The sequence below is a fragment of the Methylomicrobium lacus genome, assembly GCF_041897535.1.
Lineage (GTDB): Bacteria > Pseudomonadota > Gammaproteobacteria > Methylococcales > Methylomonadaceae > Methylomicrobium > Methylomicrobium lacus_A.
In genome coordinates this window covers 574,324-631,994 of record NZ_CP169217.1, presented here as the reverse complement: position 1 = coordinate 631,994, position 57,671 = coordinate 574,324, and the positions used below count along the sequence as shown (strand labels likewise).

47 protein-coding genes and 2 tRNA genes (2 of these 49 only partly in view) are annotated in these 57,671 nt (G+C 57.3%); 33 read left to right on the top strand and 16 right to left on the bottom strand.

Features of this window, described 5'->3' with window-relative positions; translation table 11 throughout:
- From aceE to ACEPPP_RS02755, 7 genes are all read left to right on the top strand, one after another.
- Positions 1 to 2,214 carry the 3' portion of a pyruvate dehydrogenase (acetyl-transferring), homodimeric type gene (gene aceE / locus ACEPPP_RS02785; protein ID WP_374089539.1) on the top strand. 465 nt of this gene lie to the left of the window's left edge, so 2,214 of the gene's 2,679 nt are visible here — the last part of the coding sequence; its start codon lies beyond the left edge, outside the window; the stop codon is at positions 2,212 to 2,214.
- Positions 2,215 to 2,228: 14 nt separating this feature from the next.
- Positions 2,229 to 3,530: a 2-oxo acid dehydrogenase subunit E2 gene (locus ACEPPP_RS02780; RefSeq protein ID WP_374089538.1), complete on the top strand. Its 1,302-nt coding sequence runs from the start codon at positions 2,229 to 2,231 to the stop codon at positions 3,528 to 3,530.
- Positions 3,531 to 3,554: 24 nt separating this feature from the next.
- Complete coding sequence (lpdA, locus tag ACEPPP_RS02775) at positions 3,555 to 4,973, top strand: dihydrolipoyl dehydrogenase (RefSeq protein WP_374089537.1); 1,419 nt, start codon at positions 3,555 to 3,557, stop codon at positions 4,971 to 4,973.
- Positions 4,974 to 5,229: 256 nt separating this feature from the next.
- Positions 5,230 to 7,839 carry a glycosyltransferase gene (locus ACEPPP_RS02770; protein WP_374089536.1) on the top strand — a complete coding sequence of 870 codons (2,610 nt, stop codon included), beginning with the start codon at positions 5,230 to 5,232 and terminating at the stop codon, positions 7,837 to 7,839.
- A gap of 176 nt (positions 7,840 to 8,015) precedes the next feature.
- Complete coding sequence (locus tag ACEPPP_RS02765; RefSeq protein ID WP_374089535.1) at positions 8,016 to 9,539, top strand: fumarate hydratase; 1,524 nt, start codon at positions 8,016 to 8,018, stop codon at positions 9,537 to 9,539.
- Positions 9,540 to 9,591: 52 nt separating this feature from the next.
- Positions 9,592 to 10,806, top strand: coding sequence for an argininosuccinate synthase (locus tag ACEPPP_RS02760; protein ID WP_374089534.1), 1,215 nt, complete (start codon positions 9,592 to 9,594; stop codon positions 10,804 to 10,806).
- A gap of 141 nt (positions 10,807 to 10,947) precedes the next feature.
- On the top strand, positions 10,948 to 11,547 hold the full coding sequence (locus ACEPPP_RS02755) for a hypothetical protein (RefSeq protein ID WP_374089533.1): 600 nt from the start codon (positions 10,948 to 10,950) through the stop codon (positions 11,545 to 11,547).
- Positions 11,548 to 11,702: 155 nt separating this feature from the next.
- On the opposite strand, the gene ACEPPP_RS02750 is transcribed toward ACEPPP_RS02755, so the two are convergent.
- Complete coding sequence (locus tag ACEPPP_RS02750; protein WP_374090868.1) at positions 11,703 to 12,041, bottom strand: c-type cytochrome; 339 nt, start codon at positions 12,039 to 12,041, stop codon at positions 11,703 to 11,705.
- Between the two features lie 272 nt (positions 12,042 to 12,313).
- Entirely contained in the window at positions 12,314 to 13,699 is a 1,386-nt protein-coding gene (cysG, locus tag ACEPPP_RS02745; RefSeq protein ID WP_374089532.1) for a siroheme synthase CysG, read from the bottom strand.
- An 81-nt stretch (positions 13,700 to 13,780) separates the two neighbouring features.
- Between cysG and ACEPPP_RS02740 the strand changes: the two genes are divergently transcribed.
- A complete protein-coding gene (locus ACEPPP_RS02740; RefSeq protein WP_374089531.1) occupies positions 13,781 to 14,011 on the top strand; it encodes a sulfurtransferase TusA family protein in 231 nt (76 codons plus the stop codon).
- Between the two features lie 64 nt (positions 14,012 to 14,075).
- Positions 14,076 to 16,247 (top strand): zeta toxin family protein, encoded by a 2,172-nt coding sequence (locus tag ACEPPP_RS02735; RefSeq protein WP_374089530.1) that lies wholly within the window; start codon positions 14,076 to 14,078, stop codon positions 16,245 to 16,247.
- Between the two features lie 163 nt (positions 16,248 to 16,410).
- Here ACEPPP_RS02735 and ACEPPP_RS02730 read toward each other — a convergent pair whose 3' ends face one another.
- Complete coding sequence (locus ACEPPP_RS02730; protein ID WP_374089529.1) at positions 16,411 to 16,923, bottom strand: peroxiredoxin; 513 nt, start codon at positions 16,921 to 16,923, stop codon at positions 16,411 to 16,413.
- Positions 16,924 to 17,215: 292 nt separating this feature from the next.
- On the opposite strand from ACEPPP_RS02730, the gene ACEPPP_RS02725 reads away from it, so the two are divergent.
- The 3 genes from ACEPPP_RS02725 to ACEPPP_RS02715 are packed head-to-tail and all read left to right on the top strand — an operon-like array spanning position 17,216 to position 21,384.
- On the top strand, positions 17,216 to 17,554 hold the full coding sequence (locus ACEPPP_RS02725; RefSeq protein WP_374089528.1) for an STAS domain-containing protein: 339 nt from the start codon (positions 17,216 to 17,218) through the stop codon (positions 17,552 to 17,554).
- 9 nt (positions 17,555 to 17,563) lie between these two features.
- Positions 17,564 to 17,989, top strand: a complete 426-nt coding sequence (locus ACEPPP_RS02720) for an ATP-binding protein (protein ID WP_024296908.1) — start codon at positions 17,564 to 17,566, stop codon at positions 17,987 to 17,989.
- 11 nt (positions 17,990 to 18,000) lie between these two features.
- A complete protein-coding gene (locus ACEPPP_RS02715) occupies positions 18,001 to 21,384 on the top strand; it encodes an NAD-glutamate dehydrogenase domain-containing protein (protein WP_374089527.1) in 3,384 nt (1,127 codons plus the stop codon).
- 12 nt (positions 21,385 to 21,396) lie between these two features.
- Here ACEPPP_RS02715 and ACEPPP_RS02710 read toward each other — a convergent pair whose 3' ends face one another.
- The 3 genes from ACEPPP_RS02710 to glgX form a co-directional block, all read right to left on the bottom strand.
- Positions 21,397 to 21,729 (bottom strand): hypothetical protein, encoded by a 333-nt coding sequence (locus tag ACEPPP_RS02710; RefSeq protein ID WP_374089526.1) that lies wholly within the window; start codon positions 21,727 to 21,729, stop codon positions 21,397 to 21,399.
- A 15-nt stretch (positions 21,730 to 21,744) separates the two neighbouring features.
- Complete coding sequence (locus ACEPPP_RS02705) at positions 21,745 to 23,010, bottom strand: N-acetylmuramoyl-L-alanine amidase (RefSeq protein WP_374089525.1); 1,266 nt, start codon at positions 23,008 to 23,010, stop codon at positions 21,745 to 21,747.
- 295 nt (positions 23,011 to 23,305) lie between these two features.
- Positions 23,306 to 25,396 carry a glycogen debranching protein GlgX gene (glgX, locus tag ACEPPP_RS02700; protein ID WP_374089524.1) on the bottom strand — a complete coding sequence of 697 codons (2,091 nt, stop codon included), beginning with the start codon at positions 25,394 to 25,396 and terminating at the stop codon, positions 23,306 to 23,308.
- 254 nt (positions 25,397 to 25,650) lie between these two features.
- On the opposite strand from glgX, the gene ACEPPP_RS02695 reads away from it, so the two are divergent.
- The 5 genes from ACEPPP_RS02695 to ACEPPP_RS02675 all read left to right on the top strand — a co-directional run bounded on the left by ACEPPP_RS02695 (position 25,651) and on the right by ACEPPP_RS02675 (position 31,440).
- Positions 25,651 to 25,935, top strand: coding sequence for a hypothetical protein (locus ACEPPP_RS02695; protein ID WP_374089523.1), 285 nt, complete (start codon positions 25,651 to 25,653; stop codon positions 25,933 to 25,935).
- A 250-nt stretch (positions 25,936 to 26,185) separates the two neighbouring features.
- Entirely contained in the window at positions 26,186 to 27,640 is a 1,455-nt protein-coding gene (locus tag ACEPPP_RS02690) for a TolC family protein (protein ID WP_374089522.1), read from the top strand.
- A gap of 135 nt (positions 27,641 to 27,775) precedes the next feature.
- Positions 27,776 to 27,970: a YtcA family lipoprotein gene (locus ACEPPP_RS02685; RefSeq protein WP_374089521.1), complete on the top strand. Its 195-nt coding sequence runs from the start codon at positions 27,776 to 27,778 to the stop codon at positions 27,968 to 27,970.
- 45 nt (positions 27,971 to 28,015) lie between these two features.
- The gene (locus ACEPPP_RS02680; protein ID WP_374089520.1) at positions 28,016 to 29,176 is read left to right on the top strand and encodes a biotin/lipoyl-binding protein; all 1,161 of its coding nucleotides are present in this window, start codon (positions 28,016 to 28,018) and stop codon (positions 29,174 to 29,176) included.
- Positions 29,173 to 31,440 (top strand): FUSC family protein, encoded by a 2,268-nt coding sequence (locus ACEPPP_RS02675; RefSeq protein WP_374089519.1) that lies wholly within the window; start codon positions 29,173 to 29,175, stop codon positions 31,438 to 31,440. Before ACEPPP_RS02680 ends, ACEPPP_RS02675 begins: the two co-directional genes overlap by 4 nt.
- Positions 31,441 to 31,499: 59 nt before the next feature.
- On the opposite strand, the gene ACEPPP_RS02670 is transcribed toward ACEPPP_RS02675, so the two are convergent.
- On the bottom strand, positions 31,500 to 32,408 hold the full coding sequence (locus ACEPPP_RS02670; RefSeq protein ID WP_374089518.1) for a LysR family transcriptional regulator: 909 nt from the start codon (positions 32,406 to 32,408) through the stop codon (positions 31,500 to 31,502).
- A 102-nt stretch (positions 32,409 to 32,510) separates the two neighbouring features.
- On the opposite strand from ACEPPP_RS02670, the gene ACEPPP_RS02665 reads away from it, so the two are divergent.
- From ACEPPP_RS02665 to ACEPPP_RS02655, 3 genes are all read left to right on the top strand, one after another.
- Positions 32,511 to 33,113: an FMN-dependent NADH-azoreductase gene (locus tag ACEPPP_RS02665; RefSeq protein WP_374089517.1), complete on the top strand. Its 603-nt coding sequence runs from the start codon at positions 32,511 to 32,513 to the stop codon at positions 33,111 to 33,113.
- 241 nt (positions 33,114 to 33,354) lie between these two features.
- Positions 33,355 to 33,630, top strand: coding sequence for a pirin-like C-terminal cupin domain-containing protein (locus ACEPPP_RS02660; RefSeq protein ID WP_374089516.1), 276 nt, complete (start codon positions 33,355 to 33,357; stop codon positions 33,628 to 33,630).
- Positions 33,631 to 33,684: 54 nt separating this feature from the next.
- Entirely contained in the window at positions 33,685 to 33,780 is a 96-nt protein-coding gene (locus ACEPPP_RS02655; RefSeq protein WP_374089515.1) for a pirin-like C-terminal cupin domain-containing protein, read from the top strand.
- 106 nt (positions 33,781 to 33,886) lie between these two features.
- On the opposite strand, the gene ACEPPP_RS02650 is transcribed toward ACEPPP_RS02655, so the two are convergent.
- From ACEPPP_RS02650 to ald, 3 genes are all read right to left on the bottom strand, one after another.
- Positions 33,887 to 33,962 (bottom strand) — tRNA-Lys (locus ACEPPP_RS02650).
- 123 nt (positions 33,963 to 34,085) lie between these two features.
- Positions 34,086 to 34,161 (bottom strand) — tRNA-Lys (locus ACEPPP_RS02645).
- A 149-nt stretch (positions 34,162 to 34,310) separates the two neighbouring features.
- Entirely contained in the window at positions 34,311 to 35,429 is a 1,119-nt protein-coding gene (gene ald, locus ACEPPP_RS02640; RefSeq protein WP_374089514.1) for an alanine dehydrogenase, read from the bottom strand.
- Between the two features lie 304 nt (positions 35,430 to 35,733).
- Here ald and ACEPPP_RS02635 point away from each other — a divergent pair, with 304 nt between their 5' ends.
- Entirely contained in the window at positions 35,734 to 37,623 is a 1,890-nt protein-coding gene (locus ACEPPP_RS02635; RefSeq protein WP_374089513.1) for a multicopper oxidase family protein, read from the top strand.
- 81 nt (positions 37,624 to 37,704) lie between these two features.
- Here the strand turns inward: ACEPPP_RS02635 and ACEPPP_RS02630 are convergent, their stop codons facing one another.
- On the bottom strand, positions 37,705 to 38,058 hold the full coding sequence (locus ACEPPP_RS02630; RefSeq protein WP_374089512.1) for a DMT family protein: 354 nt from the start codon (positions 38,056 to 38,058) through the stop codon (positions 37,705 to 37,707).
- 176 nt (positions 38,059 to 38,234) lie between these two features.
- On the opposite strand from ACEPPP_RS02630, the gene ACEPPP_RS02625 reads away from it, so the two are divergent.
- The 3 genes from ACEPPP_RS02625 to ACEPPP_RS02615 all read left to right on the top strand — a co-directional run bounded on the left by ACEPPP_RS02625 (position 38,235) and on the right by ACEPPP_RS02615 (position 41,337).
- Positions 38,235 to 38,714, top strand: coding sequence for an FKBP-type peptidyl-prolyl cis-trans isomerase (locus ACEPPP_RS02625; protein WP_374089511.1), 480 nt, complete (start codon positions 38,235 to 38,237; stop codon positions 38,712 to 38,714).
- A gap of 155 nt (positions 38,715 to 38,869) precedes the next feature.
- Positions 38,870 to 41,080 carry a bifunctional 23S rRNA (guanine(2069)-N(7))-methyltransferase RlmK/23S rRNA (guanine(2445)-N(2))-methyltransferase RlmL gene (rlmKL, locus tag ACEPPP_RS02620; protein WP_374089510.1) on the top strand — a complete coding sequence of 737 codons (2,211 nt, stop codon included), beginning with the start codon at positions 38,870 to 38,872 and terminating at the stop codon, positions 41,078 to 41,080.
- Positions 41,068 to 41,337: an acylphosphatase gene (locus ACEPPP_RS02615; protein WP_374089509.1), complete on the top strand. Its 270-nt coding sequence runs from the start codon at positions 41,068 to 41,070 to the stop codon at positions 41,335 to 41,337. Before rlmKL ends, ACEPPP_RS02615 begins: the two co-directional genes overlap by 13 nt.
- Positions 41,338 to 41,348: 11 nt before the next feature.
- Here the strand turns inward: ACEPPP_RS02615 and lnt are convergent, their stop codons facing one another.
- Positions 41,349 to 42,926 (bottom strand): apolipoprotein N-acyltransferase, encoded by a 1,578-nt coding sequence (gene lnt, locus ACEPPP_RS02610; RefSeq protein WP_374089508.1) that lies wholly within the window; start codon positions 42,924 to 42,926, stop codon positions 41,349 to 41,351.
- Between the two features lie 123 nt (positions 42,927 to 43,049).
- On the opposite strand from lnt, the gene ACEPPP_RS02605 reads away from it, so the two are divergent.
- Complete coding sequence (locus tag ACEPPP_RS02605; protein ID WP_374089507.1) at positions 43,050 to 43,868, top strand: DUF2927 domain-containing protein; 819 nt, start codon at positions 43,050 to 43,052, stop codon at positions 43,866 to 43,868.
- 112 nt (positions 43,869 to 43,980) lie between these two features.
- Here ACEPPP_RS02605 and ACEPPP_RS02600 read toward each other — a convergent pair whose 3' ends face one another.
- Together ACEPPP_RS02600 and ACEPPP_RS02595 are read right to left on the bottom strand one after the other, a co-directional pair.
- The gene (locus ACEPPP_RS02600) at positions 43,981 to 44,763 is read right to left on the bottom strand and encodes a ParA family protein (protein ID WP_374089506.1); all 783 of its coding nucleotides are present in this window, start codon (positions 44,761 to 44,763) and stop codon (positions 43,981 to 43,983) included.
- 71 nt (positions 44,764 to 44,834) lie between these two features.
- The gene (locus ACEPPP_RS02595; RefSeq protein WP_374089505.1) at positions 44,835 to 45,320 is read right to left on the bottom strand and encodes a zinc ribbon-containing protein; all 486 of its coding nucleotides are present in this window, start codon (positions 45,318 to 45,320) and stop codon (positions 44,835 to 44,837) included.
- Positions 45,321 to 45,401: 81 nt separating this feature from the next.
- Here ACEPPP_RS02595 and leuS point away from each other — a divergent pair, with 81 nt between their 5' ends.
- The 6 genes from leuS (at position 45,402) to ACEPPP_RS02565 (ending at position 55,326) form a co-directional block, all read left to right on the top strand.
- The gene (gene leuS / locus ACEPPP_RS02590) at positions 45,402 to 47,885 is read left to right on the top strand and encodes a leucine--tRNA ligase (protein WP_374089504.1); all 2,484 of its coding nucleotides are present in this window, start codon (positions 45,402 to 45,404) and stop codon (positions 47,883 to 47,885) included.
- Positions 47,885 to 48,376, top strand: coding sequence for an LPS assembly lipoprotein LptE (gene lptE / locus ACEPPP_RS02585; RefSeq protein ID WP_374089503.1), 492 nt, complete (start codon positions 47,885 to 47,887; stop codon positions 48,374 to 48,376). The genes leuS and lptE overlap by 1 nt, the downstream gene beginning before the upstream one ends.
- 2 nt (positions 48,377 to 48,378) lie before the next feature.
- Entirely contained in the window at positions 48,379 to 49,401 is a 1,023-nt protein-coding gene (gene holA, locus ACEPPP_RS02580; RefSeq protein WP_374089502.1) for a DNA polymerase III subunit delta, read from the top strand.
- A gap of 196 nt (positions 49,402 to 49,597) precedes the next feature.
- Positions 49,598 to 51,919 (top strand): putative bifunctional diguanylate cyclase/phosphodiesterase, encoded by a 2,322-nt coding sequence (locus ACEPPP_RS02575; protein WP_374089501.1) that lies wholly within the window; start codon positions 49,598 to 49,600, stop codon positions 51,917 to 51,919.
- A gap of 97 nt (positions 51,920 to 52,016) precedes the next feature.
- The gene (htpG, locus tag ACEPPP_RS02570) at positions 52,017 to 53,948 is read left to right on the top strand and encodes a molecular chaperone HtpG (RefSeq protein WP_374089500.1); all 1,932 of its coding nucleotides are present in this window, start codon (positions 52,017 to 52,019) and stop codon (positions 53,946 to 53,948) included.
- A gap of 100 nt (positions 53,949 to 54,048) precedes the next feature.
- On the top strand, positions 54,049 to 55,326 hold the full coding sequence (locus ACEPPP_RS02565; protein WP_374089499.1) for a DUF2130 domain-containing protein: 1,278 nt from the start codon (positions 54,049 to 54,051) through the stop codon (positions 55,324 to 55,326).
- Positions 55,327 to 55,362: 36 nt separating this feature from the next.
- On the opposite strand, the gene ACEPPP_RS02560 is transcribed toward ACEPPP_RS02565, so the two are convergent.
- Together ACEPPP_RS02560 and ACEPPP_RS02555 are read right to left on the bottom strand one after the other, a co-directional pair.
- A complete protein-coding gene (locus ACEPPP_RS02560; protein WP_374089498.1) occupies positions 55,363 to 56,211 on the bottom strand; it encodes a hypothetical protein in 849 nt (282 codons plus the stop codon).
- Positions 56,212 to 56,316: 105 nt separating this feature from the next.
- Positions 56,317 to 57,192 carry an EamA family transporter gene (locus ACEPPP_RS02555; protein WP_374089497.1) on the bottom strand — a complete coding sequence of 292 codons (876 nt, stop codon included), beginning with the start codon at positions 57,190 to 57,192 and terminating at the stop codon, positions 56,317 to 56,319.
- Positions 57,193 to 57,392: 200 nt separating this feature from the next.
- Here ACEPPP_RS02555 and ACEPPP_RS02550 point away from each other — a divergent pair, with 200 nt between their 5' ends.
- Both ACEPPP_RS02550 and ACEPPP_RS02545 read left to right on the top strand, forming a co-directional pair.
- Positions 57,393 to 57,641, top strand: coding sequence for a type II toxin-antitoxin system Phd/YefM family antitoxin (locus tag ACEPPP_RS02550; RefSeq protein WP_374089496.1), 249 nt, complete (start codon positions 57,393 to 57,395; stop codon positions 57,639 to 57,641).
- A protein-coding gene (locus tag ACEPPP_RS02545) for a type II toxin-antitoxin system YafQ family toxin (RefSeq protein WP_374089495.1) crosses the window boundary here: on the top strand, positions 57,638 to 57,671 show its beginning. The gene runs 248 nt beyond the window's last position; 34 of the gene's 282 nt are visible here — the first part of the coding sequence; it begins with the start codon at positions 57,638 to 57,640; the stop codon falls past the right edge of the window. The genes ACEPPP_RS02550 and ACEPPP_RS02545 overlap by 4 nt, the downstream gene beginning before the upstream one ends.

Genomic DNA, 57,671 nt, shown 5'->3' with positions numbered 1-57,671 from the left:
GCGTTTCTGCTCGGCCGCTTGACCGAAGAGCAACTCGACAGTTTCCGTCAGGAAGTCGGCGGCAAAGGCTTGTCGTCTTATCCGCATCCGTGGTTGATGCCGAATTTCTGGCAATTCCCGACCGTATCGATGGGCCTCGGTCCGATCATGGCGATCTATCAGGCGCGCTTCATGCGCTATCTGCAAGGACGCGGTCTGGCCGATACCTCAGGGCGGAAGGTGTGGAGCTTCCTCGGCGACGGCGAAACCGACGAGCCGGAATCACTCGGCGCGATCGGCCTCGCCGGACGCGAGAAACTCGACAACCTGATCTTCGTGGTCAACTGCAACCTGCAGCGGCTGGACGGTCCGGTGCGCGGCAACGGCAAGATCATTCAGGAACTCGAAAGCGAATTCCGCGGCGCCGGCTGGAACGTGATCAAGGTGGTCTGGGGACAGCGCTGGGATACGCTGCTGGCGCGCGACACCGAGGGCTTGCTCGCGAAACGGATGATGGAATGCGTCGACGGCGATTATCAGACCTTCAAGGCGAAGGACGGCGCCTATGTGCGCGAGCATTTCTTCAATACCCCGGAACTCAGGGCGATGGTCGCCGACTGGTCCGATCGCGACATCTGGGAATTGAACCGCGGCGGCCATGATTCGGCGAAGGTGTTTGCGGCATTCCAGGCGGCGGTCACGCACGAAGGCCAGCCGACCGTGATTCTCGCGAAAACGATCAAGGGCTACGGCATGGGCGAGTCCGGCCAGGCGCAAAACATCACCCACCAACAAAAGAAGATGAGCGAAAGCTCATTGAGTCATTTCCGCGACCGTTACCATCTGCCGGTCAGCGACGAACAATTGCACGATCTGCCTTATCTGACTTTTCCGGAAGGCTCGAAAGAACTGGCCTACATGCAGCAGCGCCGTGCCGAATTGGGCGGCCATCTGCCGGCCAGAAGAGCGAAGTCTTATGCGCTGGACGTACCGGTACTGAGCGATTTCAAAGGGCTGCTGGAAGCGACCGGCGAAGGCCGCGAAATTTCGACCACGATGGCGTTCGTGCGCTTGTTGAACATCCTGGTGAAAGACAAGAACATCGGCAAACGCATCGTGCCGATCGTGCCGGACGAATCGCGGACCTTCGGGATGGAAGGCATGTTCCGGCAACTCGGCATCTGGTCTCAGGTCGGCCAGCTTTATACGCCGCAGGATGCCGATCAATTGATGTTCTACAAGGAAGACAAGCACGGTCAGGTGCTGCAGGAAGGGATCAACGAGGCGGGCGGCATCTGCGACTGGATCGCGGCCGGTACCTCCTATTCGACGCACAACGTGCCGATGATTCCCTTCTTCATCTATTATTCGATGTTCGGTTTCCAGCGCGTCGGCGATCTGATCTGGGCGGCCGCCGACCAGCGGACCCGCGGCTTCCTGATGGGCGGCACCGCAGGGCGGACTACATTGAACGGCGAAGGCCTCCAGCACGAGGACGGACACAGCCATCTGATGTCCGCGACCGTGCCGAACTGCATCAGTTACGATCCGACCTATGCCTATGAACTGGCGGTGATCGTTCAGGACGGTCTGCGCCGGATGTATGTGAATCAGGAAGACATTTTCTATTACATCACCGTGATGAACGAAAACTACGAGCATCCGGCTATGCCGAAGGGCATCGAGCTGGACATCCTGAAGGGCATGTACAGCTTCCGCCAGGGCGCAAAGAAGAAGGGCCCGCGCGTGCAGTTGCTGGGTTCCGGCGTGATCTTCCGCGAAGTCGAGGCGGCGGCCGAATTGCTGCGCAACGACTGGGGCGTCGAAGCCGATCTGTGGAGTTGCCCGAGCTTTACCGAACTGGCGCGCGACGGCCGCGAGTCGGAACGCTGGAGCCGCCTGCATCCGACCGAGCCGGCCCGGATTCCGCATGTGACCCATTGCCTCGCGAATCAGCAGGGGCCGGTGATCGCCGCGACCGATTACAACCGCGCCTTTGCCGAGCAGATTCGGCCTTATGTCGCCGCGCCGTTCACGGTGTTGGGTACCGACGGTTTCGGCCGTTCCGATACCCGCGAAAATCTGCGCCGTTTCTTCGAGGTCGATCGCTACCATGTGACGATTGCGGCGCTGAAGAGCCTTGCGGATTTGGGTCAGTTCGATGCGTCGAAGGTGGAAGTCGCGATCGCCAAATACGGCATCGATCCCGAGATCAAAGCGCCCTGGTTAGTTTAAGCAGAAGGAAGAAGATGACGAATTTGGTTGAAATTAGAGTGCCCGATGTCGGCAATGTCGCCGATATCGATGTGGTCGAGGTGTTGATCAAGCCGGGCGACATAGTCGAACTGGAGCAGACGGTCGCTTCGCTCGAAACCGACAAGGCCAGCATGGATTTGCCGTCGAGCGCGGCCGGCACGATCCAGGAAGTCTTTATCAAGCGCGGCGACAAGGTGTCCGAAGGCACCTTGATTGCGACGGTCGCCGCGGCAGCAGGAGTGGCGCCGGCCGTCAAGGCGGAAGAGCCGAAAGCGCCGCCAGCTCCGGTCGAAGCGCCGAAGGTCGAAAAGGCGCCCGAGCCTGTGCCGGCTCCCGCTCCCGCTCCCGTGAAGGCGGCGCCGATCGCTCCGGTCGCGATTTCGGAAACCGGCGCCGCCGTGGCCGCGCACGCCTCGCCGTCGGTACGCCTGTTCGCGCGCGAGCTGGGCGTCGACATCGCGAAAGTCACCGCCGGCACCGGCCGCAAAGGCCGTATTCTGAAAGATGACGTGAAGGCCTATGTCAAAAAGGCGCTGACCGAACCGGCTGTGGTTGGCGGCGGCATTCCGGCGATTCCGGCGGTCGATTTCTCGCCGTTCGGCGACACCGAAACGGTCAAATTGAGCAAGATCAAGCGCCTGACCGGACAAAATCTGGGCCGGGTCTGGCTGAATCTGCCGATGGTGACCTACCATGACGAGGCCGACATCACCGACCTGGAAGCGTTCCGCAATCAGATCAATGCCGAAAAGAAGAACGGCGAGGTCAAGATCACCGGCCTGATGTTCATCATCAAGGCGGTGGTCGCGGCGATGCAGCAATTCCCGAGCTTCAACGCCTCCTTGTCGAGCGACGGCGAGAGCCTGATCCTGAAGAAATATTACAATATCGGCATCGCGGTCGATACCCCGAACGGCCTGGTCGTTCCGGTATTGCGCAACGTCGATACGAAGAGCATCAACCAATTGGCCACAGAACTCGCCGAGAAAAGCGAGAAGGCGCGCCAGGGCAAGCTGATGCCGGGCGACATGCAGGGCGGCTGCATGAGCATTTCGAGCCTCGGCGGCATCGGCGGCACCGCCTTCACGCCGATCGTGAATGCGCCGGAAGTCGCGATTCTCGGGGTCACCCGTGCCAAGATGCAGCCGGTCTGGAATGGCAGTGAATTTGTTCCTCGCCTGATGCTGCCGCTGGACCTGACCTATGATCACCGCGTGATCGACGGCGCCGAAGGCGCGCGCTTCATGGCCGCGATCAAAAATTATCTTGGCGATCTTCGCCGCCTGTTACTTTAAAGAAATCCGGAGACTCATCGCGATATGAACGACGCAACATTGCATTCGGAAGTTTTGGTTTTGGGCGGCGGCCCCGGCGGTTATACCGCGGCGTTTCGCGCGGCCGATCTCGGCAAGCAGGTCACCTTGATCGAACGTTATCCGGTATTGGGAGGCGTCTGTCTGAATGTCGGCTGCATCCCGTCGAAGGCGCTGCTGCACATGGCGCAGTTGATCCATGAAGCGGAAGATGTGCAGAGTCACGGTTTGAAATTCGGCAAGCCCGAAATCGACATCGATAAGATTCGCGCCTGGAAAGCCAGCGTCAGCAAATCGTTGAATGACGGGCTGGCGGGGCTGGTCAAGCAGCGTAAAATCAATCTCGTCCAGGGCACCGGCCGCTTTACATCAAAGAATTCGGTCGAAGTCGAGACGCCGGAGGGCGTCAAGACGATCACTTTCGATCAGGCGATCATCGCGGCCGGTTCGCATCCGACCCGAATTCCGAGCTTCCCGAACGATGACGAGCGCTTGTGGGATTCGACCGATGCCTTGGAACTGAAACAGGTCCCGAAGAAACTGTTGATCGTCGGCGGCGGCATCATCGGCCTCGAAATGGCGACCGTCTATCATGCGTTCGGCTCCGAAATCAGCGTGGTCGAATTGATGGATCAGATCATTCCGGGCTGCGACAAGGATCTGGTCAGACCGCTGCAACTGAAGATCAAGAAACAATACAAAAATCTCTGGCTCGAAACCCGGGTCACGGCGATCGAGCCGCAGGCCGACGGCCTGAAAGTCTCGTTCGAAGGCAAGGGTGCGCCCGAGTCGGATATTTTCGATGCGGTGCTGGTCGCGATCGGACGGCGGCCGAACGGCAAGCTGATCGGCGCGGAAGCGGCCGGCATCACGGTCAACGAGCAGGGCTTCATTCCGGTCGATAAGCAGCAGCGCACGAATGTGGCGAATATTTTCGCGATCGGCGACATCGTCGGCAATCCGATGCTGGCGCATAAGGCGGCGCACGAAGGCAAGGTCGCGGCCGAAGTCGCGGCCGGCCATAAAGCCGGCTTCGATGCGTTGACGATTCCTTCGGTCGCTTATACCGATCCCGAAATCGCCTGGATGGGGCTGAGTGAAACTCAGGCCAAGCAGCAGAGCATCGAATACGACAAGGCCGTATTCCCGTGGGCCGCGAGCGGCCGTTCGCTGAGCCTCGGCCGCAAGGAAGGCGTGACCAAGATCCTCTGCGACAAGCAGACCGGCCGGATACTCGGCGCGGGCATGGTCGGTCCGAACGCGGGCGAGTTGATCGCGGAAGCGGTCTTGGCGCTCGAAATGGGGGCCGACGCGGATGACATTGCGCTGACGATCCATCCGCACCCAACCCTGTCCGAGACTTTCGGTTTCGCTGCCGAAATGATCAACGGCACGATTACCGATCTGTATATCAAAAAGACTTAAAATTAAGGCATTTGCTGTGGCTATGATTAGCTAGAGGATTGCCATCTCTCCCCTCGAGGCGGCTTTACAGCCGCCTCGGGGCAAGTCTCTCAAAATTATCATTGGCCGAAGGCGATTTGCTTTATAATTTGGCCGGCCCAAAGGGTCGGGCAAGGAGAGTTTTATCGAGTTGCCGCCATCAATACTGGCCCGCCGACCCTTCCAAATCTTCACTCCCAATAACCGCATTCACTATAAAATACTTTCGAGTATCTTGATGAAAAGAACACTAACGATTTTGCTAACCTTGGCCGTGCTGATCATGGTCAATTTCAGCATTTGGAGCCACATCAACAACCCGCTGCAATTGAAGTCTTGGACCAAGACCACGATGGGGGTGACTTTCGATCCCCGGCGCAAAGAGTACACCCAGAAAAACGGTCAATTCCCGACCGAGGCCGAAATCGATCAGGATTTGGCTCTGCTCGAAAACAAGGTGCATGCGGTGCGTACCTACAGCGTGCTGAAAGGCCTGCACAAGATCCCCGAACTGGCCGCCAAGCACAATCTGAATACTACCGTCGGCGCCTGGATCGACGGCGATCTCGAAAAAAACCGTCAGGAAATCGAGACCCTGCTGCAGGTCAGCAACGAAAACAACAACAAGATCGTCCGGGTGATGGTCGGCAACGAGGTGCTGTTCCGCAACGACATTCCGGTACAGCAGCTGATCGACTATATCCGCGAGGTCAAGAAGCGCACCTGGCGTCCGGTCAGTACCTCCGAAACCTTCGACATCTGGCTGAAGCACCCGGAACTGGTCGCCGAAGTCGATTTCATCGGGGCTCATATCCTGCCGTACTGGAACGGCATCGCGGTCGAAGATGCGGTCGATTTTGTGTTCGAAAAATACAATGAACTGAAGAAGGCCTATCCGGACAAACCGATCGTGATTACCGAGGTCGGTTGGCCTTCGGACGGACAACCGTACAAACATGCGACCGCCTCGCGCGCGAATCAGGCGTTTTTCCTGCGCGAGTTTCTGAACCGAGCCGCCGAGCAAAAGATCGCTTACTACATCGTCGAAGCGTTCGATCAGCCGTGGAAAATGGAAATCGAAGGCTCGGCCGGCGCCTATTGGGGCATCTTCAATGCCGACCGCCAGCCCAAATACCCGATGGACGGCGCGGTCGTGGCTTTACCCGGCTGGAAGCACTGGGCGACCGGCGCGGCAGGCGTCAGTGCGGTGTTGATGGGGCTGTTTTTGTTTACGCGCCGAACACTGGCCTTACCGGGTATCGTCTTCTTCGGCGTGATCACGAACCTGGCCGCATCGTTCATCTTCTGGACCGTGTCGATCGGCGCGCAACAGTATCAGACCGAATTGACGATCGCCTTCTGGATTTTGCTGATCCTGATGCAGATATTGGCGCTGACGATTCTCTTGATCGAAACGATGGAAATCGTCGAAGTGGTCTGGCACCGCCGTACCACGCGCACTTTTCAGCCGCTGACGCCGTCGCCGGATTTCCGTTATCCGAAGGTTTCCATTCATCTGCCGATTCACAACGAGCCGCCGATGATGGTGCGGAAAACGCTGGAAGCGTTGGCCAAGCTCGATTATCCGCATTATGAAGTCATGGTGATGGACAACAACACCAAGGACCCTGACGTGTGGGAACCGGTACGCGAGGACTGCGAGCGGCTGGGCGAGAAGTTCCGCTTTTACCATCTGGAAAACTGGCCCGGTTTCAAGGCCGGCGCGATCAACCATGCGCTCGCCGAGACCGCGCCGGATGCCGAGATCATCGCGGTGATCGACAGCGATTACATTCTGTCGCCGGACTGGCTCAAAGCGATGGTGCCTTATTTCGATAACGAGAACGTCGGTTTCGTGCAGTCGCCGCAGGATTACCGCGACGGTCATGTGAACACCTTCAAACGCTTCTGTTATTGGGAATATGCCGGCTTTTTCAACATCGGCATGGTGCAGCGCAATGAATACAATGCAATCATCCAGCACGGCACGATGACGATGGTGCGCAAGTCGGCGCTGCTCGAGGTCGGCAAGTGGTCCGAATGGTGCATCTGCGAGGACAGCGAACTGGGTCTGCGCCTGTATGAAGCCGGCTACGATTCGGTTTACGTGAAGGATTCGTTCGGCCGCGGTCTGATGCCGGATACCATGTCCGGTTACATGACGCAGCGTTTCCGCTGGGTTTACGGCGCGATGCAGATCATCAAGGCGCACTGGAAGAGCTTCACGCCAAGTAAGAAGTCGCCGTTGACCTCGGCTCAGCGCTACTATTTCGTCGCCGGCTGGCTGCCGTGGTTTTCCGATGCGCTGGCGCTGATATTTACGATAGCGAGTTTGATTTTAACCGGCGTGATCTTCCTCGATCCGATTCACAGCGAATTGCCGGTGACGGCGTTCCTGTTGCCGACGATCGGTTTGTTTAGCTTTAAAATCCTGCGCAGCCTGTGGCTCTATCAAGCCAAGGTGCCGTGCTCGGTTTGGGAGTCGATCGGCGCTTCGCTGTCCGGCCTGGCGCTGACCCATACGGTCGCCAGGGGCGTTTGGCAGGGCATGTTCGTGCCGGGCAAGCCTTTCATGCGTACGCCGAAGTATGAAAAACAGGGGCCATTGTTCGCAGGGTTGATGGTGGTGCGCCAGGAATTGTTCCTGCTGTTGCTGCTGATCGCCGGCGTCGTCGGCATGAACTCGTTGGAGCATTTCGACAATCTGAGCGGCAAGCTGTGGATGGGCGTGCTGTCGGTACAGGCGGTGCCGTATCTGGCGACGGTGATCACGCTGCTGATGAGCATCCTGCCGCATTACCGGAAAAAATCGGCGCTGACGATCGAAGAAATGGACGAGTCGATTTAACGGCGCATAGGGCCCGGACCTGCCAGGTTTTAAGAACCCTGGCAGGTTGAGGTCAATCGCGCCGCCAAGCGCACGCATCCACCCGGTTTTGATTCAATCTTTTCGACGGCTTCGCTCGCGGTCGAACCTGTCAAAAAAATTTAATGTCTGTTCCATCCCTCCGGCAATCACCCCGTATGACGATCATCAAACAAGACGATTTCATCCAAAGCATCGCCGATGCGCTGCAATATATTTCTTATTACCATCCGCTCGATTTCATTCAGGCGCTCGACGCCGCTTATCAGAAGGAGCGGAATCCTGCCGCGAAGGACGCGATGGCGCAAATCCTGATCAATTCCCGGATGTGCGCGGAAGGCCGTCGGCCGATTTGCCAGGATACCGGCATCGTGACGGTGTTTTTGAGGATCGGCATGCAGGTGAGTTGGGATGCGGAGATCAGCGTCGCCGACATGGTCAACGAAGGCGTTCGGCGCGCCTATCTCCATTCCGACAACGTATTGCGCGCCTCGGTTTTGGCTGACCCTGCCGGCAAGCGGGTCAACACGAAAGACAACACCCCGGCGGTGATCCATATGGAAGTCGTGCCGGGCGACAAGGTCGAGGTCGAGGTCGCGGCGAAAGGCGGCGGCTCGGAAGCCAAGTCCAAATTTGCGATGCTGAATCCTTCCGACAGCATCGCCGACTGGGTACTCAAGACGGTGCCGACGATGGGCGCGGGTTGGTGTCCGCCCGGCATTCTCGGCATCGGCATCGGCGGCACCGCCGAAAAAGCGATGCTGCTGGCCAAACAGGCCTGCATGGAATCCATCGACATCAACGAACTGATAGAGCGCGGCCCGAGCAATGCGCTGGAGGAATTGCGCCTCGACCTGTATCATAAGGTCAATGCGCTCGGCATCGGCGCGCAGGGGCTCGGCGGCCTGACCACCGTGCTCGACATTAAAATCCTCGATTATCCGACCCATGCGGCGAATCTGCCGGTCGCGATGATTCCGAATTGCGCCGCGACCCGGCATGCGCATTTCGTGCTGGACGGCTCGGGGCCTGCCGAATTGACGCCGCCGAGTTTGGGCGATTGGCCGGCCGTGACCCAGGATGCGGGCGCTACGGCGAGGAGGGTCAATCTGGATGCGGTGACTGCCGAGGAGGTGGCTTCCTGGCAACCGGGCGAAACCTTGCTGCTCAGCGGCACGCTGCTGACCGGGCGTGATGCCGCGCACAAGCGCCTTAGCGACCTGATCCAGCGCGGCGAAGCCTTGCCGCAAAACGTCGATTTCAAGAACAAATTCATCTATTACGTGGGGCCTGTCGATCCGGTGCAAGGTGAAGTGGTCGGTCCCGCGGGCCCGACGACCGCGACACGGATGGATAAATTCACCGAAACGATGCTCGCGCATACCGGCTTGCTCGGCATGATCGGCAAGGCCGAACGCGGCCCCGAAGCGATCGCCGCGATCAAGAAACACCAGGCCGTCTATCTGATGGCGGTCGGCGGCGCGGCCTATCTGGTGTCGAAGGCGATCCGCAAGTCCCGCGTGGTCGCGTTCGAGGATTTGGGCATGGAGGCGATCCATGAGTTTATTGTCGAAGACATGCCGGTCACCGTCGCGGTCGACAGTCGGGGCGTCTCGGTGCACGAAACCGCGCCGGTGATCTGGCGGAAAAAGATCGCCGATCTCGCGGTCCTGTCATCCTGAGCCCGCTTTCGGTATAATTAGCGGTATTTTTAACCAAGAAATTTAAGGCGCTATGTCGGAAATCAAAAAAGTAGTATTGGCATATTCCGGAGGCTTGGACACCTCCGTGATTCTCAAATGGCTGCAGGAAGTTTATGACTGCGAAGTCGTCACCTTCACGGCCGATTTGGGGCAGGGCGAGGAAGTCGAGCCCGCGCGCGCGAAGGCGCAGTCTTTGGGCATCAAGGAAATCTATATCGATGATCTGCGCGAAGAATTCGCCCGCGATTTCGTGTTCCCGATGTTCCGCGCCAATGCCATTTATGAAGGCGAATACCTGCTTGGCACCTCGATCGCGCGCCCATTGATCGCGAAGCGGTTGATCGAGATCGCGAACGAAACGGGTGCGGATGCGATTTCGCACGGCGCGACCGGCAAGGGCAACGACCAGGTGCGCTTTGAGCTCGGTGCCTATGCCTTGCGCCCCGACATCCACATCATCGCACCATGGCGCGAATGGCAACTGACTTCGCGGCAAACCCTGCTCGACTATGCCGAAAAGCACGGCATTCCGGTCGAAATGAAGAAAGGCAAGGCCTCGCCTTATTCGATGGACGCGAATCTGCTGCACATTTCCTATGAAGGCCGTATTCTCGAGGATCCGTGGGCAGAGCCGGAAGAAGACATGTGGCGCTGGACCGTCTCGCCTGAAACCGCGCCCGACGTGCCGACCTATCTCGAATTGACCTACAAACAAGGCGACATCGTCGCGATCGACGATGTGCCGCATTCTCCGGCCGAAGTGATGGAAAAACTGAACAAGATCGCCGGCGCAAACGGTATCGGCCGGCTCGATATCGTCGAAAACCGCTATGTCGGCATGAAGTCGCGCGGTTGTTATGAAACCCCGGCCGGCACCGTGATGCTGAAAGCGCACCGCGCGATCGAATCATTGACCTTGGACCGCGAAGTTGCGCATTTGAAGGACGAGTTGATGCCGCGTTATGCGTCGTTGATCTATAACGGCTACTGGTGGAGCCCGGAGCGCCAAATGCTGCAGCAGATGATCGACGCGTCGCAAGTCAATGTGAACGGTAAAGTCAGGGTCAAATTGTACAAAGGCAATGTGATCGTGGTCGGCCGTCAGTCGGATACCGACAGTCTGTTCGATGAAAGCATCGCGACTTTCGAGGATGACGGCGGCGCCTACAATCAAAAGGATGCCGAAGGCTTCATCAAGCTGAATGCGCTCCGGATGCGGATCGCGGCGGCAAAACAATTGCGCTGATTCGCAAAAATTATATGCGGCGATGATCGATTAGCTTGTATAATTCGTGCCGAGTCATAGCATTACGATCTTTTCATAACTATAAAAAGAATGGGGCCGGATAGAGGGGGGCCAACTATCCGGTTCAAGAGGCGTTATTTGATGAGCGAAAATCAAGAATTTCATTCACAGATCATCGAGGTGCGAGGCAGGCTGCAAAGCATCCCCTCGACTCAGGCTTTGATCAAGACTAATCGATTTTTGCTGCGGACTGTTTGCCTGTTGACGGTTTTGGTCGCGGTGCTCGGTTATTTTGTGGTTCCGCCCTATCCGTCCGGTGCTTATCTGAAAAAACAGCAGATGACAGCGAATGCGGGCGAGGGCAATTCGGTGTTGAGCTCCGAAGTGAATGCGTTGAAAGGCCAAGTGATCGGTCTGGTCAGCGGTTCGATCGAAAGCAAGCTCAGGATGCTCGAAGACAGCATCAAGACGGGGACGGCGGCAAGCTCTTTGGGCACGATCGAGGATTTGAAAAACGACGTGAAGGTGCTGCGCTCTTATTCGGAGCCGGCGCAAAAAGTCGAGAAGGCGGCCGAAACCAACGCGCAGGTGCTGCAAGAGATGTCGCAGTTGAAGCGCCTGATCTATGTCAGTCTGGCGTCCTGCGGCTTGATGCTCGCGGCGGTCGCCGGTATCTGGTTTAAAAATCTGAATCTTTTGGCTTACCGTCAAACGATCAAGAATTATCTGCACAAACAATAAGCGTTTGTTGCGGAAAATAAAAAAGCCGCGTGTGCCAGTTGGCAGACGCGGCTTTTTTATTGGCTGATGAATTTGGGTAAACAAACTGGCGTTTACGAAAATCCACTCGCGGCCTAGAGCAGGGTGTCATACAACACCCTGCCAAGCGCAGAGGCTTATTTGTTTTTCAGATATTCGTACAAATCGTCGATCGCCAGTTCTTCGGTCAGGCCGGCTTTTTTAACGGCTGGGTTTTTCATGATTTCATCCAGCGCTTTTGGCATGCCGCCTCTGCCGTCACGCAGAACTTGTTCGAATTTCGCTCTGTCCAGGGTGCCGGCTTTGATCAAAGCAGGCAATTGTGGGTTAGAAGCGATGTCGTGGCAAGTGCCGCAGCCACGGCCGAAAGAACGATCATAGATTTTTTTGCCGATTTCGTTAGCTTCGCTGGAGAAAGCTTGGCCGCTCAATGTGATCAAAGCGATACCCGCGAATGTGGCTAATGATTTTTTCATGTTGACCTCTCTTGATGGTGAAAGGACTGCAGAACAGTCCGATGAATGGTTAAACTCGCTAAGGATAAGGAATTTAACAGGAAATTTCAATTCTTATTCTTTTCGCTCGGCGCTATCAATTCGTTGCGAACCATTATCGCTGCCGACAATGAACACAGACTGAATTGAACCGGCGTTATTATCGCAAGGATTGACGATCAGGGCTAGCGTTCCGGGCGAAAATCCGTTGATTTACGCCCGTTTGGGGCTAGGCGATTCAACTAGCGGCGCCTTTATGTCGTCTTGAACCATTCCAGCTTGCTGTGCAGGCTCACGACCGTGCCGATGATGATCAGCGTCGGCGCCTTGATCTGTTCGTCGGCGACCTGGGCCGGCAGCGTGGCGAGCGTGCCGGTAATCACCCGCTGATGCTCGGTGGTGCCTTGCTGAACCAACGCGATCGGCAGGTCTTTGGGGCTGCCGTGGGCGATCAGCGCCGCGCAAATCTGTTCCAGTCCGACCAAGCCCATGTAGATCACGACCGTCTGGTTCGGCGCGGCCAGTTGCGTCCAGTTCAGATTGACCGTGCCGTCTTTCAGATGGCCGGTCACGAAGGTGCAGGACTGCGCATGATCGCGGTGCGTCAGCGGAATGCCGGCATAGGTCGCGCAGCCGGAGGCGGCGGTGATGCCGGGCACGACCTGAAAAGGGATGTCTTGCTGCATCAGGGTTTCGATTTCCTCGCCGCCGCGGCCGAAAATGAAGGGGTCGCCGCCTTTCAGCCGCGCGACGCGCTTGCCGGCTTTGGCGAGGTCTGCCAGCAAGACATTGATCGATTCCTGGGGCAGGGTATGGTCATCGCGCTGCTTGCCGACATAAATCCTTTCCGCATCGCGCCGCGCCAGATCGAGAATCTCCGGCGTGACCAGGCGGTCATAAACGATCACGTCGGCCTGCTGCATCAGCCGCAAGGCGCGAAAGGTCAATAAATCGGGGGCTCCTGGCCCCGCGCCGATCAGGTAGACTTCGCCGGTAGCTTGTTGGGTATCGGTTTGCGCCAGGCTGTCCCGAAGAGTGCGCTCGGCTTCTTCGTCCTTGCCCGCATACACCAGTTCGGCGGCGCGACCCTGGAACAGGTTTTCCCAGAATATCCGCCGCAGCGCGGGCTTTGCAATCGTCTCTTTGACCTGAGTTCGATACTTTTCGGCAAGCCGGGCCAGGCGGCCGTAACTCGGCGGCACGACGCTTTCGATCTTGGCCCGAAGCAGCCGCGCCAGCACCGGCGAGGCGCCGCCCGAGGAGACCGCCGCGACCACCGGCGACCTGTCGATGATCGCCGGGAAGATGAAGCTGCATAGCGTGGGGTTGTCGACCACGTTGACCGGAATGTTCCGTTCCCGAGCGAGGCGGGAGACCCAGGCGTTGGTTTCGCCGTCGTCGGTCGCCGATACGACCAGCCGAAAATCGCCCAGATCCTCGGCCGCAAAGCGCTTTTGCAGCAGGGTCAACGGCGGGCTGGTTTGGATCGAGGCGACGCTGCCGCCGATTTCCTCGGCCACCACGGTGATGCGGGCGCCGGCCCGGGACAACAGTTCGATCTTTCTGGCGGCCACTTCGCCGCCGCCGATAACCAGGCAGGGCTGGTCCTTGAGGTTGATAAAAAGAGGGAAATAATCCATTTCGCTGCGATCATTCTCGGAGAGTTGGGAGAATGGTATTATAGGGCGTCTTTACCGAGTCTTTACAGTTAAAATCGAACGATGGTTGAATTTGATATCGAAGTCGACGCGACGGGCCTGCATTGCCCGCTGCCGCTCCTGCGCCTGAAAAAAGCGTTGCTGGACATGGACAGCGGCGCCGTGGTCAAAATGATCGCGACCGACCCGGCCGCGCATCTGGATATCGGCGTTTATTCGGACCAGTCCGGGCATAAGATCATCGAGTTTGCCCGGCACGCGGGACAGCAGATCTTTTATATCCGCAAAAAATAAGCGGCCATTGGCCGTTTTGGGCGTTTTTCCGCGGCTTCGTCTTTCCCGCCTTCTTTCGTGATTTATGAATAATAATGACCTTCCCCCTATTCCGGGATATAAGCAACTGAAGAAATTGCGCACGGTCTTGGCGATTGCGCGCGGCTGCGTGCTGCTGTCGGCGCTGCGCCAGGAGAACGAGGCGACCGTTTCGCACGATCAGACCAAGCGTGTGACCTATCTGACCGAGCTGTTCTCGCACATTCACCGGGAGATGTATCAGGACTGGAAGGAACAGTTGACCGTCAGGCACCGCCCGGGCTCGATGCTCGATCCGGGCAAGCGCCAGCAATTCCGCAAGGCGGTGGCGGGGCTCGTGCTTGACGATGAAAAGTGCCGCGACACGGCCGTTTTCGACAATAACGGCTTCGTGATCCGCACCGCCGACATCGCCGAGCGCTTGGCCGGATTCTATCTGAAGATGCGCAGGATTCGGCCGTTTTCGTACGGCAACCGGATCACGCTCGATTTTTTCATGACCGTGCTCGGCAAGCTGCCGGCCTTCAAGAGCGTTTATGAGGCCGGCATCGATTTTCGCCGGCTGAGCGCCGAGGACGCGCAGGCGTTGCATGATCAGAGCAGTTCGCTGGACGCGCTGACGACCGCGTTTGAACATGCGCTCGATCCCTCGCGTACGCAAAGCCTGCAAAACCAGCCGAACGCTTTCGGCAAATGGCCGGAACATAAAACCTTCGTCGGCGGTATTCCGTTTTTGTCGCATCGCACCGAGGACGGCATCGACTGCCTGGTCAGAATCGACGGCGGTTTGGTGCCGCTCGACAGCGTGCATGAAGAAGACTTCGTGGCGGGCAAACATTTCGCGGATTTTCCGCGCCGGGTTTCCGAGCGGGTGATCGGTTATTTGCCGGGCACCGAATCGCTGCGCGAGGCGGGAAAACACGATATCGACGGCGTTCGTGTCGGTGCGGATGAGGTGGCGCCGCTGTTCTGCCTGGACATCAACATGCTGACCGGTCTGCGTCTGCCGAGCCATACCGAGCTGATGGAACTGCTCAGGCAATGCGAAGGCGTCAAAACGCCGATTTTCAAGCTGGCCAATAACGAGGCATTGAAAATCCGTTTGCTGATCGCGGCCGATGGCGACGAGAGACTGAAACGCGGCGTCGAAATCGCCTACGAACGGCTCGGCCACATCATCGCGAAGCTGGAAGCGGCCAAAGCGGCCATTTTTGAAGGCAAAACCCCGGATGCGAACCCGAAGCTGTTCATGTGCATGGGCGGCGCCGGCTCCGGCAAGACCGCGGTCGAGGAGATCGCCAAAGCCCAGTGCGGCGACAATTTCGTGATCGCGTCATTGGACGAGTTCCGCAAGGTCAGCGATTTATACCTGGTGCTGACCACCGCCGGCCATCACAGCGACGATTATGTCTATGTCGAGCCGTTCGCGAACCGCCTGCGCGACATGGTCGCCGATCATGCGCGCACCTTCGGCTACAACCTGCTCTATGACGGTACCAGCATCCCCTATCATCCGCGTTATTCGAACCTGGTCAAGCAGTTCAAGGAAGCCGGCTTCCATACCCAGATCGCGGCGGTCGATGCCTTCATCGTGAAGCCGCACGGGCGCGAGGAAGAACTGTTCCGCTCCGGCGTGATCGACAGCGTGAAGTCGCGCTTCGAAGAAGCCGGCCGTGCGCTGCCCTGGGTGATCACCGTCTACAAGCACATCCGTTCGCCCGAATCGTTTCTGAACGCGCTCGAAGACCCGGCGCTCGACAAACTGGCGCTGTTCGCGAACGACGGCGAGCGCGGCAAGCATTATCTGGTCGCCGAAAGCTTCCTCTTGTCCGACCAGCAGGTGGAAATCTTGCGGGAGAAGCAGGGGGACGGCGGCCTGGCCGAGCATTTGCGCCTGATCATCGCCTGGCGCTATGATTCGCTGTTGAACGTGCTGTCCCTGGGAGACCAGGACCGGTTGGCAGGATTGCTCGCGCGCAATCCGGCGTTTGACGAGAGTAACGTGGCCTACCAGATTTATCCGGTGCAAAACGGCAACCGGGTGCTGTTGATCTACAACACCCGCCGGCTGATCGACTTCGTCGAAAAACGCCAGCTCAATCCGCATGCCTCCGGCGAGGAAGGGTTGTTGCACAAACCCGAAGCGCTCGCGTTCCATGTCGATCCGCATACGAAAGAACCGTGGATGACCCGACTGCAAGGGTCGGTGAACGGCTAGCCGGCTTCGACTTCGCTCAGCCAGCGAGGTATTTTGCATCGTTCCCGCGCTCCGGCGTGATAGTGCAGCCCGTGACGTTCCAGCATCACACAGCGCAGGAACGGGGTAGTCATATTCCTTTAGTGGGCGGAGACTTTCCGCCCACCATCCGGCCGAAGAGTGCTTATTCAGTCGGGGCTTCTGCCTCCCCCGCCGCTTCCTGTTCTTCAGGCTGCGGATTTTTCAGCTTGTCCAGCGTCGCCTGGGCATGGCCTTCCGGTGTGACCCCGTAGGCGACGTCCTGCAGGATGCCGTCCTTGTCGATGATGAAGGTCGAACGCAGGATGTGCATGCTTTTAACGCCGTTTTTCTCGCGTTCGCGCCAGACCCCGTAATTCACGCACATTTCGCCCTTGGTGTCCGCGAGCAGTTCCACTTTCAAGTCATATTTCTTGATGAAATCGACATGGCATTGGCAAGTGTCCTTGCTGACGCCGATCACGACCGTATCGAGCTTGGCGAATTCGTCGGCGAGCGCGGTAAAGTCGTTGGCTTCGATCGTGCAGCCGGGGGTGTCGTCTTTCGGATAGAAATACAAGACGATGTTTTTGTCGCCGGCGAAATCGTACAGGCTGACCAGTTGACCGTTCTGGTTCAGCGCTCTGAACATCGGGGCGGGTTGCAGTTTTTCTAACATCGAACACCTCAAATAGCTTTATAGTTATTATGGTACACTCAGCGAAAGGCCACGCTCCGGCGCTGATGGCCGATGAGCAAGACAGTGTGTTTGTTTGTCTGAGCGATTAGGAGCGGAACACCGTTTACAGACGATGTCCTTCGCATGATAATCAGCCGGGAAACGAAAGTCCAGCGATGGTCACGATCCGGCCGCTCAAAATGGCTTCGCCAGCGGGAAATCGGGGAAGCCTGCCGGCGTGGTCCGGCAAGAGGCGGGATTTAATCAGAACAACGATAAAATGGAAGCAGCGATGAATGCGAATCTGGAGAAAATCAACGGCTACAGTGTGTTGAATGTGCTTGAGGAGCGCATCGATGCGCACAATTCGGCCGGCTTGAAAGAGATGTTTCTGCGCCTGATCGAGCAGGGCGAGGTCAATATCGTCGTGCAATTGGACAAGGTGCGCTTCATCGACAGTTCGGGGCTCGGCGCTCTGTTGTCCGGGCACAAGAACGTGATGGCGAAGTCGGGCCGCTTTATTTTGGCGGGCTGTAAGCAGCAGGTGCTGTCGATGTTCGAATTAACACGGCTGAACCGAATTTTTGAGATTTATGGTGATCTAACAGAAGCCCTAGGAAGTGACAGTTGAAGGTTGACCATGTGCGATCCCATTATCCAGGTTGAAGTGATCATCCCGACGCAGACCAAGTATCTGAATCTGATCGGCAGTATCGGTGAACAGATTGCGAAGGATCTGGAGGAATATGCCGGCGATCGCGAGGCCCTGGCTTACCATCTGAATCTGGTGTTGACCGAGGCGACCGCCAATGCGATCAAGCATGCCAATTACAATGATCCGAAGGACACGGTCCGAATCACGATTCATATCGACGATCAGGAATTGAATATCAAGGTGTACGACCATGGCCAGGGCTTCGATCTGGAGAAGGTCGACATTCCGGATTTCGAGCATCCGAAGGAAGGCGGCATGGGTATTTTTTTCATTCGCACGTTCATGGACTCGGTCACCTACAATCGGATCAACGACGGTAACGTGCTCGAAATCATCAAGCATCTGAAATGACTGGGGCAGCGATGAAGGGAACCGGCGAAACCTGGCTGCATGACTTGCTGAAACTGGCCGAGCGCGCCTTGGGCAAGGACGCGGGGCGCGCGTTGTGCGCGAAATATCGGTCATTGGCGACCGAGAATTATCAGGCGCTGGTCCCGCCGCGCTTTGCGCTGAAAGACATGCTGCACCTGGAGCGCTTGCAGACGGCAGCTTGTCCGTCGGCAGGATTGCTGAATCCGTGCCAAAAAGTCGAGCATTACCGCCTGCATTTCTATAGCCGCGAGGAACGCTTTCTTGACGAATACATCCCGGTGCTCGAAAACCTGAACCTCCGGGCGATGGACCAGGTGCAATTCATCGCCGATGTCGAAGGTTCTTCTTATTTTATCAAAAGCTTCACGATCAAGGCCGCGCAAAATCCCTGCGCGCCGATCGCGCGCCTCCGGCCGCGCCTGTTGGCGGCGATTCAGGCAATTTTGGAGCGGCGCGTCGAAAACGATGCGCTGAACAAGCTGATCATCCTGACCGGCATGGACTGGCAGGGAATTGATGTGCTGCGCGCCTATCGAAACTATTATCTGCAATTGGCCCACCGCACGACCCGCGCGAGCATTCACCGCGCGCTGCTCTGCAATCCTGGCGTGGCCTTGTCGCTGTTTCATTATTTCGATGCGCGTTTTAGGCCTTATCAGGCCGGCGAGGATGCCGAGACCAGGGAAGAGCAGGCGCTGCTGCCGATGCATCTGGAATTGCTGCAAAGCCTGGAGAAGGTCGCCGATCTGAATGACGACCGGATTTTGCGCAACCTGTTCAATCTGATCGACGCGACGATGCGCTGCAATTTCCATTTGCGCCGGCAATCTCCCGATTATGCGATCGCGTTTAAGATCGACAGCCTCGGCGTGATCGAAATGCCGCCGCCGAAGCCGCAATACGAGATTTATGTGCATGCGGCGACGATGCAGGGCATTCATCTGCGCGCCGGCAAGGTGTCGCGGGGCGGCATCCGCTGGTCCGACCGGCCAGACGATTTTCGCGGCGAAATTCTCGGCCTGATGCAGACCCAGATCAGCAAAAACGCACTGATCGTGCCGACCGGCGCGAAGGGCGGCTTCGTGTTGACCAGCATCGGTTTGCGGGGCGATGTGGATGTGAAAGAGGCCGGCAAACAGGCTTACCTGGCGCTGATCCGGGGGCTGCTCGACCTGACCGACAATTATGACGAGGCGCAGGCGGTGTCGCATCCGCCGCATCTGGTCGTGTACGACGATCCCGACCCCTATCTGGTCGTCGCGGCCGATAAGGGCACCGCGCAGTTTTCGGACATCGCGAATGCGCTGTCGAAAGACTATCGCTTCTGGCTCGGCGACGCGTTCGCGAGCGGCGGTTCGCACGGCTATAACCACAAGGTCTTGGGCATTACCGCGCGCGGCGCCTGGGAGTGCGTCAAACGGCATTTTCGCGAACTCGGCAAAGACATCCAGAGCGAGGCGTTTAGCGTAGTCGGCGTCGGCAGCATGGACGGCGACGTATTCGGCAACGGCATGCTGCTGTCGCCAGCTATCCGTTTGCGCGCGGCATTCAGCGGTCAGCATATCTTCATCGATCCGAATCCGCCGGAGGGCGAGGCGGCGCTGCGGGAACGCAAGCGGCTGTTCGAACTGCCGGGCTCCACCTGGAACGATTACGACCGCACGCTGCTGTCCCAAGGCGGCGGTATCTATTCGCGCGCCGCGAAAGACATTCCCTTGTCGCCCGAGGTCAAAAAATGGCTGGGTGTGCATTACCGCTCGCTCGACGGCGAATCGCTGATACGCTATTTGCTGACCGCCGAGACCGATCTGCTGTGGCTTGGCGGTATCGGCACCTATGTGAAGGCCGGCAGCGAAAAACATGAAGAGGTCGCCGACCGGGCGAACGACAATGTGCGCGTCGATGCGGCCCTGCTGCGCGCGAAGGTGGTAGGCGAGGGCGCGAACCTGGGCTTTACCCAGCTGGCGCGCATCGAATACGGCCTGAAGGGCGGCCGCATCAATACCGATGCGGTCGACAATTCAGCCGGCGTCGATACCTCCGATCATGAAGTCAATCTGAAAATCTTTCTGACGCTGCTGACCAAGAAGAACCGGCTGGTCGGCGGCCAGGCCTTGTTTGCCGAGATGACCGAGCAGGTCAGCCGGTTGGTGTTGGCGGACAATTATGCGCAGAGCCAATGCCTGTCGCTGGAACAATTGCGCGCGGCCGAAAGCGCGGCGCCGTTTTTTCAGGTCGCCGAGCGTCTGGAGGCTGCGGGCTTTTTCGAAGGCGCCAGCGAGTTGTTCCCCGGCGAAAAAGACGTGCAGAGCCGGCCGGCCAAGGCGATTACCCGACCCGAGTTTGCGGTGTTGATGTCGGCCGCCAAAATGTTTCTGACCGGAGAGATTCAGGAGAGCTCGGCGCTGCTGGGCGATCCGTGTTGCGATGCCTATCTCAGCGCTTATTTTCCCGATCCGATCGTGAAGGATTATCAAGACGCGCTGTCCCTGCACCCGTTAGCCGAGCAGATCAAGGCGACCTTCATCAGCAACAAGATCATCAATCAGGCGGGCTGCCGGTTTTTGAGTACGCCTACCGACGGCGATAAAAACGATTTGTCGGAGCGGATCCATTGGTATCTCGGCTTTGAACGCCTCTTGGATGCGGATGAATTGCGGCGGCGTATCGAACGTCTGGATAATCAGGTTCCGGCGGCGCAGCAATATCAATGCCTGCTCGACATCGAAAACAGGCTCGACCGCCTCTGCGGCTGGGTGTTGCGGCATCAGCGCCGAATCCGGTCCGATGCGGCATCCATGGAGCGCTATCGGCGTTATTTGCAGGACGCATGGCGCTATTTCGGCGAGCAGGTCGACTTGAATGCGACCCCGGCCGCAGCGCGTCTGGCGCACTATGAAGGCCGGGGCTTGGACCGTGAGCTTGCTCTCCGAATGGCTTTCATCGCCGGCCTGGATGATTTTTTATGGCTGGTTGATCTGGCGGCAAAGGCGCAACAGGATTTTGCGGCCGTTTCACGACGCTATCGGGAAATCACCGCGCTGCTGAGGCTCGATACCGTCTTCGAGCGGCTAAATCTGTTGCCGAGCCAGGATGTCTGGCAGGCCAGGGTCGGCGGTGCCTTGCGGGAAAAACTGATGACGCTGACCGGCGATGTGTTGCTCGATAGCGTCGCCAGTTCGGCACCTTCGTGCGATGCGTATTTCGCAGCATGCAAAGAGCCTGGCGAGATGAGGCGTTATTTCGATCTTGTCGAAGAGGTTGGCGATCTCACGCCGACGCATTTGTACCCCTATCTCGTCCTTTGCAACCAGATGGAAAGGTGGGTCGCGGGGCTTTCTGCGCCCTCAAACGGCTTTGATGCAGGGCGTTAAAGTCGTTTAAGATCAGGGACGATTAAGGATTGGCTCAAAAATAACTTCCCGAAATCCGCTACGGAAAAGCCCGATAATTCCAACGAGGAAGATGTTTATCAAAAACGATCCTGATGTTTTCGAGAAAATCCGCGGCGCATTTTTCCCGGTCTCATAAACGCCCGCCAACACCTCCACCGTGACCTTCAATCCGGTGGAAGTTTTTGCCTGTTTTTGACGAAATCCTAAGCTGGGAATTTCGGCAATCCCTGTGGCGTGTAGGATGCTGAAGACCTGCCAAATTTTTAAAACCTGGCAGGTCTGGAAGTCATGTGGAGCCTTGCAACGAAAGAGGCGTGCCTCCATCCTTGGCGAAACCCTTTACAGTTCCGCCACCCGCGTGTCGTTCGGCGTATATTGCTTGAAGTAACTGCGCACGCCTTTGAAGATCGCCGTCGCAATAGTCGACTGATGATCCGCGCTGTTCAGTTTACGCTCTTCGCCCGGATTGGAAATAAACGCCGTCTCGACCAGGATCGACGGAATGTCCGGTGACTTCAACACCAGAAAACCCGCTTGCTGCACGGTCGTAAAATGCAGGCCGCCGATGTTTTGAAAACTTTTCAGCACATGCTTGGCGACATTGCTGCTGGCCTCCAGCGTCGCGGTTTGCGATAAATCCAGCAGCACCGAAGCCAGTACCTCTTCCTTGTCGTCGAGGCGGACGCCGCCGACCAGATCGGCCGCGTTTTCGCTGTCGGCAAGCCAGCGCGCCGCTTCGCTCGAAGCGCCGCGGTTGGACAGTGTAAACACCGATGCGCCTTTTACATCGGCCTTCTGATAGGCATCGGCATGCACCGAGATAAACAAATCGGCATTGGCGGCGCGGGCAATCTCCATACGTTTTCTGAGGTCGACATAATAATCGCCTTTACGCACCAATACCGCGCGCATACCCTTTTGGCTGTTGATCAGCGCCGCCAGTTTTTTGGCGATCGCGAGCACCACGCGCTTCTCCTCGGTGCCGCCGGGGCCATGTGCGCCCGGGTCCTCGCCGCCGTGCCCGGCGTCGATCGCGACCACGATGTTTCTGCCGCTACGTCCGGTCGGCAGCGTTTCGCTGGCCGGTTTGGCCGAGGTGCCGTCTTCGGAGGCCTTCTTAGCGACTTTTTGCGGAGCCGATGCCTTCGCTTCGGTTTTGGCGGCGCGCGCGATCGGCTTCTCCGCTGCCGCATCGCCATCGGAGAGCGGGCCTTTATCGGTCAGATCAACGACCAGGCGGTGGCCATACATCTTGTTCGGATTCAGCGTGAAGCTTTCATAACCGACCTGTCTTTTCAAGTCGGCCACGATTCTTAGGCTTTTCTGTTTCTGGCTCGCGCGGATGCTCGAAAAAAAAGGATGCGAAGCGGGCGGCTGCGACAACTTGCCTTTCAGGCTCGCGTTGTCAATATCGATCACCAGCCGGTCGGGCTGGTTGACCAATGAAATGTTGTGCTCGGGAATGGCGGACACGTCTATCATCATTCGGCTTTGTTTCGCCGAACTCCAGAAATGCAACGAATTGACATTCACCTGTCCCGCCAGGACGAGGCTGGAAAAAAGTTGTAACGCCAGCAAAAAGAATGATTTAGCGAGATGTCTCATGGCCGCCGCCTACATCAATGATAATTTCGTTTAAATTATAACAATATGTACTTGTTTTACATAGGGGTAAACAAAAATTATTTAGAGAAAATTAAATGCCTGGTTTGGGTGCGGGCCGGGGGATGGAATGAGTTCTGTGATGAAAAGAGGTTTTTGAAGATCGAGCCTATCCGCATCTGTCTGCAAGTCCTTTTAATTTATCGAAATCGCTTGCCGGACAGGTTTTAAAACGACAGGAGGCATAAAAAAGGGCGTTTGAACGCCCTTTTGGGGTGGCGGCGGGTTTAAAACTCCCTCAAGGTGGGGGCGAGCTTTCCATTACCACGACCGATTTCGGCTCGACCGTGTAATGCTTGCGCTTATGCTTGGTCTGGTCCTTGGGATCGGGCGCGTCCTGCGGGGAAGGCCTGGATGTATCGATCGCCATGTGCCAGCTCATGTGTTTAAGCGGTGGCAGTTCCATTTCGACCTTGCTGTCCGACATGTTCAGCATTACATGCAGATGTCCGCTGCCTTCGCTGGCGGCGGCCAGGGTAAACGCCAATACGCGGGCTTCCGGGTCGTACCAGTTCGGTTGGTCGATCCTCGCGCCGTGCCAGGAAATATCGGGCAGGTTATTCTCGTTGTGTTTCTGGCCGCTCAGAAAGCGGCGGCGCATCAACGACGGATTGCGCTTGCGCAGGGCGATCATGCGCTGTACGAAGCGCAGAATTCCGCGCTTGTCGGCGCTGATATTCCAGTCGAACCAGGTCAATTCATTATTTTGGCACCAGCCGTTATTGTTGCCGTGCTGGGTTTTCAAGAGTTCGTCGCCGGCCAGGAACATCGGTACGCCCTGGCTCAGCAGCAAAATCGCAAACGCGTTTTTGACCTGCTTGATCCGAAACTCGTTGATGACTGGGTTGTCGGTCGCTCCTTCGACGCCGCAATTCCAGCTCAAGTTATGATTGCAGCCGTCGCGGTTGCTTTCGCCGTTCGCCAGGTTATGTTTGTCGTTGTAGCTGAACAGGTCGAGCAGGGTAAAACCGTCGTGGCAGGTGATGAAATTGATGCTGTTGATCGGCAGACGGCCTTCGGGATGGTAGAGGTCGCTGCTGCCGCAAAGGCGCGTTGCCAGATCGCCGATCAGGCCTTTTTCGCCGCGCAGGAAGCGGCGCACCGCATCGCGGTAGATACCGTTCCATTCGGCCCAGCGGTAGCCCGGGAAGCTGCCGACCTGATACAGACCGGCCGCGTCCCAGGCTTCGGCGATCAGTTTGGTTCTGGCCAGCTTTTCGGACAATTCGATCGCCCATAACACCGGCGGATCGCGCAGCGGCATGCCGCCTTCGCCGCGCGCCATCGCGCTGGCGAGGTCGAAGCGGAAGCCGTCGACATGCATGTTTTCGACCCAGTATTCGAGGCAGTCGACGATAAAATTGGATACGAACGGGTGATTCGCATTGACCGTGTTGCCGCAGCCGGTGTAGTCGCGGAATACGGTCTTGTTCAAGGCATCGATGTGATAATAAATTTCGCTGTCGATACCCTTGAAATTGATGATCGGTCCGCCCGTACCGCCTTCCGCGGTGTGATTGAACACCACGTCCAGGATCACGCCGATGCCGGCCTTGTGCAGCGCCTTGACCAGGTCGCGAAACTCCTGGATGTGCGTCCCCATTTCCGGCGTCACGCAGTAACTCGGATGCGGGCTATAAAAGCTGTGCGTGCTGTAGCCCCAGTAATTCGACAGGCCCAGGTCGGCGGTGCCGGGCGGCACGTCCTGTTCGTCGAAGGCCATCACCGGCAGCAATTCGACATGCGTGATGCCGAGTTCCTGCAGGTAAGGAATTTTTTCGATCAGTCCGGCAAAAGTTCCCGGATGTTTGACGCCGGAGCTGTGATGGCGGGTAAAGCCGCCCACGTTCAATTCATAAATGATCGCGTTTTCGCTGCGTATCGCCAGCGGCACGTCGCCTTCCCAGTCATAATGGTCATCGACCACCATGCTGCGCATCGAGGTGCGGATATTGTCGCCCGGCATACAGGCGGCCTTTCTGTCCCAAAGTTTCTGGCTGACCGCGCGCGCGCACGGATCCAGCAGATGTTTGTTCTTGTCGAACATCTGTCCCGTTTCAGGGCTGTTGTTCGGTCCGTCCATTCTCCAGGTGTACCAGATGCCGGCCGGCAACTTCTCGACGAATACATGCCAGGCGTAAAACGTCCGGTTCACTTGCGTTTGCAACGGGATCGACTGAAACGGCTCCAGGCTTTCGGCGGTTTCGAACAGCAGCAACTCAACGGCTGTCGCATGACGGCTGAAAATCGAAAAATTGACGCCGTTTGGATTTGCCGTCGCGCCGGCGGGGTAAGGATAACCTGTCTTGATATTATAAATTTCGGCCAACGAACTTTTCCTTCTATCGAATTTGCATTAACGCCATGCGCTTTTAACCGACGAGCGCGGATGTGGCCGGCGTTATTTGGATTTTGTGAGATAAATTAGGATATTTCCTTTTGCTAATGCATAAGGCAACTCGGCTCCTCGCCAAATCAGTATAAGCAAAAAACAAACCCAATGAGATTAAATTAGCGTGAAAGCCGCTGCGAGGGTGTGGGAACGGGTGCCTGTAAGCATAAATCTACACGGATTACGCAGGCTTGGCAACGGCGGGAGTAATTCAAAGCGCAGGAAGCGCATTTGCGGTCGTCAATCCAACGTATGAAGACGTTAAAACGGCTATCGATACGACGCCAGCAAAAGTCGAAGACGCGATTACGGCCCTGAACAAGGGTACCGACAATGAAGAGGTGGGCAAAATGGTTTCCGACGCCCGCCAAACGCAAAAAGATATCGCCAATAACGTGCTCGATGTGAAACGCAACCGGGCCAGCGGCGTCTTGAATGCAGATTCGGTCTGTTTTGAGAAATTCAGAAGTTACTAATGTAGTAATAGTTCGGTCTATAGACATTATGTTAATCTTGTAAAGCAGGATTTATTGCTGTATGTAGTATCCAATCGGTGCCGAATTTTGCAAAATGAGTTTTTCAACCGCCTGCTAGGTTTTCGAAAATGCGGTCATTCCATAACAAAATTAGCGTTTGAACAAAGTGTTAAGTCTGCGAGAGGCGCTACGCCGTAAATGCTATCACTTGCTTTCATTGTGGGCATGTCTGCCGATAAGTGTCAGCGGTGTGGCGATAGCCATAGCGCTGGTATTGACGGCTTGCGTGCCGCCGAGCGCGGTGCAATTTGATGAACCCTATTTGGAGGCTCCGCCCGATCCTGCCGTTGACTGGCATGAAGATCGGATCTCAACCGGCACGCAGCAACCTCTTCTATCCAGCCGGCCGCTTGAGGAAAGCCCGATCGATACCCGGCAAACCTACGACCTGCCCGCGCTGGTCGATCTGGCCTTGCACGCCAACCCGGAAACCCGGGTGAGCTGGGAGGAGGCGAAAGCCGCCGCTGCCGGGTTCGAAAGGAATCGCAGCGCTTGGTATCCGACCTTGACGGCGATGGCTTTCGGGCAATATTTCAAGACCAGCTTCCCGATCCCCGGAGGCGCGCTGGTCAGCGATGGTCACTCCGCTTATGGCGGCCTGGATCTGGCATGGACGCTGTTCGATTTCGGACGCCGTGAGGCCTTGGTCGATGCGGGAGCACAACGCTTGAACGCCGCCAATTTTGCCTTCAACCGCAAACACCAGGAAATAGCCTTCCGGGTTGCAAGCAGTTTTTTCGCCTATCAGGCGGCGGTGGCCAAGGTCACCGCCGCCCAGCAAACCTTTGAGTCCGCCAGGGCCAGCTCGGCTTCGGTGCAGGCGAAACTCGGCAAGGGGCTGGCGACGCGTCCCGATTTGCTGCTGGCGCTTCAGGAGCAGGCGAAATCCAGCTATGATCTCCAGGATGCCCGAGGCTCTGTGCTTCAGGCAAAGGCCGATCTGACGACGAACCTGGGCATCTCGCCTTCTTATACCCTGAAACTGATCGACCTGAGCAAGCTGCCGTTACCGGCGGGCCTTGTGCCGTCGGTCGAAAAAATTGTCGATCAGGCCTTGGAGCAACGTCCCGATCTGATGGCGCGGCTAGCAGAATTGCGCGCGCGCGAAGCGGAGGTGAAGAAGGCCAGGGCCGAATTCTGGCCCAAGTTTTCCCTCGGCGGCACGCTTGGCAATCAATACTGGGGAAATGTGCGCACAAATCCGCCCGGTAATGAGACTTATTCGGCCAGTAATCTGGTCGGCACCGCGATGCTGAACGTGGAATGGACTTTGTTCGACGGCTTTGAACGCAGCAATGCGGTGCATGAAGCGGAAGCCCGGAAGGAGGCTTCCAGGGCTGAGCTTGAGACTTTGCGATTGGAAATCATGCGCGATATCTGGAAAGCCTATGCCGATACCAAAACCGCGCTGGAAAAACGCGAGTTTGCGTTAGCCTTGCTGAAGGCCGCCGAAGAGTCTTATGCCGCCACTGAAGAATCCTATACCCACGGCTTTTCGACGGTGATAGAACTCTTGTCCGCGCTAAAGGATCTGGCGCGCGCCCGGTATACCGAAATCGACAGCCGCGCCACCTTGCTGCGTTCCGCGGCAACCCTGGTTTATGCTTCCGGAGGGCAAAGCCGGGGAGATTCGAATTCACCCTAAAATCAATCCCATGATATTACGAAAATTATTGAAGTTTTCTTCCATACCCAGGCGCAAATGATGACGTTCCTGTCGAGTTTACGAAAAACGGCTGCCCCGGTTATTTCCGCGGTTTTTTTGACGGCTTGCGACCCGATGCTGAGTATCGAAGGTTCATTCTGGCCGGCCTGGATCATCTGTATTCTTGCCGGGCTGATCACCAGCATGGTGCTGATGTGGCAATTGGTCAGGTTCAGGCTGGCGCCGCATCTCGGACCGCCGCTGTTGATCGTGCCGAGCCTGTGGGCGTTGTGCACATTTCTGATCTGGTTGTTATTTTACGCGACGTAAACGCGGGTGCCGCCCATGATGGAAAACAGTCAAACCGATAATCACGTGACCCCTCTTAAACGCCGCATACTGCTCGGGCGTATCCTCGGAACGTTGATCGTGCTGGGGGCGGTCATCACCGGAACGCTGGCCTGGCGCATCAACTACCAGCACCCCCGCACCAACGACGCGATGATCAGGGCCAACATTGTCGGCATCGCACCCGAGGTGAGCGGCCGTATCGTGGAATTGCATGTCGAAGACAATCAATACGTCAAAAAGGGCGATTTGCTGTATGTGATCGACCCGCGCCCCTATCAGGCCAAACTGGACCAGGCCAGGGCGGAATTGCTGCTGGCCGAAAAAGAGGTCGATTCACGGCGCGCCTCCAGCGGTTCCGCAGAGATTGCGATCGAGCGACTCGAACACCAGCGCGCCGCCGCCGAAGCGGAAGTCAACCGGATCGAGGCCGAGGATGAATATCTGCATAACTATCTGGAACGCATTGAACCCTTGGCGGAAAAACAATACGTCACCACAGATGAGCTCAAGCAGGCCCGCTCCAAGTACGCGGCATCGCGTGCGCAACTGGCGGATGCGCGCGCCAAGGTACTCTCGGCCCGGAGCGCGATCGCCGAAGCCAAAAGCGAGAGCCGCCGCGCCGTGTCGTTGATCGCCCAGGTCGGCAACGTCAATGCCCGCATCGAAGCCGCCAAGGCGGTCGTCGCCGCGGCCGAACTGGACGTGGAATACTGCTCGGTCAGGGCGCCTTTCGATGCCTATGTCACCAACCTGAACACCCGCGAAGGCGAATACGCCAAGATCGGCACACAACTGTTCGCCCTGGTCGATGACCGTCACTGGTATGCGATCGCCAACTTCAAGGAAACCTATCTGGATTCGATCCGGCCGGGCCAGGAAGCCGAAGTCTTCCTGGTCGGCTATCCGGGAAAACGCTTCAGCGGGGTGGTGACCGGCATCGGCTGGGCCAACTCGCCCGACAATGTGAAGCAGGATGGCGTGCTGCCGGAGGTTCAGCGCACCCTGCACTGGGTCGTGCTGGCATCGCGTTTTCCGGTGCGGATCGAGATCAAGGAGCGCGACCCCGAGCATCCCTTACGCATGGGCATGACCGCCTTTGTCACCGTGTTGGATCGCCCGGCCGAAGTGCCGGCGCTTGCGCCGGCCAATCAGCAAGGAGTCGGTAAAATCAGGATGCCGCAATGAACAACGGCGATAGGCAGGACGCTTCGTTTCTGGACAAAAATCGAAGCCGCCTTTGGTTCGGAAGCGGGCTGATTCAATTCCTGACGGCGGAACTGAAAGATTTTCCAGGGCGGCGGGTTGCCGCATTCCGCCTGTTCATCGTGTCACTAACCATTGCGCTGGTCAGCCAGGCCCTGCATGTGCCGCCGCTGGGGGCGATCGCACTGCTGATCTGTCTGAGTTACGACGCCTATGCGAATGCCGGTCAGTCCCTCATGTTCGGGATACGCCAGCTGGGCTATATCATCGTCACCACCCTCCTATCGGTATTGACGCTGATGCTGGCCGGCAATGAGGCCTGGCTGCTCTTGCCCTTGTCTTTCGTCATCATGGCGGCCGCGCTGTTTCATGCCCGTCTGACCGCCTGGCCCACCGGCATCGCGCTCTGGTATTCGGTGGCGGTGCTGTATGGCCCGAGCGATCCCGAGCAGGGCGTCTACAACGCCTTGTGGAATATCCCGATCATCGGCGTGCTGGCGATCGGTTCATGGACGGTGGTGCACCTGGCCATCAAGCCGCAAGACCCGCTTAAGCTGCTGAAGGCGAGCATCGCGGAACAACTGGCGGCGGTCGAATCCATTTTGAGTACGCGCCTGGCCGACAGCGGCGTGATGATCCATGACCGGGCCATAACGACACTATCGAGCCCCGGCAGCTTCGGCAAAGTGATCGGTTTGCTGGCCAACGCGGAGCTGATCCATCCCGCCACGCATAAACGGCATGACACCTACCTTGCTCTGCTGCTTGAAATCGACGGCCTGCGCCAGATGGTCCTCTGGCTGGAACAGGTATTGGCGGCGGAGTATCGCGCGCAGCCGATGACTCAGGAAAAACTCGATGTCTATCTTGCTTTGCAAAGCGCCTGCGCAGCGCTGCGGCAAGGCGTGGAAGCATCGCGCGATGTGTCCGGGCAAGTGGAAACGCTGCTGGCCGACGAGGTGCTGCACCGTTATTCGCTGCAAACCCACCCTTCGCTGTTGACCGCCATTTGGCGCGCGCAGCTACGTATAGCCAGCTTGCTGTATGACTTGCATCAGCCGGCCCCCAGGCCCGACATGAAAGCCCTGGAAGACGAAACCGACGCTAAGGAAACCGACGGCTGGTTTCCGGCCAGGTTTGGCTATGAGTTTTGGGCGAGGCATGCCGACAGCCTGCAATTCGGGATCAAATTTTCGCTCGGCGCGATACTCTGTACCTTGATCATCGAAAGCCTAGCCTGGCCGGGCATCAATACCGCGATACCGACCTGTCTGGTCGCCGCGCAAACCAGCCTCGGCGCCGACTACCGGCTCTCGCTTTTGCGTTTGTCGGGCGCGGCCATCGGCGGACTTTGCGCCTACTTTTATGTGCTGGTATTTCAATCCCAGCTCGACACGATCGCCGGCTTTGTGTTGGCGACGGCCCCGTTCTGGGCCATGGCGGCCTGGATTTCCTCCGGCAGCGAGCGGATCGCCTACCTGGGCAGGCAGCTCGGGTTTTCGTTCGCGCTGTTCGTCTTGCACGACTTCGGCCCGGTCGCCGATCTGTATCTGCCGCGCGACCGGGTGATCGGCATCTTGCTGGGCGTCATCGTGATGGGCGTCATCGACTATGCGCTGTGGCCGCGGCGTTCGATCGGGCTGGCCCGCCACCATGGCGCCGCGGCCTTGCACGCACTCGCAGGATTCACCAGCCGGCTGCCGGATTTGAGCCTGCTGTTGAAACATACCTTGCCATTGCGCCTGGCCGCAGAAAAGGATCTGACGGCGGCACGGGATCTGGTGATGCATGCGGTACTGGAACCGGATGCCGGATCGGTCGACAAAGCCAACGAAAGAACCGCGCTGAGTCAGGTACTCGAAGCCGCCGAAAACCTGTCCGGCTTGCTGCAGATTCGGCGGCGCTATCGCTTGCTCAGCGGCCAACAATTCAGCCGTTTTCCCGACGAACTGCAACAATACAGCCGCGCGTTCGATGCGGCGCTGGCGAACGACCTCGAAAATGCCGCGCGAGTGCTGCAAGGCGAGCCGCAGGAGGCCGGGATGGAGGCGGCCGACATTCATGCGCTGCTGAAACAAAGCTACACGGAGCACCATCGCATCGACAGCTTGCCTAGCGACCTGGCGATGGAGTGGGAACTGCGCTTCATGCTGGACCAGCAAATCATCGAGCGGGTAGAGCACATCCAGCAAAGCGCCCTGGATGCTGTTTCCTATCGCCCGAAAGTCGGCTCGGCTATGGATTAGCAATAGATAACCTGGGGCGTTCCACTGACGGGTATTTCGGAGAAACGCTCTAGCAGTCATCATTCCCCTTCGTCTAATAGCGATTGATTGCAGGTTTCCCTGATGATCTCGGCCAGACGCCGCACACCCGGGCCAGCGAGGTCCGGATTGGCCAGTATCATATAGAGTGGGACTTCAAGGATTCCGCCTTCCCGTAAAGGCAGCGGCTTGAGCAGCCCTGATTTTAACTCCTCCCTGATATGCTCTTCCGGCAGCCTCGCAAAGCCAAAACCCATCGAAACCGCCTGGATCGACGTGGCGATCTGGCTCACCGTCCAGCGCTGATCGACTTCGATGGATACCGTGCGCCGGTCACGCTTGCTGCCCGAATCCCGGACCACCAAATGCCGATGGGCGCGCAAGTCGCGACGGGTCAACTCTCGGCCATCGCGATGCAAGGGATGATCCGCCTGCGCGACGGTGATCAAGCGAATTCGCATCAACAGTTCGCCGAGAAAACCGGGCGGCAGCCGGGGCGAAATCACCAAGTCGGCTGCACCCTTCAGCAGCGCATCGTCCGTGCCACCGAGCACCGATTCGATCAATTCTATCCGTGTGCGTGGGCTTTCCTGGCCGAAGCGATCCAGACTTGCCAATAACAGCCGTGAAGGAAACAGGATTTCCGCCGCGATGCGAATCTCGGCCTCCCAGCCTGCCGATAACATGTGCGCCGCTTGCTCCAGATCGCGGGCCTCTTCGACCAAGGCCAGCGCACGGCGGTAAAGCATCTGGCCCGTCGGCGTGAGCACGGATTTCCGCCCCTGAATCTCGAATGCCTTCACGCCCAACTGCACTTCGATTTTTTGCACCGCATAAGTCACCGCGGATTGGCTTTTATTCATGATTTCGGCCGCCTGGGCATAACCGCCGGCGTCCACCACCACGATCAGCGCTCGCCATTGTTCCAGGGTAATATGAGGTGTCTTCATAATTAATCTAAATATTAGATCGAAATGAGCAAAATATTATGCTTTTTTATCGAATTAGCAGGGTGTTTAATGGTGTCACATTCAACAAAGGAGGAAAACCTCATGAAAACCCTGTTACAAATCACCTCCAGCATTTTCTCTTCCGGCGGCCAGTCCAGCCAACTCGCCGATCAATTCGTCGACGCCTGGCGCGCCAATCATCCGGATGCACAGGTGGTCGTTCGCGACCTGGCACAAAATCCCTTGCCGCACCTGGACGCGCAGCGGGTGACGGCATTTTTTGCGCAGCCGGAAGCGCGAACCCCGGAACAGCAGGCTTTAGTGGCGGAGTCGGATGCGCTGATCGAGGAAATCAAACAGGCCGAGGTGATCGTGATCGGCTTGCCGATGTATAACTTCGGCATTCCTTCGACGCTGAAGGCCTACTTCGATCATATCGCCAGGGCCGGCGTGACCTTTCGCTACACCTCAAACGGCCCCGAAGGTCTGCTGACCGGCAAGAAGGCCTATGTCTTCGCTACGCGCGGCGGACTGTACGCCGGCACGCCGCTCGACAGCCAGACTGGCTATGTGCGGAACTTCCTCGGCTTTTTAGGCATCACCGATGTCGAGTTCGTTTATGCCGAAGGGCTGAATATGGGCGAGGCAAGCAAGGATGCGGCATTGGCCAAAGCCCAACAGCAACTCGCCACCTTGGCGGCATGAATATGGCATTCCAGAAAATAAATGCCGATGCAGGAAAGCGGGCGCATGCGCGGTTTCCAGCTTTGGGTGAACTTGCCCGCAGCCGAGAAAATGAAACCGGCCGCGTACCAGGATAATTCAACCCGAGGCAATTCCCTCGCTGCACCTGCATGGCGGTGGCCGGGCTAAAATTATAGCCGGGACAGCAGAAATTGATGACCGGGTCATATCCGGGTAAATCCAGGGCCTGAGCACCGAGCCGTTGTTCCTCGATGTTCGACTTCCTGGAGGCGGGCATTTTGTTCACCCGATTGCTCAAGGCCATAACGCATTGGTGTATATTTACGAGGGCCAGGCCGAAATCGGTCCGATGGCAGAAAGACATCCTCTGGAAGCGCATGCCGCGGGAGTGCTGTCCGATGGAGATCGGGTCGAAGTTCACGCAGGCCAGGAGGAGGCTGCTTTTCTGGTGCTTGTCGCCGGTCCATTACGCGAGCCGATTGTCCAGTATGGCCCCTTTGCGGTTGTAACAAAATAACTCTGCCACTATTGATGTTGTGAGAGAAATTAGAGAAGGTTTTTCTTCACATTTATGGCAGGTTTATTTTGTTCCGGCGCCTTTGTCATGAATACACTGGATGAAATTGAGCAGGCGATTGCAGACTATCGGAATGCGCAGTTGGTATGAGCCGGTTAGGCTATGCGCTCAGATACAAATCGTAGCTTTTTTTATGCAAGGCATAAAAAAAGCAGCTGCGATGCAATCGCGAGCTGCTTTTTTGTAGAATTAAAGTTGGTGGGTCGTATTGGATTCGAACCAATGACAACCGCATTAAAAGTGCGATGCTCTACCGACTGAGCTAACGACCCAACAAAGAAATCGAATCACGGGCTGAATTTTACGGAATCGGCAACTATTCAGCAATGAAAAAAATCGGGCATAAAAAAAGGGCTGTCAGTCAAAATAAGCCCTTAATTTATTTGCAGTTTAGTTGGTGGGTCGTATTGGATTCGAACCAATGACAACCGCATTAAAAGTGCGATGCTCTACCGACTGAGCTAACGACCCAACAAAAAAATAGAATTATAAAGTGAACTTTGGTCTTTGGCAAGACCTTTTTTTGTCTTTGATTTGAAAAAATACTGTTTTTTAGATAGTGTCTCGTAAAAGATATTGATAATAAAAGAAAATGGTGTTCAGCGGGGGGTAAGCATTTATCAGGCGTTGGACGCCAAGGCTTGCTGGGGGGCGATGGAGCCGAGTACCAATGACTCGGCTACGGCCGCATTGGTTAATTGGCCTCGATGGGTATTCAGGCCAAGTTGCAGTGCGTTGTTGCGGCGGAGCGCGTCCAGACCTTCGTTGGCCAGGTTCAGCACGTAGGGCAGGGTGGCGTTGTTCAGAGCCAGGGTGCTGGTGCGGGGGACAGCACCGGGCATGTTGGCGACGCAATAATGCACGATGCCGTCGACGGTATAGATCGGCTCGCTGTGGGTGGTCGGGCGCGCGGTTTCGACGCAGCCGCCCTGGTCGATCGAGATATCGACGATCACCGCGCCCGGGCGCATGTTTTTCAGCATGTCGGCACGGACCAGCCAGGGGGCTTTGGCGCCCGGAATCAACACCGCGCCGATCACCAGGTCGGCCTCATAGACCGCTTCCTCGATCGTGTAGGTGTTGCTGATGCGGGTCTGCAGTTGTCCCCGGTAAATATCGTCCAGCGTTTTCAGGCGGTCGTAGTTCACGTCGAGCACGGTGACCGCGGCGCCGAAGCCGACCGCGACCCGCGCCGCATTGGAGCCTGCGATGCCGGCGCCGAGAATCACGACGCTGGCGGGCGGGACCCCCGGAATGCCGGACATCAGGATGCCGCGGCCGCCGTGGTTTTTTTGCAGATAGGTCGCGCCGGCTTGGACCGCCATGCGCCCGGCGACCTCGCTCATCGGCGTCAACAAGGGCAGCTTGCCGTCGGGCATTTGCACCGTTTCATAGGCGATGCCGGTGCTGCCGCTCTTTAACAGGGCTTCGGTCAGGGTAGGATTCGAGGCCAAATGCAGGTAGGTGAAGAGAATCGTATCCTTATTCAAATAACCGTATTCCGCTGCGATCGGCTCCTTGACCTTGACGACCAAGTCCGCGGCCCAGGCTTCTTCCGCGTGCATCACGATTTCCGCGCCGGCGGACAGATATTCGAGGTCGGTGAACGAACTGCCGATGCCGGCGCCGCTCTGTACCTTGACGCGATGGCCTTGCCGAGTCAACGCGCTGACCGCGCCGGGGGTCAGGCCTGATCTGAACTCGTTATCTTTTATTTCTTTGGGCAGTCCGATCAGCATATTTGCAATCCGTGATGAAGGTTGATATTAAAAATAGCATTTTTACGCCAGGCGAACAATTAAATCAGCTAGAGCCGACACGAGGACGCCAGCAAGGCTGGGGTTGTTTACTGAACTTTTCGATTTGCGGGCAGGACGAAACATGCAGGATGTCATCAATACTTCCGTTATCTCGCCGTATAATGGCAATGGATCATCGGGCTTGGGGTTTTATACTTGAGTATTACGAAACTCTAATATAAACTCGATGCCAACTCCCTATGTCGATCAGGGTTTTAATAATAACAAGGTTTGAGGAGGATTTATGCCGAAGAGCAACCATTACAGCCGCCGCCGTTTTTTAACGCAATCAAGCCTTGGCTTGCTGGCGTTTGCTGGCACGCCGGTGATGCTGCGCGCGATGGAGGGCATGCAGGCCATGCCGAAACTGGCGCCGAACAAGGCGTCGCCGAATTTTAAGCCGGATGTCGAATTCGAGTTAAATTGCCGTTCCGCCTCGGTGCCGATTCTGTCGGGCCAATCCACCCTGGTGCAGCAATACACCGGCAATCTGCTCAAGGGGCCGAGCGAGTCGTTGGTCGAGATTCCGAACTCGTATCTGGGGCCCTTGATTCATTTGCAGAAAGGCCAGAAGGTGCGCATTCATCTGCACAACAAACTGGCCGAGCCGACCATCACGCATTGGCACGGTCTGCATGTACCGGCCGAAATGGATGGCCATCCGCGTTACACGATAGCCCCCGGTGAAACCTTCGTCTACGAGTTTGAGGTGCTGAACCGGGCCAGCATGAACATCTACCATCCGCATCCGCATGAAATCACCGCCAAGCAGGTTTACCATGGCTTGGCCGGCGCGCTGTTCGTGCATGACGCCGAGGAAGCGGCGCTCGGATTGCCGTCCGGCGAGTATGAAATTCCGATCGTGATTCAGGATCGCCGCTTCGACGACCAGAATCAACTGGTGTATGTCGCCGGCATGCACGGCATGCACGATCGGATGATGGGCTACTACGGCGACCGCATCCTGGTCAACGGACGCCCCGATTATACGCTCGACGTGGATAGCCGCGCCTATCGTTTACGCTTTCTGAACGGTTCGACCGCACGGATCTACAAACTCGGCTGGGACGACGGCACGCCGATCACCGTGCTCGGCGTCGACGGCGGCTTGCTGGAGGCGCCGGAACACAAGCCTTATGTGATGCTCGCGCCGGGCGAGCGCCTGGATGTCTGGGTCGATTTTACCGGCCGCGCGGTCGGCTCGCAGCTGGTCATGCGCAGTCTCCCGTTCTCCGGGGTGCTGCCGAAAATGGCCGAACGGATGCAGAGAGGCATGGGCGGTATGGGCGGCGGTCACCAGATGGGGATGATGGGCGGCATGATGCACGAATTGGCTTTGCCGGTCGGCAGCGATTATCCGATCTTTACCGCGCGGGTCAAACGCAAGGTCAGCGACAGTCCGGCGCTGCCGAAGCAGTTATCGAAAATCCACTGGCACAGTGTCGCCGATACCGCGAATGCCAATAAGCCGGTGCCGATCGGCATTTCGGAAGGCCACATGGCGATGCTGCTGAACGGCAGGCCGTATGCGTTCGACGACGTGCAGCCGAACGAGCGCATCCGCCTGAACACGGTGCAATTGATGGAGATCTTTCATGCCCATGGCGAAGGCGGCGGCCATGGCGGCAAAGCCTCCGGCGAGACCAAGGAACATCAGGGTTCAGAGCAAAGTGGCGGCATGCAGCACGGAGGCATGGGTGGCCACGGCATGGGCATGATGGGCGGCGGTATGGGCATGCATGGCGGCGGCGAGGGCGGCGGCATGATGGGTCATGGCCGAGGCGGCATGGGCATGATGGGCGGCATGCACGGCGGCGGAGAGGGAAGCGGCATGGGCATGGGTGGCGGTATGGGAGGCATGGGCATGATGATGAGCATGGCGCATCCGATCCACCTGCACGGCCAGTCGTTCCAGATCGTCAGCCGCAGCATGGCCGCCGGCAACGAGGAGGACTACGAAAGCGTGCGCCACGGCTTTATCGAAAATGGTTTAAAGGACACCGTCCTGGTGATGCCCGGCGAAACGGTCCGTATCATCAAGCCGTTCCAGGATTTCAAGGGCCTGTTCATGTATCACTGCCATAACCTCGAACATGAGGATATGGGCATGATGCGCGATTTCTTGGTCGAATAAAACCGCTTGATGGGTCAGGCCGTGCGCTTCGCGGCCTGACCTTTCTTCAACAGGGGGGGGGGGCGAACGCCTCCGTGGCGCCTATGCTTGGCTTCCCCGAAACATGAAATACACCGCACCGATTAAACACAATCCGGCCCAGAGGTAATCCAGTTTCAACGGTTCCTTCATGTACAGCAGCGAGAAGGGCACGAAGACGGAGAGGGTCACCACTTCCTGAATGATTTTTAACTGGCCTAGCGACAATTGCGTGTAGCCGATCCGGTTGGCCGGCACCTGCAGCAGGTATTCGAACAGCGCAATCCCCCAACTGAGCAGCGCGGCGATGATCCAGGGCTTGTTGCCGAGATTCTTCAAGTGCGCGTACCAGGCGAAGGTCATGAAAACATTGCTGCACAAGAGCAGGCTGATGGTCGTTATAATGGGAATGGACATATCCGGGTAACTACAGGGTTTTAATGGGGCTATTTTACCAGAAGCCAAAAATGGCGAGATAATCGCCGCGTTGCGATATGGGTGAGACAAATTGCCGCAGCCGCCGCGCTATTGCGGTTGAATCGCTATTTGTTTGTTACACTATAGGCTCCAATAATAATTTAAGAGGGGATACCGTGGGTAAACTTCAAACTCAAATCATTTCATTTGTGACGGTGGTGCTTGTCGGTTTAACGATTGTTTCCTTGGCCAATGCGACCACGCCGGCGGAAAAAAAGGCCGAAGGCGCGGCTTTTCTGGCGCAAAACGGCAAAAAGCCGAATATCGTGACGACCAAAAGCGGTTTGCAGTATGAAGTATTGGCGAAGGGTAGCGGCACGGTTTTTCCTTCGGCAACCGATAACGTGACCGTGCATTACAAGGGCACGACGGTCGACGGCAAAGAGTTTGACAGTTCCTACAGCCGAGGCGAGCCAATCACTTTCCCTTTGAATGGCGTGATTCCGGGCTGGACCGAGGGCGTGCAGCTGATGAAGGAAGGCGATAAATTCCGCCTGTATATTCCATCCGAATTGGCTTACGGCGAACGCGGCGCGGGCCCGATTGGTCCGAACGAAGCGCTGATTTTCGATGTCGAGTTGATCAAAATTCAATAAACTCGTCAGAAGCGTGGGTTAGGCCAGCAAGGTCTAACCCCAAATTCCCTCCCCCAAGATTGGGTTATGCCCGCAAAGTACACAAGCGGCTATGCTAACCCGGCCTATCCGGCGTAAAATACGCTCTTTTGTCTTTCTCCCCAGTCTTTTAAAACATGTCCCACTACCAGTTTTTCGCCACGACTCCGAAGGCGATGGAAGCCGTTCTTTGCGAAGAATTGAAGCAACTCGGCGCGGAAAACATCAAACCCGCGCTCGCCGGCGTCGCCTTCGCGGGCGATCTGGCGACGGCTTACCGGGCCTGTTTGTGGTCCAGGACCGCGAATCGTATTCTGCTGTTGCTCGGCACCTTCGACGTCAAAACCCAGGACGATCTGTATTACGGTGTCAAAAGGATCAACTGGTTCGAGCACATGGGCCCGGAAGACAGCTTTGCGGTGACCTTCAGCGCGAAAAACTCGGAAGTGATCACGCATTCGCATTTCGGCGCCTTGAAGGTCAAGGATGCGATCGTCGACCAGATGCGGGCGAAGTTTCACAAGCGTCCGAATATCGCGATCGAGCGGCCGGACATTCGGGTCAATGTGCATTTGCAGGGCCAAAGCGCGCAATTGAGTCTCGATCTGTCCGGCGAAAGCCTGCACCGGCGCGGCTACCGCGACATCACGATTCAGGCGCCGATCAAGGAAAACCTGGCCGCCGCGATGCTGCTGAAAAGCGGCTGGCCGGACATCGCCAAAGCCGGCGGCACGCTGATCGATCCGATGTGCGGCTCCGGCACGCTGTTGATCGAGGCGGCGATGATCGCGGGCGATTTCGCGCCCGGTCTGCTGCGCGATTATTACGGCTTTCTCGGCTGGAAACAGCACGATGAGGAGGTTTGGCTGGCGATCCGCGAAGACGCGCGCCAGCGGAAACTGGCCGGCATGGACAAGATTCCGGTGATCGCCGGTTTCGACCTCGACCGCCAGTCGGTCAATGCGGCTTTGGCGCATATCGCGAATGCCGGTCTGCAACACAAAATCCATGTCGAACGCCGCGACATCGCCGATGCCGAAGCGGCCGCGAGCTGGCCGCCGGGACTGGTGATCTGCAATCCCCCGTATGGCGAACGGCTCGGCGATACTCAGGAAACCGCCGATCTGTATCAGCGCTTCGGCGAGATCTTGAAAACCCGTTTTATCGGCTGGAAGGCCGCGCTGATCATCAGCGATCCGGAACTGGGTTTCCGTCTCGGCATCCGCTCGCAAAAGCCGGTCACGCTGTATAACGGCGCGCTCGAATGCAAACTGCTGCGCTTCAGCATCGAACCCGCGGCGTTTTTCGTCCCGAAGGCGAAGACGCCGGAGGAGCGCATCAGCCGCGCGGTCGAAGGCAGCCAGCAGCCCGCCGAAGACGCGGTCGGCGCCGACATGTTCGCGAATCGGCTGCAAAAGAACCTGAAAAAGCTCGCGAAATGGGCGAAGCAAAACCAGGTGACCTGCTACCGTGTTTATGACGCGGACCTGCCCGAATTCGCGGTCGCGGTCGATATCTATCAGGGCGAGGAAACCTGGGTCAACGTGCAGGAATACGAGCCGCCGAAGAGCGTCGATCCGTTCAAGGCCGACCGCCGGCTGGCCGGCGTGCTCGCCGAGATTCCGAAGGTGCTCGGCATCCCCAAGGCAAACGTGTTCCTGAAAATCCGCCGCAAGCAAAAAAGTACCGACCAGTATGAAAAACACGGCGAAACCGGCCAGTTTCATGTCGTCGAGGAAGGCGGCTGCAAGTTTTGGGTCAATTTCGAGGATTATATCGATACCGGTCTGTTTCTCGATCACCGGCCGATCCGCCTCCGGATTCAACAAGAGGCGAAGGGCAAGCGCTTTCTGAACCTGTTCGCCTATACCGGCAGCGCGACCGTGCATGCGGCGAAGGGCGGGGCTATTGCGACCACCACGGTCGACATGTCGAATACCTATGTGAACTGGGCGAAACGGAATCTGGCGCTGAATCAGATCGAGGGCGCGCACGAATTGATACAGGCCGACTGCCTGGAATGGCTGGCGCAGGAGGCCGCGCAACCGTATTGCCGCCAATACGACCTGATCTTTCTCGATCCGCCGACCTTTTCGAATTCAAAACGGATGGAAGACGTTTTCGACATTCAGCAAGACCATGTACAATTGATCACACACGCCGCCAGCCTGTTGGCTCCGAACGGCGTACTCTATTTCTCGACCAACTTCCGGCGCTTTAAAATGGACCCTCAGGCCTTGTCCGATTTGCGAATCGAAGACATCAGCGCGGCGACCGTCCCGGAAGATTTTTCCCGTAATCCGAAAATCCATTACTGTTGGAGAATACAAAAAACATGCGCAGAGTAAAAATCGTGGTTGCCGGCCGCGTACAGGGCGTTTATTTCAGGCTTTTTACTCAGAACAAGGCCAAGCATCTGGCGATCCTCGGTACCGTGCGGAACCTGCCGGACGGCCGGGTCGAAATCTATGCCGAGGCGGAGCATTTGATGATCGATAAATTCATCAAATGGTGCAGCAAGGGGCCGGTCACCGCGCGCGTTGACAACATCGAAGTGACCGAGCTCGAACCGGAATTGTCTTACACTGCTTTCGATATCATCTAGGCCTGACGGTGTTACCGGTCAGATTGTCTGACCCCGGAAAACCAGCCCGCCAGCAGTAAGGCCGCCAGTGACGACCAGAGCAGGGCGGGAACCAGCCAAAACCAACGTTGATAAAAAGTCGGCTCGGGATTTTTCCGGTAACGGACTTCATACAAGCCGCTCCAGGGGCGATAGATCGGCGAACGCTCGAGAATCTCGCCAGATGCCAGCGAGACGGTCGAAATGCCGGTATTGGTGACCCGCAGCACCGGAATCCGGAATTCGACGCCGCGCGCCAGCGTCATGTACATGTGTTGGTAAGGCTCCTGCCAGGCGCCGTACCAGGAATCGTTGGTCGCATTCACGATGAACTCCGCACCGCGGCCGGCCAGTTCGCGTGAAAATTCGGGGAACAGGCTTTCGTAGCAGATTTGCGCGCCGATCTTGAAGCCGTTCCAGGTCAGTAACTCGCGGGGCCCCTTGCCGCGCGCAAATTGCCCGGTTTCGGGCAGCCATTGCCGGATCTGCGGAAACGTTTCCTCGCCCGGAATGTATTCGCCGAACGCGAGCAGAATCGTCTTGCTGTAATGCGCCGGCTGTAGTTCGCCGTCCTTGTTCAGCACGAACAGCGAATTGGTCGGCAGTCGCTGCTGCATGTTATAGCCGTAAGCGCCGGTAATCAAAGGCAACTGCCGCTCATGCAGGTATTCTCGCAGCGCGGACGGATACTCCTGAGCGATGAACTCGGGGCCGAGGATCGCCGGAAACGCGGTCTCCGGCCATAAGGCCACGTCGATCTTCTTGTCCTGATGCGCCGCCAGCGCCTGATCAGTCAAGGTGATGTAACGCCTGAAAATTTCCTCGCGAAAGCCCTTGCCGAGTTCGGCGGCGAGCTTTTCCGAGTTTTCGATGCTGGCCTGCACCAGCAGCGCGTTCAGCGACGCATCGGGCTCCGGCAGACGCTCTTTCAGCCAGAGGCCGCCGAAATTGAGCAGCGCAAACACCACGCTGACCGAGGCCAGCAGCAACTTGCCGCGAATCTCCCGGCGCCGCACCCAGGCCCAATACAAAGGCAGGTTCGCGAGCAGCGTCAGCGCGCTGAGCCCCTTGAAGCCGATGATTTCGGCCCAATGAAAAATCGGCGTTCCCGCGCCGTACCACGAATAACCGAAATTCCAGTCGAACAGGGTCAGCGAGTAGGCCTCGCACAGCACCGTGATCATCGCCATCAGCGCGAGCGACAGCTTGTCGTTCCAGCCGAACCGGCTTTTGCCCCAAAACCACAGCATCCCCGCAACCGGCACGAACAAATGCGCGAGCAGAGCGTACAATAGCATCCCCACCACCGCCAGCGGCCAGGGCAGATGCGCGAATTCGTGCAGCGTGTAGGTGACCCAGTTGAAACCGATCAGCGTGAACACGAACGAAGTCAGCAAGCCGCCGAGGAAAACGGGCATGAGGCGGGTCTGCCGCTGCCAGAACAGCCACAACGGCACGAAACAAAACAGCGCGGCCCAGGGCGGGAACGGAATGTAGCTGGTGCCGATAAATATGCCGGACAACAGCGGTAACAGCCAGGGTGCGAGGCGCGTGGCGGTGAGATTTTTCATAGGGGTGGCGGAGTTTCCAGGCTGGGTTTCAGGCGCCGGTATTGTACAGAAGTTTTGCCGAACTGTGCGGTTTGGTTTTTGGGTCTTGCCTAATCCATCATCTCATGCGCTGAAGGGGCGTACATGTTGAATAGCCATGACAGTAAAATTCGCTTGGCGCTGTGCGGCCTAGGCTTGCTTGGGCTGCTCGCTGCATCGCCGGCGCGGGCGGACCCGTTCGAGTCCTGGAAGTCGCCGGGCTATGTGCTGAAAAGCTTTATCGAGATCGCAATGTTCAACGAACATTCGGACCACCGTCCCGTCGGCATCCGCAAGTGGACGACGCCGATCAACTATTTTTTTGTACACCGGGTGGGCGATCAGGAATTGCACGAAAGGTTGGCGCGCCTGCACATCGAACAGTTGTCCGCGATTACCGGTTTGCGCATCAGGCCGGCGGCGGCGCAGAAAGACGCGAATCTGCTGATCATTTTTTCGACCGAGGGTCGGTTGCGGAGCGAACTCTTGCAAGACTTCGGGATTCGCTCAAAGGCGCAGCGGGAGCGTCTGTTCCGCCATAGCGTTTGTCTCGGCAACTTTGCCGTGGCCGGCGATGCATCGATTGCTCGGGCGGTCGTGATCATTCCGGTCGACCGCGCCAGCGCGCACGCGAAACTGGTCGATTGCATCGTCGAGGAAATCACGCAGGTACTGGGCTTGCCGAATGATTCCGAGCAGGTGTTTCCCTCGATATTCAACGATAGATCGGTCAACTCGTTGCTGTCGGGGCTGGATTATCTGCTGCTGAAGATGCTCTACGATCCGCGCATCAGGCCCGGCATGAATCTCATTCAGGCGGCGCCGGTGTTGAAAACGATCGCGGATGAGTTCGAGCGGGACAAGTTGATCGAAAGTGCCGAAGCGAAGGTGAGAAGCGGCGGTTTATACGGCTTGTTGTATTGAAGGGGAAGGGCGGTGCCGGCTGGGCGGGGTCGAAGCCGCTCGCTTCGGCCCCGGTCAGTGAGCGGCTTAATTGCACAGGATTTTAACCCCCGCCTGCGGCGGGGGCTTTGCTTTACGATTCCCCGTGAATCTCCGAATGCAGTGCCTTGAATTCCTCGGTCAGTTTGTGGCCCGGCACATAATGCACCAGCGGCTGCGCCTGGCTGTGCGATTCTCTGACCTTGACCGAAGGCGAGATCATCGCGGCGAGCACCGGCAGGCCTTCGGCGATCAACTGGTCGACCAGTTGGCGCGGCAGGTTTGCCTGTTTCTGGAACTGGTTGACCACGATGCCCTCGATTTCGAGGTGCTGGTTGTGATCGGCCTTCACTTCGCGGATCGTGTTCATCAGGGTCAACAGCGACTCGCGCGAGAAGGTGTCGCAGTCGAACGGAATCAGGCATTTGTCCGCCGCGATCAGCGCCGACTGGCTGAAAAAGTTCAATACCGGCGGCGTGTCCATGTAGACCTGGTCGAAGCCTTGCAGGCTTTCCAGCGCTTCCTTCAGCTTGAAGATCTTGAAGCGCGATTCGAGTTTGCTTTGCAGGGACTCCAGTTCGGGATGCGAGGGCACCACGTAAAGATTCGGGAACGGCGTTTCATGAATGAAGCTTTCCAGGCCGGAGCCCGAGCCGCCGCCGAACAGCGACAGGCTCAGGGTGTCCTTGAAGAACTGCGCGAGCGTTTTTCCGCTTTCGGCAACCTTTTGACCCATCAGGTATTGCGTCGAGTTGCCCTGAACGTCGAGGTCGATCACCAAGGTGCGTTTGCCTTCGACGGCGCTGATCGCGGCAAGATTGCAAGTAATCGTTGATTTGCCGACGCCGCCTTTTTGATTGAAAATGACTCTGCGCATTTTTAGTTGTGCTCCGTGAAATCCGCTAGCTAAAATCTTATTATAATACAAAAGCTAAGGGTTTCGCTTGCTTACATGCGCACGAAGGTGGTTGCCTTGCATTGCGGGCAAACCGGGATTTCGCTGGTGGTCTTGAACGCGATTTCCTTGCCGCAGTTGTCGCAGATGAAGGTGCCGGGGATCGTGATTTCGCCGCTTTGGTATTTGTGGACCTTCGCGTGCTCTTCGAGTTCGGCCAGCTGGATCCGGGTTTTGTCCGCGACGCTCAAGAAGGCGTCGAGCGTAAAATTCTCGATCAGCTCGATATCGAATTTGAACCATTCGGATAGCGATTCATCGTCGCTCTTCGCGCTCAGGCCATGCGCGGCGCTTTCGACGTCGCGTTTCACGTAGCCCGATACCTTGTCCAGGTCTTCCTTGCTCAAATCGCTGGTCTTGCCGGCTTTTTCGGTCGAAATCTCGAGCGCCTCGCCGAGCGTGTGCAGGGCCTCGTCCATCGTTTCGTAAAGGTGCTTCACGATGTCGTTATATGCGGCGACCCATTTGTTTTTGTTCATACTTACCTCTCCTGAAAATGACACTCTTGATTCGAGCAACTGTGGTATTCTAACGCTTTTGACCGACAAAAGACGAGAAGGATGCAAGAAAATTACAAGCCGTTGGTTATAGAGCAAGAAGTGCAGCAAATCTGGGAAGAGACGGGCGTGTTCAACGTGTCCGAATCGTCCCCGAAAGAAAAGTATTATTGCCTGTCGATGTTCCCCTATCCCAGCGGTAAACTACACATGGGGCATGTTCGTAACTATACCATCGGCGACGTGATCAGCCGCTATCAGCGCATGCTCGGCAAGAACGTATTGCAGCCGATGGGCTGGGACGCATTCGGCCTGCCGGCCGAGAACGCGGCGATGCAGCACGGCGTGCATCCGGCCGACTGGACCTACGACAATATCGCTTATATGAAGGGCCAGTTGCAGCGGCTCGGCTTCGGCTACGACTGGCAGCGCGAAATCGCGACCTGCGACCCGTCCTATTACCGCTGGGAGCAATGGTTTTTCCTGAAGCTACTCGAAAAAGGCCTGGTCTACAAAAAGACCGCGCCGGTCAACTGGTGCCCGAACGACATGACCGTGCTCGCGAACGAGCAGGTGATCGACGGCTGCTGCTGGCGCTGCGACACCCAGGTCGAGCGCAAGGAGATCGCGCAGTGGTTCTTGAAGATCACCGACTACGCGGACGAACTCCTGCAAGCTTTGGATACGCTCGACGGCTGGCCGGAGCAGGTCAAGACGATGCAGGCCAACTGGATCGGCAAGAGCTATGGCGTACGTTTCGCGTTTCCTTACGAACTGGACGGCAAACAGGATTTATTGTGGGTTTATACGACCCGCGCCGACACGATCATGGGCGTGACCTTCTGCGCGGTCGCCCCCGAGCATCCCTTGGCGGCGCGTGCCGCCCGGAATAATCCGGAACTGGCCGCGTTCATTCACGAATGCGAGCAGACCGGCACCGCCGAAGCCGATCTGGCGACGATGGAAAAGAAGGGCATGCCGACCGGTATCAGTGTCACGCATCCTTTGACAGGTATTCAAGTCCCGGTCTGGGTCGGTAATTACGTGCTGATGAGTTACGGCGAAGGCGCAGTGATGGCGGTACCGGCGCATGACGAGCGCGATTTTCATTTCGCGCAGAAATACGATCTGCCGATCATCCAGGTTTTGGAGAATCAAGCGCCGGGTAAAGACGACAAGCCGTTCGACACGATTGGCTGGCAGGACTGGTATGGGTCGAAAGAAGACTCGCTGGTGCTGGTCAACAGCGGCAAATACGACGGCCTGACCCACAAGCAGGCGGTCGATGCGATCGCGGCCGATTTGAAAGCTAAGGACCTCGGCGACAAGCATGTGCGCTTCAGGCTCCGCGACTGGGGCGTTTCGCGCCAGCGTTACTGGGGCGCGCCGGTGCCGGTGATCTACTGCGACGACTGCGGCACCGTACCGGTGCCGGAAAAGGATCTGCCGGTCGAACTGCCGCGCGATGTGGTGCTGGACGGCTCGCAGTCGCCCCTGGTCGCGCATCCGACCTTCTCGAAGACGACGTGCCCAAGCTGCGGCAAGGCGGCTCGGAGGGAGACCGACACCTTCGATACCTTCATGGAGTCGTCCTGGTATTTCGCGAAATATGCCTGCAAGGATTCCGAAGCGATGCTCGATGCGCGCGCGAACCACTGGCTGCCGGTCGATCATTACATCGGCGGCATCGAACACGCGATCCTGCATCTGCTCTATGCGCGCTTCTATACCAAGCTGCTGCGCGATGAAGGCTTGATCGTCGCCGACGAGCCGTTCAAGAATCTTCTGACCCAGGGCATGGTGTTGAAAGACGGCAGCAAAATGTCCAAGTCGAAAGGCAACACGGTCGATCCGCAGGCCTTGATCGATCAATACGGCGCCGATACGGTGCGCCTGTTCATCATGTTCGCGGCGCCGCCCGAACAATCGCTCGAATGGTCCGACAGCGGCGTCGAAGGCGCGTTCCGCTTCCTGAAACGGCTGTGGAAGCTGGTCTATCAGCATGTCGAGTCGGGCCAAGCGGTCAAGGCGCTCGACAAGGCCGCCCTGACCAAGGAGCAGGCCGACCTGCGCCGCCAGTTGCATCAGACGATCGCGAAAGTCAGCGACGACTTCGGCCGCCGCTTCACCTTCAATACCGCGATCGCGGCGAACATGGAACTGGTCAATCATTTGTACAAGTTCAATGACGAGTCCGACAATGGGCGCGCGCTGCTTCAGGAAGCACTCGAAGCGGTCGTGCTGATGTTGTCGCCGATCGTGCCGCATGTCTGCCATCAGCTGTGGCAGGATTTGGGACGCACCGATGCATTGATCACCGCGGCCTGGCCGGTCGTCGATCAGTCGGCATTGACGCAGGATACGCTGGAGATGGTCGTGCAGGTCAACGGCAAATTGCGCGGCAAGATTTCGGTGGCCGCGGCCGCCTCGAATCAGGCCATCGAAGCGCAGGCTCTCGGCGACGAGCATATCGCCCGTTTGCTGGAAGGGCAGGCGGTCAAGAAAATCATCGTGGTTCCTAAAAAACTGGTGAACATCGTCATTTGATGAAGAAGCTATTCATTATCTTCCTGGCTTGCTGGCTGAGCGCCTGCGGTTACCATTTGCGCGGCGCCGGTCAGACGACGGTCAAATTCAAGAAAGTCTATCTGGAGGGAGCTTCGGGGGCCTTGCGCGATGGCTTCGACGAAGTCCTGAGGCTGTCTTCCGCCCGCGTGGTCAAAAAAGCGAAAGAGGCGGATTTACAGGTCAAGGTGGTGGAGGAAAAACTCAAGCGCCGGTCTGTTTCGCTGAATTTCAGCGGCCGTTCCAATGAGTTCGAATTGGGTTACCGCCTGGAAGTTCAGCTGGTCGGGGCCGGCAATGCGCCGCTGCCGGCCGGCAAGCCGATTCAGATCATTCGTGAATATTTCAATGACCAGCAGGACATTCTCGCGAAGAGTAACGAAGAAAAAGTGATCCTCCGGGAATTATACCAGCAGGCCGTGCGCACGATCCTGGAACGCGCCCAGGCGCAAGTTCAGGCGAGCGCCAAATAACGATGCGCCTGAAGCCGGAACAAACGGCGCAGCATTTACGCAATAAACCCCTCGCCCCGGTCTATCTGGTCAGCGGCGATGAGCCGCAGCAAATCGCCGAAATCACCGACGCGATCCGCAAGGCGGCCCAGGAAGCCGGTTATCTGGAGCGGGAGATTTTTTCGCCGGATAGCGGTTTTTCCTGGCACGACCTGCCGGCGGCCGCCTATGCGACCTCGCTGTTTGCGGAAAAGAAAGTGATCGATCTGAGGCTGCCCTCCGCAGCGCCCGGCACCGAAGGCGCAAAAGTCCTGACCACGTATTGCGAACGCTTGCCGGAAGACACCCTGCTGTTGATTTCGACCGGCAAGCTCGCGTCAGCCTCCCTGAAAACGCGCTGGTTTCAGGCCCTGGAGCGCGTCGGCGTCTTTATTCAGGTCTGGCCGCTCGAAGGCGAGGATCTGCTGCGCTGGCTGCAACAACGTATGCAGCAGCGCGGCATCAGCGCCGACAAGGACGGCTTGAAGCTGCTGGCCGCCCGAATCGAAGGCAACTTGCTGGCCGCCGCCCAGGAAATCGAAAAGCTCTATATCCTCTACGGCGCAGGCTTCCTGGATGCCGCCAAGATCGCCGATGCGGTCGCGGACAGTTCGCGCTATGATGTTTTCAAACTGGCCGACAGCTTGCTGAGCGGCAATCCGGGCAGAATCACGAAGATCCTGGCCGGGCTGAAGGACGAGGATGTCGCCGCGCCGGTCGTGCTCTGGGCGATCACCCGCGAAGCCCGCACGCTGTGCAAACTCAAGCAGGATCTGGCCGCCGGCAAAAACCGCGATGCCGCGATGCAGGCTCAGCAAATCTGGGACAAACGCAAGGCGCTGGTCGCACAGGCGCTGGATCGATTGACCGAAGCGGCCTTGCACCGCATCCTGGTCATCAGCGCCAAAGCCGACCGCGAGATCAAGGGGCAACAGCCGGGCGATCCGTGGCAGACCTTGTTGCAGGTTTGTTTGCAGTTTACTTCGGTGGTTGCAGTAAAACAGTAGGCAATTCGTTTCTTAATTCTGGCATAAGACGGAGATGGTGCTAAACTATCAATGACTTATTGCCCAGTCCTATCCATTTTCTGAAGAATAGGGAGTTGTTAGAAGCTCCCGGTCATTTCTATGATGGCTTCCCGCAGGACGGCAGAGCAATAAGCGCTTTGCTGGTTAATCCCATTAACATCCTCTCCGGGATCCTATGAAACATAAGATACTTCTGTTTCTGGCAATATTGCTCGTATTCGCGAATATCTTATATCTTCTCGCCGCGCATTATTATCCTCGGCTCGATTACGAAGTCCCGTTAATGATGCTGAACGGTGCATTCAGTCTCTACACGTCCGCCGCTTTCTTGCAGGCGAGCCAAAATAGCTTTAGCTTTCACGACAAACTGCCGTTGCCGGTCGCTCTGGAGGCGGAGGCGCTGCAGCTTTCCGATAGGATACTCATTCAGTCTTCTCCCGATTTTCTCTGTTTGAAGGATAAAAACGGGCGCTGGCTCAGTGCGTCGCCGGCATATTTGGCCAGTTTCAATTTGGCCGGTGTGGACTACCTCGGGAAAACCTATTTCGAGCTTGCCCAGCAGGCCGACTGCGATATCGAGGCGTTGAAAGCTGGCGCTGCCCGGGACAAAATTGCTTGGAAGCTGCGCCGCCCCGTGAAGGAAATCCGGCGGATATCGCCGGAAGTCACGATGGAGGTGACCCGCACGCCGGTATACGACCTCGAACAAAAACGCTATCGCTTGATTGTGACCGGTATTCCGGCCGGAGAGTATGAACGAAAAAGAGCCCGTCTGGAGTTGCTGGAACAGGCGGTCGATCAGTGTCATATCGCTTGCGCGCTGCTGGATCAACAGTTTCAGGTGCTCGACAGCAATAAGACTTTCCAGGAATTGACCGGCTATCCGCCCGACGCTTTACACAATCAAAACATCGCCATGATTATCGCCCCTGCCGAATCGGAAAGGGCGATGTCCGCTCTGGAAACCGCATGCGGCGGAAACGCCGGACAGCGCTGGACTGCTGAGTGCAATTGTCGCCGGGGAGATGGCGGGGTTTTTCCGGCCAGGCTGGAAGTGACCGCGGTCAAGGACGGCAGCCGGGATAATCATTTTTTCTTCAGTTTATCCGATATTACCCAGCAAAAATTAGCCGAAAACCGCGTACAGAAAATTGTTTATTTTGACGAATTGACCGGTTTGGCCAACCGGGCGCTATTCTTCGAACGCTTGGGACAGTTTTTGTCGACGGCTGCCCGCTATCATTTGCATGTGATCGTCTTGTATATCAATCTCGATCGCTTCAAGTCGATTAATGATTCGCTCGGCCACGCAGCCGGAGACGAACTGCTTAAGAAAACCGCCGAAAGATTAACCGACATTACCCGGAAAAGCGATCTGGTCGCCCGCTTGAGCGGCGATGAATTTGCGGTCCTGCTGCTGAACGACAAGTTGCAGGAGCATGCGGTTTACGCCGCGTCGATGATCGCCAAAAAGATCACCGGATGTTTTGCACAGTCATTCTTCATTCGGCGCCGCGATGTCTATGTCGGCGCCAGCATCGGCATCGCGATTTCCCCGGAAGACGGGGCTTCGGCCGAGGCCTTGGTCAAACATGCCGATATGGCGATGCATGAAGCGAAGAACGCCGGGCGCAATCATTACCAGTTTTATCGCAAAGACTTTACCGCGGCGATCCAGGACAGGCTGAATATGGAGATCAATTTGCGCAATGCGATCGCTAAGAACGAGTTGCAACTGTACTTCCAGCCGCAATACCGGGCGAAGGACAGAGTCCTCTGTGGGGCGGAGGTGCTGATCCGCTGGTTTCATCAAGTCGACGGACAAATCAAAATGGTGCCGCCGAACCATTTTATTCCGGTTGCCGAAGAGTCCGGGCTGATCGTCGACATCGGCAGATGGATTCTCCGCACGGCCTGCAAACAGCTCAAGACCTGGCAGCAGGAGGGCATCCCGTTGCCGCAGGTTTCGGTCAATATTTCGGCGCGGCAATTTTCTGATCCCGATTTTCTGGAAATGGTCGAAAACGCGCTCGGCGATTCCGAACTGGCGCCCGAACATCTCGAACTGGAAATTACCGAGTCGATGCTGGTGGGCGATATCAAACGCATCGAGTTACAGTTGAAGCGCCTGAAAAAAATGGGCATACATCTGGCCCTGGACGATTTCGGAACCGGTTATTCTTCCTTGTCCTATCTGAAGAATTTTCCGATCGATGTGCTCAAAATCGACCAGTCATTCATCCGGGAGATGACGAATGATTCCCGTGACGCGAATATCGTCCGCGCGATCATCGAGATGGGGCATTCGCTGGGACAGAAAATTATCGCGGAAGGTGTCGAAACCGAGAAACAACTGGGTTATCTGGTGGGCCGCGAGTGCGACATCATCCAGGGGTATTTCTTCAGTCCGCCGTTGCCTGGCCACAAAATGACCGATCTATTGTGCTCCGAGAGAAAAAATATCGGCAAGCCGAAGCAGAAGAGTCTGATTAATTGAGCTTTCGATCACTTGTTGCCGAAGCCGGGGCTTGAAAAACAAATCGCCGGTCCCCAGTTCAGTGCTCATCCATTCTTTGTAACCGGAACGAGCACATATGACAGTAGAAGCAAAAAAACAAACGCTGGGTTTTGAAACCGAAGTCAAACACCTGTTGCACTTGATGATCCATTCCTTGTACAGCAACAAGGAAATCTTTCTGCGCGAGCTGATCTCGAACGCCTCCGATGCGTCCGACAAGCTGCGTTTCCTGGCCCTGTCCAATGAGAGCCTGTACGAAGGCGACAGCAACCTGAAGATCCGCCTCGAATACGACAAGGACAAACGCACGATCAAGGTGATCGACAACGGCATCGGCATGACCCGCGCGGAAGTGCAGGAGCATATCGGCACGATCGCGAAATCCGGCACCAAGCAGTTCTTCGAAGCCTTGACCGGCGATCAGGCCAAGGACAGCGAGCTGATCGGCCAGTTCGGGGTCGGCTTCTATTCGGCCTTCATCGTCGCGGACAAGGTGACCCTGGTCACCCGCAAGGCCGGTGCGCCGGCGAGCGAAGGCGTGCGCTGGGAATCGGCGGGCGAGGGCGACTATACGCTCGAATCGGTCGAAAAGGCCACGCGCGGCACCGAAATCACGCTGCACCTGAAAGAATCCGAAAGCGAATTTTTGGACGGCTACCGCATCCGCTCGATCGTCCGGAAATTCTCCGACCATATCTCCCTGCCGATCGTGATGGACAAGGAAGCCCTGCCGTCCTACGACGAAGAAGGCAATGAAGAGGCCGAAAAGCCGGCCGCGCAAGTCGAGGAAGAAACCGTCAACAGCGCATCGGCCTTATGGACCAAGGCGCGCCAGGACATCAGCGAGGACGACTACAACCAGTTCTACAAGCATGTCGGCCACGACTTCCAGGATCCTTTGACCTTTGTGCACAGCAAGGTCGAAGGCACGAACGAATACACCTTGCTCTTGTACGTGCCATCGCGCGCGCCGTTCGACCTGTGGGACCGCGACAACAAACACGGCGTCAAGCTGTACATCCGCAAGGTCTTCATCACCGACGACGCCGAGCAGTTGATGCCGCGCTATTTGCGCTTCATCAAGGGCGTGATCGACGCGAACTCGCTGCCGCTGAACGTCTCGCGCGAGATCCTGCAACAAAGCAAGCAGATCAGCACGATCAAATCCGGCGCGGTCAAGAAGGTGCTCGGCATGCTGGAAGGCGTGGCGAAGAACGAGCCGGAAAAATACGAAAAATTCTGGTCCGAATTCGGCGCGGTGCTCAAGGAAGGCCCGATCGAGGATCATGCGAACAAGGATCGCATCGCGAAACTCTTGCGCTTCGCCTCGACGCACGGCGACGGCGACAAGCAGTCGGTCAGCCTGGAGGACTATGTCGGCCGGATGCAGGAAGGTCAGGAGCATATCTACTACGTGACCGCGGACAGCTACGCGGCCGCGAAGAACAGCCCGCACCTCGAAATCTTCCGCAAGAAAGGTATCGAAGTCTTGCTGCTGTCCGACCGCGTCGACGAATGGCTGGTATCGAGCATGGACGAATTCGATGGCAAGCACCTGCAATCGGTCGCCAAGGGCCAGCTGGATTTGGGCAAGCTGGATGACGAGGAAGAGAAAAAGCATCAGGAAGAAGTCAGCAAGGATTTCGAATCGGTGTTGACCCAGATCAAAGACGTGTTGGCCGACAAAGTCAGCGAAGTACGCTTGAGCCACCGTCTGACCGAATCCCCGGCCTGTCTGGTCTCCGACGTGTACGGCATGAGTCTGAACATGGAGCGGATCATGAAGGAAGCCGGCCAGAAGATGAACTTCGGCAAGAAGCCGATCTTCGAGATCAACCCGGACCATGCCCTGGTACAGCGCCTCAAAGCCGAGCAGGACGACAGCCGCTTCGCCGACCTGACCCACATCCTGTTCGACCAGGCGATCCTGGCCGAAGGCGGCCAGCTCGACGATCCGTCCGCGTTCGTGCACAAGCTGAACGGCTTGTTGCAGGGCCTCTTGCGCTAAGCGAAGGACCCAAAAAGGCCGGACATGCTCCGGCCTTTTTTTTGCCGCCTAGAAAATCGTTGTAGGGTATCATTACTCTGATAACAAACAGACACCGATCATGACCGAACCGACCGTTACCTGCCCTCATTGCCAAACCGAAATCCGCCTGACCGAATCCCTGGCCGCGCCCTTGCTCGCCGCGACCCGCGCGCAGTTTGAACGGCAGCTTTTAGAAAAGGATCGGGAAATCGCCGCGCGCGAACAGGGCGTCCGCGACAGGGAAAAGCAGATCGCCGAGGAAAAACGCCGGCTCGAAGACCAGGTCGCCGAGCAGGTCGCCGCGCAACTGAAAGCCGAGAGGGCGCGGGTGGTCGAAGAGGAAAGCCGGAAAGCCAGACAGGCCGCCGCCCAGGAACTCGAAGGCAAAAGCCGCGAACTGGCCGAATTGCAGGAACTTCTGAAAGGCCGCGATGCGAAACTGGCCGAGGCGCAACAGGCGCAGGCCGATATGCTCAAAAAACAGCGCGAGCTCGACGACGCCAGACGCGAACTGGAACTGACCGTCGAAAAGCGCGTGCAGGATGGACTCAGCGAAGTCCGTAGCCTGGCCAGGCGCGAAGCCGAGGAAAGCCTGAAGCTCAAAGTGCTGGAAAAAGACCAGACCATCGCCTCGATGCAGCAGAAAATCGAGGAACTGAAGCAAAAGGCCGAGCAGGGCTCCCAGCAATTGCAGGGCGAGGTGCTGGAACTGGAGCTCGAAAACCTGCTAAGAACCCGGTTTCCGTTCGATGCGATCGATCCGGTGCCGAAGGGCGAATTCGGCGGCGACGTCTTGCAGAACGTGGTCAATCACAGCGGCCAGGACTGCGGCGCCATCCTCTGGGAATCCAAGCGCACCAAAAACTGGAGCGACGGCTGGCTGGTCAAGCTGCGCGAAGACCAGCGCAGCGCCAAGGCCGAAGTGGCGGTCCTGGTCAGCCAGGCCCTGCCGAAAGGCGTCGAAACCTTCGAGGTGATCGACGGCATCTGGGTCACCGGCCCGCGCGCGGCGCTGCCGGTCGCGACGATCCTGCGCCACACCCTGCTGCAGGTCAGCATGGCGCGGCAGGCTTCCGAAGGCCAGCACACCAAAACCGAGATGATCTACCAGTACCTGACCGGCCCGCGCTTCCGTCAGCGCGTCGAGGCGATCGTCGAAGCCTTTTCGACGATGCAGGAAGACCTCGACAAGGAGCGCAAGGCGATCATGAAACAATGGGCCAAGCGCGAGGCGCAGATCGAGCGGGTGATGAACGCGACCGTCGGCATGTACGGCGATTTGCAGGGGATTGCCGGGAAATCGTTGCAGGAGATCGAGGGTCTGGAGATGAAGGTCTTAGGTTTCGATGAGGAATGAGCGGCAGGAAAGAAACGTACAGGCCTGTCGCCGACTTTACCTAGACTTTATGCCGGACCGAAAGACGACGACCTGATTGGACACGCCCCGTCTGACTTCCTCGTCCGTCGCGCGAATGATGCCGTACAAGGCATTGCCTGCGTGACGGTCCCAGGCGATGCCCTGGCCGCGAATATTGAGCGGGAGGGTGCCGACCCAGTCAAGGACGGTGCCGGCATGGGGAATCTGCATTTTATAGATTTCCGCCAGGTCGTGGCCGGTGACATACAGAAAACCGTCCGGCCCCCACGACCCACCGGAATTGCTCATGGCGCCAAATTTCTGCAGGACGTCGGCGGGAAAAGTCCAGCTCTGGAGGAGGTTCCAGTCGGAGTCAAACTTGGCCAGGATTGCCTTGCTTTTACCGCCGCCATACGGTTTGCCGTCGGGGCCGACCCGGTCATAATGGGCAAAGGTTCCCCACCAGCAACCGTCGTGGTAATCAAGCCAGGTCAATGAACCCCATTCCGGACGGTCGAGCCGGTGAGTCCGAATGTGCTGCAGGGTGCTGGCGTTCCATATTTCAACCGAACTGCCGATCGGCAAGTGAGGCCAGTTCGAATGGGCGGCATAAATCTTGCCATCGATAGCCACGGCGCTATCGAGATGAATGATTGGCCCGCCGGGCCGAGCTTCCCAGCGCGTGACCAGTCTGCCGCTGTGCTTCCAGTATTTCGCGATGGCGCGATTGTCGACTGCATAAAAATAATCCCGGTCAACAGCAATGCCCTGTTTGGCTTCCGGAATATCGAATTGGGCGATTTGCTTGAAGCGGACTTCGGCCTTTAACACCATCGGCAGCAGAAAAAGTATGGAAACGGTGACATATTTGATCAAAGTGGTCATGGCCTTTCTCCCTTCAAATAGCACAGCGGGGTGGCAAGCGGCCTTCGCCGTTGCCCGCCATTTGCTTAGACAGGGAGCGGGCGGAAAACCGCCGCCGTTTTTTTCCTAACGAACCTGCAAGACCAGAACGCTTCCCGCCACCATCACCAGGCTCCCGATCAGCCTGCGCAGCAGATGCGGTTCGTTGAAAATCCGGTGACCGAGAAATACCTGCAGCAACATGCCCAGTTGAAACAGGGCCACCGCGTAGGCGATCAGCATCTGCGACATCAGCACCAGCGTCAGATATTGCATCACGAAGACCGTCAGGCCGGTCGCGGTCATCGGCAACAGATGCGGCTGCGATTTTTTGACATTGTCCGCCAGGCGCTCGGTGTGAAAAAACGTATTCGCGAGCAGGATTAAAGGCAAGCCGAACCACGACCAGAAGATCAAGGTCTCGAGCGGCGCGGACTGTTCGAGCGAGCCTTTCAGGAACACCGTGCCGATCGAAAACAGCAGGATAGAAAGGAATCTGGCCTGCACGCCGCGGTCCTGCAGGAGTGCGGTGAGCCGGCCTTGCCCCGTGTCTTTCCCTGGCGGCATCAGGAAAAAGCTGCCGGCGACGATCACGATGACGCCGGCAAGCCCTTGCGCGGTCGGCACTTCGCCCAGAAAGACGAGCGCAAACAGCATCGACATGACGACCTTATAGGCATTGAGCGGTCCGAACACCGACAGATCGGTTTTCGACAACGACATCACCATAAACATCCAGCCGCCGACGTCGAACAGCGACGCCAGAAACACATTGAGCCAGAATAACGGGCTCAACTGCGCGAAGGCGGCGTTGACAAAGAAGGGCAGGGAGAGGACGGACAGTACCGCGTAGGTGGTGGCGACGATGTAAAACGGATGCAGGCCCTGATGAGTCAGCTGTTTTTGAAAGACGTTGGAGATTGACGACAGAAACAAGCGGCCAAAAACGAAAACAATTTCCAAAAGCGATTTTCCTTATGTATGAATCTTGAATGATCAAAGGGGGCGCATTCTAATGGGAATCGCGACAAAATGAAATACCGATTAATTTCTGATGGCCTATGCGTCTTTGTGGGAGCGCCGGAATGCGATGAAACTCGACTATTTGACGAAGAATGCATTTAATCATATAGTTAAGCGTACGATTAATCGGGTGATATAGCATGATTACAGCAAACGAATTAAAAACCAAAGGCATCGCCTGTCTGGAAGAAAACCTTGCCAATCAGCCGGAAGCCGTTATCACGGTGCGCGGGAAAGAATGTTATGTGGTGATGAAGATCGAGCATTACCACTATCTGCGCGAAATGGAACTGGAAGCCGCGCTGTATGAGGCGCAGCAGGATATTGCCTCTGGCCGGTTCAGCAAGGAGTCTGTGGATCACCATGTCGCCGACTTGTTCACCGAATGAGCTACACCTTAATCTTTACCGACAGCTATA

Bases quoted from the DNA above. Each gene is read 5' to 3' on its own strand.
- ACEPPP_RS02595 (WP_374089505.1), bottom strand. From the start codon at position 45,320: ATGAACAAAAACAAATGGGTCGCCGCATATAACGACATCGTGAAGCAC.
- ACEPPP_RS02575 (WP_374089501.1), top strand. From the start codon at position 49,598: ATGAAACATAAGATACTTCTGTTTCTGGCAATATTGCTCGTATTCGCG.
- ACEPPP_RS02600 (WP_374089506.1), bottom strand. From the start codon at position 44,763: ATGCGCAGAGTCATTTTCAATCAAAAAGGCGGCGTCGGCAAATCAACG.
- ACEPPP_RS02765 (WP_374089535.1), top strand. From the start codon at position 8,016: ATGACGATCATCAAACAAGACGATTTCATCCAAAGCATCGCCGATGCG.
- ACEPPP_RS02665 (WP_374089517.1), top strand. From the start codon at position 32,511: ATGAAAACCCTGTTACAAATCACCTCCAGCATTTTCTCTTCCGGCGGC.
- ACEPPP_RS02605 (WP_374089507.1), top strand. From the start codon at position 43,050: ATGTTGAATAGCCATGACAGTAAAATTCGCTTGGCGCTGTGCGGCCTA.
- ACEPPP_RS02780 (WP_374089538.1), top strand. From the start codon at position 2,229: ATGACGAATTTGGTTGAAATTAGAGTGCCCGATGTCGGCAATGTCGCC.
- cysG (WP_374089532.1), bottom strand. From the start codon at position 13,699: ATGGATTATTTCCCTCTTTTTATCAACCTCAAGGACCAGCCCTGCCTG.
- lptE (WP_374089503.1), top strand. From the start codon at position 47,885: ATGAAGAAGCTATTCATTATCTTCCTGGCTTGCTGGCTGAGCGCCTGC.
- ACEPPP_RS02635 (WP_374089513.1), top strand. From the start codon at position 35,734: ATGCCGAAGAGCAACCATTACAGCCGCCGCCGTTTTTTAACGCAATCA.
- ACEPPP_RS02615 (WP_374089509.1), top strand. From the start codon at position 41,068: ATGCGCAGAGTAAAAATCGTGGTTGCCGGCCGCGTACAGGGCGTTTAT.
- ACEPPP_RS02550 (WP_374089496.1), top strand. From the start codon at position 57,393: ATGATTACAGCAAACGAATTAAAAACCAAAGGCATCGCCTGTCTGGAA.
- ACEPPP_RS02730 (WP_374089529.1), bottom strand. From the start codon at position 16,923: ATGTTAGAAAAACTGCAACCCGCCCCGATGTTCAGAGCGCTGAACCAG.
- lnt (WP_374089508.1), bottom strand. From the start codon at position 42,926: ATGAAAAATCTCACCGCCACGCGCCTCGCACCCTGGCTGTTACCGCTG.
- ACEPPP_RS02675 (WP_374089519.1), top strand. From the start codon at position 29,173: ATGAACAACGGCGATAGGCAGGACGCTTCGTTTCTGGACAAAAATCGA.
- ACEPPP_RS02655 (WP_374089515.1), top strand. From the start codon at position 33,685: ATGGCAGGTTTATTTTGTTCCGGCGCCTTTGTCATGAATACACTGGAT.
- ACEPPP_RS02670 (WP_374089518.1), bottom strand. From the start codon at position 32,408: ATGAAGACACCTCATATTACCCTGGAACAATGGCGAGCGCTGATCGTG.
- ACEPPP_RS02735 (WP_374089530.1), top strand. From the start codon at position 14,076: ATGAATAATAATGACCTTCCCCCTATTCCGGGATATAAGCAACTGAAG.
- ACEPPP_RS02770 (WP_374089536.1), top strand. From the start codon at position 5,230: ATGAAAAGAACACTAACGATTTTGCTAACCTTGGCCGTGCTGATCATG.
- leuS (WP_374089504.1), top strand. From the start codon at position 45,402: ATGCAAGAAAATTACAAGCCGTTGGTTATAGAGCAAGAAGTGCAGCAA.
- ACEPPP_RS02715 (WP_374089527.1), top strand. From the start codon at position 18,001: ATGAAGGGAACCGGCGAAACCTGGCTGCATGACTTGCTGAAACTGGCC.
- holA (WP_374089502.1), top strand. From the start codon at position 48,379: ATGCGCCTGAAGCCGGAACAAACGGCGCAGCATTTACGCAATAAACCC.
- ACEPPP_RS02565 (WP_374089499.1), top strand. From the start codon at position 54,049: ATGACCGAACCGACCGTTACCTGCCCTCATTGCCAAACCGAAATCCGC.
- ACEPPP_RS02720 (WP_024296908.1), top strand. From the start codon at position 17,564: ATGTGCGATCCCATTATCCAGGTTGAAGTGATCATCCCGACGCAGACC.
- ACEPPP_RS02725 (WP_374089528.1), top strand. From the start codon at position 17,216: ATGAATGCGAATCTGGAGAAAATCAACGGCTACAGTGTGTTGAATGTG.
- ACEPPP_RS02560 (WP_374089498.1), bottom strand. From the start codon at position 56,211: ATGACCACTTTGATCAAATATGTCACCGTTTCCATACTTTTTCTGCTG.
- ACEPPP_RS02760 (WP_374089534.1), top strand. From the start codon at position 9,592: ATGTCGGAAATCAAAAAAGTAGTATTGGCATATTCCGGAGGCTTGGAC.
- lpdA (WP_374089537.1), top strand. From the start codon at position 3,555: ATGAACGACGCAACATTGCATTCGGAAGTTTTGGTTTTGGGCGGCGGC.
- ACEPPP_RS02710 (WP_374089526.1), bottom strand. From the start codon at position 21,729: ATGGAGGCACGCCTCTTTCGTTGCAAGGCTCCACATGACTTCCAGACC.
- rlmKL (WP_374089510.1), top strand. From the start codon at position 38,870: ATGTCCCACTACCAGTTTTTCGCCACGACTCCGAAGGCGATGGAAGCC.
- ACEPPP_RS02750 (WP_374090868.1), bottom strand. From the start codon at position 12,041: ATGAAAAAATCATTAGCCACATTCGCGGGTATCGCTTTGATCACATTG.
- ACEPPP_RS02740 (WP_374089531.1), top strand. From the start codon at position 13,781: ATGGTTGAATTTGATATCGAAGTCGACGCGACGGGCCTGCATTGCCCG.
- ald (WP_374089514.1), bottom strand. From the start codon at position 35,429: ATGCTGATCGGACTGCCCAAAGAAATAAAAGATAACGAGTTCAGATCA.
- ACEPPP_RS02630 (WP_374089512.1), bottom strand. From the start codon at position 38,058: ATGTCCATTCCCATTATAACGACCATCAGCCTGCTCTTGTGCAGCAAT.
- ACEPPP_RS02685 (WP_374089521.1), top strand. From the start codon at position 27,776: ATGCTGAGTATCGAAGGTTCATTCTGGCCGGCCTGGATCATCTGTATT.
- htpG (WP_374089500.1), top strand. From the start codon at position 52,017: ATGACAGTAGAAGCAAAAAAACAAACGCTGGGTTTTGAAACCGAAGTC.
- ACEPPP_RS02705 (WP_374089525.1), bottom strand. From the start codon at position 23,010: ATGAGACATCTCGCTAAATCATTCTTTTTGCTGGCGTTACAACTTTTT.
- ACEPPP_RS02755 (WP_374089533.1), top strand. From the start codon at position 10,948: ATGAGCGAAAATCAAGAATTTCATTCACAGATCATCGAGGTGCGAGGC.